We start from the raw sequence: 57,671 nt of genomic DNA, 5'->3' as shown, positions 1-57,671 counted from the left end.
CAATATCGGCAATTGCTTGTTTTTGAAGCGGAGGAGGATTCCCTCGCGCTCGTCCTGCGTCAGGTCGGAATGGAAAGGTTGTACGGTCAGCCCCAGGCGGGTCAATTCCCGGCCTAAGCTCTTCACTTTTTCCTTGGTGGACGAGAATACGATGACGCTCCGAAAATCGCCCTGCTGCAGAAGGTGTTTCAGCAAGGCCGTTTTCTGTCCGTCCGATACCTTATAGTGTTGTTGAAGGATGCCTTCGGCAGGTTTGGAAATGGCGATGTTTACTTGCTTGGGATTCTTTAACAGCGTTTTCGCGAAAGTCCTGATTTTAGGGGGCATGGTGGCCGAAAAAAGCATGGTCTGCCGTTCGGCAGGTAATTGGCCCACAATCCGGTTGATGTCGTCTTTAAATCCCATGTCCAGCATGCGGTCTGCTTCGTCTAGCACCAGGAATTTGATTTCATCCAGCCTGACCACACCGGAACTGATGTGCGCAATGAGCCGGCCCGGTGTCGCAATAACGATATCTACCCCTTCGCGAAGTGCCCTGCGCTGCTGTTCATAGCCGATCCCGTCGCCCCCGCCGTAAATGGCTATGGACGTGATACCGGTAAAGTACGCAAGGCCTTCCACCTGCTGATCGATCTGCATGGCCAGCTCCCGCGTGGGGGCTAATATGAGTGCGCTGATCGGCGGGCGCTGGTCAATGCGGCATATAGCATCCATCACCGGAAGCAAATAGGACGCGGTTTTACCCGTCCCCGTTTGCGCACAGGCGATCAGATCGTGTCGCTCTTGGATAATCGGAATGGTTTCAGCTTGTATGGGAGTAGGCGTCTTGAAGCCCATGCTATTCAGACCTTCGAAAAGGTTGTTATCGAAATTGAAATCGGTAAATGTCAACGTATGTAAATTAATTTGTACCAATGATAGTGCAAAAGTACACAATTTCACCAACTTATCCGAAGCGGGTATTTTGACCGTCTGACCAGAATTGTCAAATTTTAGTTAATAATGCATATTGCCATTCATTTATCGCGAATAATGCGTTCCTTTGCCGACCGAATGAACGTTCAATTGGAGCATACTGCAGAAAAAAAATGTGCTATTTTTGAGAGCACATTGCGACTCGTGATGAAACAAGGTTTTCACGGAAGCCCGATGAGCCAGATTGCTCAAGATGCAGGGGTAGCGACGGGAACGATTTACCACTATTTCGCGTCGAAGGATGAGTTGATTATCGAGTTATTTAAACATTGCAAGCACCGGATCGGGAGTGCAATGTTTAAAGCTGCCGAACAATGGCTGCCCTATCAGCAGCGCTTTGTATCCATCTGGATAAATCTGGTTAATTTTTACATCCAATATCCGGAAGTCCTGAGTTTTATGGAACAGTTTTTCTCGTCTCCCTACGCACAGGTGGTCCACGAAAAAAACTGCGGCGTGCAGATGCAAAACGAGATGTCGAATTTCCTTCAGCAAGGCATTGACGAAGGCCACATCAAACCGCTGGACATCAACATTCTCAGCGCCGCTTTCATCGGAACGGTCACCGCTACCGCCAAACGGCATACCATTGGCCACTACGCTTTCGATGAATCGTCTATGAACGAAATGGTTACGATCATTTGGGATGGTATAAAAAAAGAATCTTTTCAGACTGAAACAACATGTATAGAAAATCGCGAAATAAATTAGCCCTTTCGATTGCCTTTTCCCTTGCCCTTTCGTTAGCATTCGGGCAGGAGAACCAACCCTCACTGCCTGCAAAGGCTACGCTGCAAGATGTTATCGATTATGCATTGGAAAACCGGCCGTCGGTACACCAGGCGTTGATTGATGAGGAAATCGGCGAAGAGGAAATTGCGTCGGCGCTATCGGGTTGGTTTCCCCAGATCAATGCAACGGGCACGTACAACTATAACGTAAAGATACCGACCAACGTAATCGGCGGCAATGTGATCCAGCTGGGCCAAAAACACGTGAGTGCCGCGGTTTTGCAAGCTGATCAGCAGATCCTTAACCCGGGTTTGATACAGGCATCGAAAGCGGCACGGTTTATCCGTCAGCAGAATGCGCTTAACACGGAAAACAGCCGCATCAATACCGTAGTGGAGGTAAGCAAGGCGTATTACGACATCCTCACCAGCGAGGAACAACTCAATATTATCCGGGAAAACATTGAGCGCATCCAGCGGCAGCTGAATGACGCCAAAGCGCGGTACGAGACGGGCATCGTGGATAAGACCGACTTCAAACGTGCGCAGATCACCCTGAGTAATACGCTGGCCGAACAGAAGCGGGTAAGCGAATTGCTCACCTATAAATATGCATTTCTCAAAGAGTTGATCGGCCTGGATGCCGAACAGCCGATGAACCTGTCATTTGACGGTGCGGCTATGGAAAGCGAAATTCTGGTGGATACGACGCTGACGGTCGACTATAACGAACGGGTAGAATTCAGGCAGCTGCAAACAGTCAAGCAACTTCAGCATCTCAACACGCAATACAATAAATGGACCTTCCTGCCCAGTTTGTCGGCATTTTACAATTATGCATGGGATTTCAGAGGCAATCGGTTCCCGGAGATGTTTGATGGCAATTTCCCGCGTTCTGTCTTCGGACTGACCTTGAACATCCCCATTTTCCAGGGTGGCAAACGGATCCATGAAATCCGGAGATCCAGGCTTTTGGAAGCGCGCATCGATTGGGATGTGGTGAATCTGAAAAACCAGATCAATACCCAGTATGAAATGGCGCTTGCTACGTATCAGGCCAACTTAAACGATTGGCGGGTTGCCCGGGAGAACGTCGCGCTGTCTGAGGATGTTTACAATACCATCAAACTGCAATACGACGAGGGAATCAAAACCTACCTCGATCTGATGACTGCTGAAACCGATCTCCGTACCACGCAGATCAGTTACCTGAATGCGTTGTTTGCCGTCTTGGCCGGCAAACTGGATGTACAACGCGCATTGGGCACTGTAGATATTGACAATTAACCACAATGAAAGAACTTAAAACAACGAAGAATACCGTGAAAATGACCAGCATGAACAAACATAGCCTTGCAGCGATGCTCCTTGCCGGAGCCGGGTTGGTTGCCGCCTGCAATAACCAGCAACAAAGGCAAGCGCCTCCCCAACAAGCCCTTCCAGTGACAACGGCACCGGTCACCGAAGAAATGGTGGTAGGGACGAACAACTATCCGGGGAATGTGGTGGCACTGAACGAAACCGAGCTGCGGGCAGAGGTGAGTGGGTACATTACCGGCATATTCGTGACGGACGGTGCCTCGGTTTCCAAAGGCCAGAAGCTGTACGAAATAGACCGCACCCGGTATGCTGCCGATGTGGAACAGGCGAAATCCAATCTCGCCATTGCCGAAGCCAACCTTGCCCGCCTTCAGCGGGATGTGGAGCGCTACCGGAAGCTGGCTGAACAGGATGCCATCGCGAAGCAAACGCTGGATTATGCGGAAACCGATTTCAATAATGCGCAGGCACAGGTGGCTTCCGCACGGGCGGCTTTGACCACAGCGCAGACGAACCTCAACCGGTCGGTCATCATCGCACCGTTCAGCGGCACCATCGGTATCTCACAGGTCCGCATGGGTGCATTGGTTTCTGCAGGGTCAACGTTGCTTAACAGCATTTCATCTGTCGACCCCATCGCGGTGGACTTTCCGATAAATGAGCGTGAAATTCCGCATTTCAGTACGCTGCGCCGGTCGGACGCCGTGCTGCGTGATTCCCTGATTTCGATCACATTGCCCGGTGGGCAGGCTTACCCCTACCCGGGCAAAATCATCGCCATGGACCGCGCGGTAAACCGCAATACGGGTACCATCACCGTGCGCGCCAGCTTTACCAATCCGGATGAGCTGCTGCGCGCCGGAATGGCCACCACCGTACATGTTCGCAACCAGTCGGAATCGAAACAATTGGTGATCCCCTACCGTGCGATTATCGAGCAGCTTGGGCAAACGTCGGTATATGTATTAACCGACAGCAGCACCGTGGAGCAGCGGGGTGTACGGCTCGGATTGAAGGTAGCGGATCGGGTGGTCATCAACGAAGGGCTCTCGAGTGGCGAACAGGTGGTGACCGATGGTACCATCAACCTGCGGCCCGGGGCCAAGGTGCAAGTGACCCAACCTGCCGAAAAGAAATAAGGCAGAAAGACGACCATCAAGTATTTAGGATAGCAACAACATGATTTCAGAAGTATTCATAAGAAGACCCGTCACCTCCATCGTTATCTCCATCTTGATTACGTTGATAGGTATCATTTCGATCAGTACCCTGCCCATCAGCCAGTACCCCAATATCTCGCCTCCCACCGTACAGGTACAGGCGACATACACCGGGGCGGACGCGCAAACGGTGGAACAGACCGTAACCACGCTGATCGAAAGCCAGATCAACGGAACGCCCGGAATGACGTATATGCAATCCAACAGCACGTCCGATGGACGCTCGTCCATCACCGTAACGTTTGACGTCGGCACGGACATCGACATTGCGACGCTGGACGTGCAAAACCGGGTGGGCATCGCCGAACCGGCCTTGCCGGAAACCGTCCGGCGTTTAGGCGTAGTTACCCGGAAAGCCAATACGGACGTATTGATGATGATCTCCCTGATCTCGCCAAATGGTACCCGCGACCAGAAGTTTCTGGCAAACTATGTAAACTTGTATGTACGGGACGCGTTGATGCGCGTACAAGGCGTGGGCGACGTAATGGCATTCGGCCAGCCGTTCAGTATGCGGGTGTGGCTGGATGCCACCAAGCTTTCCAACCTCGGCCTCACCCCGGCAGACGTAAATGCGGCCATCCAGGAGCAGAACATCCGGATGCCCGGCGGTAGTGTCGGCGCTAGGCCGCAGGTTAACACCCAGGTTTTTGAGTATCCGGTTATCCTGGACGGAGACTTGAATGAGGAAGAACAGTTTGAACAGATCATCGTCAAGACCAATGCCGATGGATCCATGGTATACCTGAAGGACGTGGCACGGGTGGAGCTGGGTGAGTTTGCCTACTCCATCACCAACAAACTTAACGGAATCACGTCGTCGGCTATGATGGTGAACCAGATGCCCGGCGGAAATGCCGTGGAAACCGCGGAAGGCATCTACGCGGCACTTGAGCGGCTGAAGGCGGATTTTCCGAGCGATGTGGATTACGTGGTGAACTACGAAACGGTAACGGTGATCCAGGAGTCCATCAGCAACGTGCTCCATACGTTGGTTGAAGCCCTGATACTGGTTACGCTGGTGGTGTTCATTTTCCTCCAAAGCTGGCGGGCGACGTTGATCCCGGTATTGGCAATTCCGGTTTCGATTATCGGTACCTTTATCTTCTTTAACCTGTTCGGCTTCTCGATTAACAACCTGACCATGCTGGCGTTCGTGTTGGCTATCGGGATTGTGGTGGACGACGCGATCGTCGTGGTGGAGGCGGTACAGCATTACATTGATCACGATAAACTGTCGGCGCCGGAGGCGACGAGGCGGGCGATGAAGGAGATTACGGCTCCGGTTATCGCCATCGCGCTGATTTTGGCGGCGGTATTTGTGCCGGTGGGCTTTATTCCGGGTATGGTGGGGCAACTTTACCAACAGTTTGCCATTACCATCGCCGTTTCGGTACTGCTCTCGGCGTTTGTGGCCTTATCCCTCACGCCTGCTTTGTGTTCATTGCTGCTTAAGCCTTCGCAGTTTAATGAAAAATCAAAGGGCATCAACCGGTTATTTTACAAGTTCAACGTATGGTTTGACCGGGTTACGAAGCGGTATTCCAGCGCAGTGCGGGTGGTTATTAAACGTGCTCCGCTGGTCATCATCCTGCTGATCTGCATTTACGTGGGGACAGTGGGTTTGTTTACGAGCAAACCCACCGGGTTCATCCCAACAGAGGATGCCGGCGTATTTATGGTGGGGGTTACACTACCCGAGGGCGCATCGTCCGAACGTACGGCCAACCTGTTGGACGCCATATCGGATTCGTTGCGGAGAGAAAATCCCGAAATCAAGAACATCATGCGGATCGCTGGGATCAACCTGCTGAACCGTTCGTTCAAGCCCAATGGCGGTACGTTTTTCGTCCAGTTACATCCCTGGGGAGAACGCAGCCGCACAGCCCAGGAAATCGTAGCCAGCGTGCAGCAGAAGTATGCACGGCTGCAACAGGCGACGCTCCTACCCGTAATGCCTCCTGCTATACCCGGCCTCGGAATCAGCGGTGGCTTCAGTATACAGATCATCGACCAACGTAGTGGCGATGTGAAGGATTTCGAAGCCCAGGTAGGGAAATTCCTGATGGCAGCCAACCAGCGCCCGGAAATCGGAATGGCGTATACGTTGTTCAACTCACGCACTCCCAACTACCTGGTGAAGGTGAACCGGGAACAGGCGAAACGCATGGGCGTACCGGTTTCGAACGTATACAGCACCATTTCGTCGTTCCTGGGTAGCAGCTACGTAAATGACTTTACCCGCTACGGCCGGAGTTTCCGGGTGGTTACCCAGGCGGATACGACGTTCCGTATGGACATTGCCGATATCAATCAGCTCTATGTGAAGAACCAACAGGGAAATCCGGTGCCACTGAGCACCTTGGTGTCGCACGAGATTATCGAAAGTCCGTCCATCATCAACCACTTCAATATATTCCGTTCCATCGATGTGATGGGAAGTGCGGCGCCGGGCTACAGCAGTGGGGATGCGTTGCGGGCTTTGGAAGAAACGGCCGAGCAGACATTGGGTGCGGGCTTTACGTATGAGTTTTCAGGACTGAGTCTCCAGGAAAAAGAAGCGGGAAATATGACCGTGATGATCTTTGCCCTCTGTATCATCTTTGTATTCTTACTCCTGGCGGCATTGTACGAAAGCTGGTCGGTACCGTTTTCGATTCTGCTTTCGGTACCCCTAGGCATATTCGGGGCCATCCTGGTGCTTATGCTCCTGCCGCGCCTCGACAACAACATCTACGCCCAGATCGGCCTGGTGGCGATTATCGGTTTGGCGGCGAAGAATGCGATCCTGATCGTCGAATTTGCCAAGGAGCGGGTGGATATCGGCATGGGCCTTTTGAAAGCGACCCTTGAAGCGGTAAAACTGCGGCTGCGTCCCATTATCATGACGTCGTTCGCCTTTATCCTGGGCATTGTTCCGCTGATGTATTCGGCCGGTGCAGGAGCCATTGCCCGCCAAACCATTGGCTGGACCGTGTTCGGCGGGATGTTGATTGCTACCCTGTTCGCCATTTTCATTGTGCCGGTCTTGTTTGTATTGATTACCAAGATGGCCTACGGCAAAAAGAAACTGGCAGCACTTCAGGCGTCCTATAAGCCGGAAGAACACCAAGATATGCTGCATACGGATGATGAGGAAGAGTGATTGGGGCGAGTAAAAGTTAGGAAATGAAAAGCGGGAAATTGAAAGTTGAAAGTGAGAAATTGAAAGTGGAAAGTTGAAACAGCGAGCGGATGCACATTTTCAATTCATCATTTTCAATTTCCCATTTTTTCATTTTCCTTTTTCAATTAAACCCTTATATTTGCGTCCCGATCCGAGAGGATCAAAGTGCCGCCCGGATGGCGAAATTGGTAAACGTTGCGGTCTCAGAAGCCGTTGGGAGCAGTCCCTTGAGAGTTCGAGTCTCTCTCCGGGCACAAACACAAAAATGCGATTCTATTCAGAGTCGCATTTTTTTTGACCTGAATTAACAGTGACCTGAATAACTGTACTCCTATAAATTTCAGAAATTGTAACTGTACGTAGTCCTTGGATTTACCCACTTTTGCGATCAACTTCATAAGGATAGAAAGTGTATGCAAGGGGTAAAAGAAAACGTTTCGCAGGGTTGGGTGAACGGCCTTATCGGTGTCATATTGTTCAGCGGTTCACTACCGGCCACCAAGGTTGCCATTCTGGCGTTCAGTCCGGTATTCCTAACGGTGGCCAGGGCTTCCATTGCAGGTTTGCTGGCATTGGCGGCTTTATTGGTCTTTAAGGAAGAACGCCCGACCGTAAAGCAGCTTCTGCCGTTGTCAATCGTGGCGGTAGGTGTGGTAGTGGGGTTCCCGCTATTGAGTGCGTTGGCGCTGCAACATGTGACTTCTGCCCATTCCATTGTCTTCGTAGGCATTCTGCCCATTGCTACGGCGGTATTCGGCATCATCCGGGGCGGAGAACGGCCACGGCCGATCTTTTGGTTGTTCTCGATTATGGGCAGTCTTCTGGTGGTCGGTTATGCCATAGCCCAGGGACTGACCGCGTCGCCCGTCGGTGATATCTTGATGCTGTCGGCGATCCTTCTGTGCGGGTTGGGTTATGCGGAAGGCGCCAAACTCACGAAAACGCTGGGAGGCTGGCAGGTAATCTCCTGGGCGCTGGTTATTTCGTTACCGGTGATGTTGCCTTTTGCATTTATCTACATGCCCGCTTCGGTCGACGGCATTGGTGCCGGGGCGTGGATGGGCCTGGGATACGTATCGCTATTCAGTATGTTTATCGGTTTTATTTTCTGGTACCGCGGGCTGGCACAGGGCGGCATCGCAAGCGTTGGGCAGCTGCAACTCCTGCAGCCCTTTTTTGGGTTGGCATTAGCCGCTTCGTTGCTTCATGAAAAAGTAAGCATGGGTATATTAGCCGTCACGGTGGGCGTTATTCTGTGCGTGTTGTGTACAAAGAAATTTGCGGGGTGATCCAATTACCTAGACCGCATTATTCTCGTAATCAAGCTTATAGTTACCGATATGCCGCTCGCTTTCGGTAATTTTCCGCTTTTGGATAACGTAATTTATCACGCCCACGACCAGCACCACCGCGGAAATAACCAGGAAAATGTATTCAATGATATGCCCGCCGGGCAACTTGACCAATTGATCCAATGATACACCGGCTACAGCGAAATACATGGATGTCCGCAGGAAGGACAAAAAGGTGGACTGATTAGCCATGATGGTGCGCTGAATGGCCAGCCGTTCGCGTAAAATCAGATCTTTGTTCATCTCACAAAGATACGCAGTGTTTGGTTATGACACGAGAAAATTGCTTCTTTGCAGGAAACGCACTTGCTGCAGCCGAGAAAACAAATGGACAGGGAAAGGCGTTGATTAAAAAGAGGTTGAAAAAATGAGCACATTTAATGACTTGATTAATGGCGACAAACCCGTATTGGTAGATTTTTTCGCTACCTGGTGCGGTCCCTGTAAAACGCAGGCGCCTATTCTGGAAGATGTCAAGCAGCGTATTGGCGATGCGGCGTCCATTATAAAAATCGACGTCGATAAAAATCCACAGGCGGCGGCCAAATATCAGATACGTGGCGTGCCCACCTTGATGATTTTCAAAAACGGTCAGATAAAGTGGCGCCAATCGGGGGTTTTTCCGGCAAATGAGCTGGAGCGGCTCCTAAAAGAAAACGCCTGATCGGATCGATGGATCAGCGTTTGATCAGTCGGGCCGCAAACATGGTGTCGGCACGATGGCGGTAACCGTGCAGAAGTGCCACCCGCTCTGCATCAACCAAACCCGTGGCCTGAAGGTGAGCGACCACCTGCTCATTTTCTTCCGCGAACACAGAGCAAGTAATATAAATCAACGGCTTCCCCGGTTTCAGGTGCGTGATGACCTGCGTGGCGATTTTCCGTTGAATGGCAGCAAAATGCGAGATCGTCCCTTTCTCAAACGATGAAATCATCTCGGGCGTCCGCCCCCACGTACCCGACCCGGTACAGGGCGCATCGAGGATGATGCCGTCAAACTGCTCGTCACCCAGGATGGCGGTCGTATCCTTGGTTAGATCCAGAATCTTCTGCCGGTACTTCCGGATGCCGGCTTCGTCAAAACGTTCGTCCAGGTTGCGTAGTATACTGGGCCGGATATCTGATACCAACAGATTCACACCCGGCTGCCTGTCCAATAATAAGAGCGACTTCCCTCCTGCCCCGGCTGAGGCATCCCACCAGCTTTCGCCCGCCGAAGCCTCGAAACAAGCACCCGTCTGTTGTGAAGAATAGTCCTGTACGGCATACTTCCCGGCGATTCCGCCGAGGCGGTCCAGCGAAACGCCATTCGGCAGCGCCAACGTAAAGGTGTCCAACTGCTCGTAGGAAATGCCCGCATCTTGGAGTGCCTCTTGCACTTCATCCGCATAACGACGGCGCAGGCGGATGAATAGGTCGGGCTGGGTCCAAAGGCTTTTCACGAATTGATGCCGATCGATCGGATCCGACAGGTGCGCCTGGAAGGGAAACACATCCTCGGAACGGAAATCGGTCTGACGCTCAAGCAGGGCAATCTTTTCATCCATTGGCAAGCCAATTTCCGGGTACAGTTCCGGAAGCACGACTTGGACGAGCGTGCTGTCCTCGTTGCATAAAAACGCTGCCAGAGCCAACCGCGTAGATAGGTCTGCCTGCTTGGCCGCGTTGCCCAGGCGGAAATACCGATACACCAGGCGCGAGACGGTTCGTCGATCGTTTCCGCCCATTTGGCGGTTGCGTTTATAAAATCCGGTGAGAAAGCGGGCCAACGGCACCGTAGGCTGTTGCTGATATTCGTGCAACAGCCGTTCTACCGTCCGTATTTGCTGGCTTATCCGCCGTTCGAAGTTCATGGCTACGCCCGCTATTTCCTATAATGGCAAGAAATCACCATTCCGGTATTGCAGGATGTATACGGCATTGTTCACGTATCCCCAGCTCGCATTGTGTTCAAACTTGAACCGATTATGCAGCCCCTTGTATTCTTCCCGCGTAACGTGATCCTTATAATCGGCACCGTATTTGGCTAGTAGCCCGCCAAAGTAATACGCTGCATCGTATCCTTTGTACGCAAATTCCGTGGCGGGCACACTAAATTCTTGCTGATATCGCTCATCGAAATCGCGCACCTCCGCGCGTCCTTTATCCACGTAATAGGAACTCGTGATACAGGTGCGGAACAATGCCAATCCATCGGACTCATCAAAATCCAGTTTTGCCCAATTCGGATGCCCAAACAGCTGAATCTGATAGGAAAGCTCATCCTGCAATTTCCGTAAATGTGCCAGAATGGGGGAAATCTGGTATTTGTTGGTGGTGGCCAGCACCACGAGGTTTTTTCCCGACAGGTGCACGTTGCTCTCCAATGACTCGTCGTCTGTCACTTCCACTACCGCGATATCCCGCTTGAGCCGGCCGATTTCCGCCTTCAGCGGCGCCAGAAACTGCCTGCTTGCGGCGTCCTGCGTTTGGTAAAAGATCACGGCGTCACCGGATTGATACTGCTGGGCAATGCGTTCGGCCAATGCCCTTACGTGGGTAGTAATCGGTGCGGTAATGGTGACCAGATTGGGAAGGTTGAATTCCGAAGGCATACTGGCCGCCAAGGGTGAGATCTGAAGCGCCTCATCCAGCGATGCATTGAACCCAAACACCTGGATTTCTTTTGGATATACCGGACCGACCACCAATGCCGCATTCTGTACCTCCTCCATTTTCGCGATGCGGGTGTTTTCGGCGGGATCGTCGCGCGTGTCAAGCACATTCACTTTGAAGTTCGTTCCCTTACGCGCGAGTGCATCCAGCCCCAATTTAAAACCCTGATAAAAATCCAGCGCCAACGCCGAGCGCCGGATATCTTCGGTACTGGGTGCATGCGGATTGGCCTTATCCAATTCAAAAGGCAACAACAACGCGATGTTGTTCACGTCGACCTTTTCGGCTTCCGCAACCTTTTCTTCTGCTTTTTCCTTCTCCGCGGGTTTCTGGGTCTTGGGGGGCGCCTTGGTTCCCGTACCGCGCAATACCCGCACCTTAGGGGTACAAGCACCTACCAGAAACGCAAGTGCCAGCCCGATTAACCATTTATTCCCATTCAATCGTAGCTGGCGGTTTCGAACTAATATCATATACAACCCTGTTTATACCCTTTACGTGATTGATTATTTCGTTTGATATCTTTGCCAGTAACTCGTAAGGCAGGTGCACCCAATCTGCGGTCATCCCGTCAAGCGAACCCACTGCACGCAACGCTACCACGTGTTCATAGGTACGTTCGTCGCCCATCACGCCTACCGATTGTACAGGCAGGAAAATGGTGCCCGCCTGCCACACTTTATCGTACCAGCCCGATTCGCGCAGATTGCGGATGTAAATATCATCAGCTTCCTGCAAAATCCGTACCTTTTCTGCGGTGATCTCACCCAGAATCCGGATGGCGAGCCCCGGTCCGGGAAAGGGATGCCGCCCCAGGATATTGGGCGCTACGCCCAAGGCTTTTCCCACCCTGCGCACTTCGTCTTTGAAAAGGGTATTAAGCGGCTCGACCACTTTCAATTTCATGAAATCGGGCAGCCCGCCAACGTTGTGGTGGGATTTGATGGTGGCCGATGGGCCCTTTACGGAAATGGATTCAATGACATCCGGATAAATCGTTCCCTGACCGAGCCATTTAACCGACACTCCTTCGGGCAGTTCAGACTGAACGGCGTGTGCCGCTTCATCAAACTCGTCGATAAATGCGGCACCGATGATTTTGCGTTTCCGCTCGGGATCGCTCACACCGGCCAATTTTTGGTAAAATCGATCTTTTGCATTTACCCCCTTGATATTGAGCCCCATGTGCTGATACGATTCCAGCACCTGTTCGTATTCGTTTTTGCGCAACAATCCATGGTCCACGAAGATGCAGTGGAGGTTTTTGCCGATGGCCTGATGGAGTAAGACTGCCGCTACCGTAGAATCCACTCCTCCGGATAACGCCATAATGACGTGATCATCGGCCAGTTTCTCTTTGAGTGCCGCTACCGTTGTTTCCACGAAGGCATCGGCGGTCCACGAAGGCGTACAGCCGCAGATATCGACGACGAAATTTTTCAGCAAGGTAGTGCCATCCGTACTGTGGGTTACTTCCGGGTGGAACTGGATGCCGTACGTCCGGGTGCCTTTTACGTGGTATGCCGCTACCTTCACCTTGTCGGTACTGGCAATGATCTCAAAATCAGCGGGAATGTCGGAAATGGTATCGCCGTGCGACATCCATACCTGAGAATCCACAGGAACGTCTGCCAGCAACGGGTTGCCATGGTCAACAAAATGAAGGTTTGCCCGGCCGTATTCGCGGATTTTCGAAGCGACGACTTCTCCTCCCGAATGCTGGGCAATGTATTGTGCTCCATAGCATACCCCCAATACCGGAAACTGGGTTTGGAGCGCCCGGAAGTCGACCTGGGGCGCATCCGGTTGGCGAACCGAATAAGGGCTTCCCGAAAGAATAACGCCCTTTACCGTTTCGTCAAACTCAGGCAGGTGATTATAAGGATGAATTTCGCAGTAAACATTCAGTTCCCTCACCCTACGTGCTATCAATTGGGTATATTGGGAGCCGAAATCAAGAATCATGATTTTTTCTGGCATGCGCCAAAGGTACGGAAATTCATTCAATAAGTGCCCGTACCTTTAAATGAAATGTACCTTTTACGTAGTCGCCGGCTTCATCATTGAGACCCTTCTGAAACGTGGAATTAAAACCGTACCGACCCTTGATCTGGAACAGGGCGTAGGTGCCGTCGGTCCCTACCCGCTTGATTTCCGTAATTTCGGTGAATTCCGTCGCTGAACTTCCGGCTTTGCTCACCAGACGGCCATGCGAGAAGTCGAGTTTGTCGTCATCCAGCGGTAATATCATCCCATATTGGAACGGTCCGGTCGGATTCCTATATTCAGCCACCGGGAATTTACCGATGTTACCCGGCTTTTCCAACTCGCTCGCATGCTTCGGATAGGACAGCACGAACGTGTTACGCGTGGATTCCGACGAAGCAAACACATAGAAAATCGTGTTATCGGATGCCATATCAGATGGCTGAAGATCGAGGTGTGTGCAATCGATTTGGCGTTGCCAGTGGGGGGTTTCAAAGGCGATGTGCAGGGAATTGGGAATCGTGTTGCCATCCGGCTTGTCCTCTTCCTGGGGGTTGGATTCGTTCTTGGCACAGGAAGTTGCGATCAGCGCACACAGAATAAAGGCGCACTTCAGGGAATAATGACGGTAGTTTTTCATGATTGTTACGATGTGTATATATGCGGTAAATCTACGACGGGGGACGTCTGGAGAAAATACTCAATTGTGGGTATTTTTAACGCAAAAAACCCTTGCCGGAAAGGGCAAGGGTTTTACACCAGAAAGGAGGTGAAAGGTTATAATTTGCTGTTCACATCCAGTGCGTTCAGTTCGGCAAATGCTTGTGTAAGCCGCTTGACAAAAGTGTCTTCGCCCTTGCGCAACCAAACACGCGGATCGTAATATTTCTTATTGGGTGAATCGGGTCCTTCGGGATTCCCGATCTGGCTTTGCAGATAGCCTTCTTTGGCTTGATAGTATTCACGGACACCATCCCAGAACGCCCACTGCATATCGGTATCGATGTTCATTTTGATGGCTCCATAGGAAATGGCTTCCGTAATTTCTTCCGGAGCAGAGCCGGATCCGCCGTGGAACACGAAATTGACCGGTTTTTCTGCCGATAGACCAAATTTCTGCCGGATATATTCCTGCGAATTGTGGAGGATAATGGGTTGCAGTTTTACATTACCGGGTTTGTACACACCGTGCACATTGCCGAAAGCAGCCGCTACGGTAAACTTATCGCTTACGCTTTTGAGCTCTTCATAGGCATAGGCAACTTCCTCGGGCTGCGTGTATAGCTTGGCGCTGTCCACGTCCGAATTGTCCACGCCGTCTTCTTCCCCGCCGGTTACGCCCAGTTCGATCTCCACCGTCATGCCTAGCGGTTTCATCCGGGTCAAGTATTTTTTTGAGATCTCGATATTTTCTTCGATGGGTTCTTCAGACAGATCGAGCATGTGGGAAGAAAACAACGGCTTTCCGTGGGTCTTAAAAAATTGCTCGCCATGGTCAAGCAAGCCGTCGATCCAGGGAAGTAACTTTTTCGCTGCATGGTCTGTATGAAGGATAACGGCTACGCCATAGTGCTCTGCCAGCAGATGAACGTGCTGAGCGGCCGATACCGCTCCGAGGATACACGCTTTTAAGCCGTCGTTATTTAATGATTTACCTGCATAAAACTGCGCACCGCCGTTAGACAGCTGGATAATTACCGGCGAATTCACGGCTTTCGCGGTCTCCATTACCGCGTTAATGGAATTCGTACCAATTACGTTGACCGCAGGCAGGGCAAATTTATGGGTCTTGGCTGCTTCGAACAATTCCTGAACTGCATCTCCGGTAACAACTCCTTTAAAATCTTTCAAACTCATGGTATTCTCTTGTTATCGTTGTTTAACGGCTTCGAAATTAGACATAATTTTTCGAAACTGCGTAATTCTTTGGCCATTCTTGTACCTCCCGAGGCACCGGCTGACCAACGCGAAAGGCTTCTTTTTTTATTTGGCCTGTCTTTTGCATATCCCGAAGTTAAAATAAATTAATTATCGCAAAATCAAACGTATGACGAGAATTAAACTAAGCGGCGCGGGTGTACTGGCAATCGCCGGCATGCTGGCTGTCCCGCAACTCAGGGCGCAAGAACATTCTGCTCAGGAGCCCCCCTTTTTGGCGCCCGCCAATTACCGCACTTGGTCTATTGGCATCAATGGCGGCGTATTAAACCAGTGGAACATCGTCGGACTTAACCGTGATGGATTCGATAAAGTCCGGCATAACGTCGGGTACAGTGCTTACATCAAGCGGCAAATTTCTCCGTCCTTCGGATTAAAGGCCCAATACCTGGGAGGCAAAGTGGGCGGCATCGATGAGTCGGCCGTGTCGGCCACACCCGGCAACATCCGCGAATTTGAAACGAAAACCCCATGGTCCGCCGCTTTGTCGGCCGAGTTTACGCTGGCCAATATCAACTGGCAATTTGCTAACAGTGTCATCAAACCCTATATCGCTATCGGTGCCGGTGCACTCAACTTCAAGACCACAACGATCGATGCGGAGGGAAATGCGGCAACTGCCGAAAAGCAAACCAAGCTGTACATCCCGGCAGATTTCGGTTTTAAATTTGCCGTAGCCAACGGCGTCAATATTGACCTGGGTTATCAGCTGAATTGGGCAAACCAAGACTTCGACGGCAAACCGGGTGGGCAATACAAGAACGATTTGTTTTCCTATACCCATGCCGGCGTGGAATTTGCCTTGGGTAGCCCATCTAAGCCCTATTTGGGAAACAGCAATCCGGTTGCTTCGTTGAAAAAGGCTTATATCGAACAATACGACGAATTGGTGGCGCAAAAAGCCGAATTGGAAGCGCGGAAAGCAGAAAATGAAAAGCTCCGCTCACAAATGGAACGTTTATACGGAGATCTCGCCGACGAGGATCACGATGGCGTAGCGAATCTCTACGACAAGTGCCCGGGCACCCCATCCAACACCAAGGTAGACGGTGCAGGCTGCCCGTTGCCGGAACAGAAAGCACCGGTCATCCAACAAATTACCGTGACCGAAGAAGACCGCAAAGTTGTGGATGAAGCGATTCAAAATCTTGAATTCGACCTTGGCAAAGCTACCATCCGCTCCACGTCGCATGCCAGCCTCAATAAGGTCGCTGCGTTGCTGATCGAGAAAAATTTCAGTCTGAAGTTAGCGGGTCACACCGATAACACCGGCTCAATGCAGACCAACATGCGCTTATCGAAAGAGCGTGCAGAAGCGGTCAAAGCATATCTGGTGAGCAAGGGTGCCAATCCCTCGCGCATTGAAGCGACGGGTTACGGTCCAACGCAGCCGATCGCAAACAACGATACGGCGGAAGGCCGCCAGCAAAACCGCCGGGTAGAATTTACCTTGTATTAACGGATCGATCCGGTTCAGGAAGCTGCCTCAACTTCGGTTAAGGCAGCTTTTTTTTATGCTGACCAATAAGGGAACGCGGCTAATATCGAACCGCAATGCCTCCATAAAAGTTCCTTGGCGAGGCCGCGTTGAAAAACCGGCCACCAAAGGCGTTGATATCATTTCCCAGACTGTAACGTTGGTTCAGCAGGTTATCCCCACCAGCAAACACCTGGAAAGTCATTCGGTTGCCCAGCGGTTTATCCCAGGTGAGTTTCGCCTGCAAGAGGTGGTACGCATCTGCGAATACGGTATTTGCATCGTTCAACGGAATCGCCGAGGTATACGTGTGCATCGCGTACGCGGCTAGCCCTTTGGGAAATCTCATCAGCAAACTGCTGACCAGGTTGGTTGCGGGTACGCCTGTAAGTTTGTTACCGGTAAAATCATCGTCTCCAATGCGGTAGTCACCAAAACGGAATTTGCTCAGTGTCAGGTTGGACCCCAGCTGTAATCCGCGCAACCACCCCGTCTTATCGGGTGCGACCACCCAAGCCGAAGCCGATAGTTCCGCTCCCCGCTGGGTGACTCCACCCGCGTTGTCAAAAAATTCAGCGTCTGTTTCCAGTATCTGCCGGATAATGGCATCTTGCATGCGATAGTAAAATACCGAACCATCGACAATTACCCGGCGATTGAGGGTCTGCCACCGGAAGCCGGTCTCGTAATTCCATCCGGTTTCGGCATTAAGCGCGGTATTTATAAGCTGATCGGACGCACGGACCTCCTCGAGGGTAGGTGGCGAATATCCTCGTGAAACCGATGCGCGTCCTACCCACTGCGGGCCGAACAGGTAGGATAATGCGACCCGTGGCATCCATTCTCCATCGAATGTCCGTCGGCTATACCGGGGTTCACGTTCCGGAAAAAGGGTCCTGAACCGATAGCCGTAGTAATTGAGGCTTAACGAGGTTTCCAGCAATAGGCGCTGATATGCATCGGCGCTGAGGCGCGCAAAATAAAAGTGCTGGTTACTCCGCAGGGCGTCGATCGCCATAGCCTCTCCACGTACGCCCCCGTGGTTTTCATAGTTGGCAAAATCATTTTTTCCATACTGCCATTCCATTCCTACATTGGCATGCCAGGAAAATGCACCGGAACTCCCTCCCGTATAATCCAGGTAAGTCCGGAACCCTACATTAGCTTCGTTACGGATTTCATAATTGGTAATAAAGGGATTGCTGAAATCGGTATGTGAACCAAACACCGTAGCTACATGCCTCAGCCGGTGCCCGATCCGGGTATCATGAACCAAGCCGCCGATGAACGTCTTGTTGACGATGCCCGCCCGTTGTTCCAGCGCTCCCGGTGTGGCCGGCGTGGCCGGCCGGGCAAGCTTCGGATCTTCGGTGTACTGCGCCTCGGTGAGCCCGCCGGGGGTGAGATAACGCAGATCTGAATACAAGGCGATTAAGCGCAATTCACTTTCCGGCCGGTAGTTCCATCGCTGTACCGTCTGGAAGGCGGCCCGCTTCATCGCGGAATTCTGTCGATAACCATCTGCCCGTTGGTATGCCTGACTGACACCAAACCGATAACCGGGCGACGGATTCAGTGCAGCAGCGAACTGCTGATGGAACAATCCAAAAGATCCTCCATTGATACGCAAGGATGCTTGATGATCCTGTCCATCGTTCATGCCCTGCGGCCGAATCAGCACCACTCCGCCGGAGTTTGCCCCGAAAAGGCTGCCATCCGGCCCCTTCAGCACTTCAATGCCGGCAATGCTACCCGCATCCAGCAAGTTTATGTACGTATTTCCACCGGCATCGGTAAGCGGTATCTCATCCAGGTATACCTTGACGTTGCGGACGCCGAAAGGCGAGCGCAGCAAGCTACCCCGGAGAGAAAGCCGGTAGCTACCGGGAGAACGTTCTTCCATCCGTACACCGGGGACGGTATTGATGGCCGGTAATAACGTCGTGCCGCTCTGATGCCCTAAGGCCGTTTGGCCGACTACCCCTGCCGAAGTCGTGAGCCTCAGCAGCGGCTGCTCGCGAAAATAAGCCTTTACCGTCACCTCCGCCAGATGTGTTGTGGTGTCCTGGAGCGCTATAGCGACCGACGGCAATGCGGGGATAAGTAATGTACAGAAAAGAATAACACGTATCATGGATAAGAACTTGGGACGAAATTAGTGATAATTGTCGCACGAATTAAACTTTACCGACCGAAAAATGTCTTAGAAATGAAGGAGGACATCGTTCATGAGAAATCTCATTGTGTTCATTTTAACGCTATGCTCAGTAGGCGTATTTGCTCAAGAGACCGATACATTGCATATCGGAAAATTATCCATCGGCAAGAAGAAAAAGGAAGTTTATAGCGGCGGCAGGGATTCATCGTTGGTCATACGTATCGACACGTTGATCATGGCTGACCGGAGCCAATTGGTGTTTTATGGGAAGAAAGACGTGAAACTGGATGTTGGTCATGCAGAGATCGACAAGCGGGCGTATGTGTTCGGCACGGATGGAAAAAACAACGGCACCGACTTCGACATTCACATGCGATTTGAAAAACTGGGCGCGTTGTATGTGCTCGCAGGCGGACAGGATGCGCGCAATAACGGTTCGCGTACCTTTCCCAATGGTGACGGCGGTGACGTAAATTTTACCTACGACGCCAGTGGCATTGTGCCTCAAAGCGAGGATAAAAAATCAGACCACTACCTGCAGATTGATACGAGAGCCGGCGGATACCGGGTAAATCCACAAAGTGAGCTTTCCAACATCTACAGTTTGATCAATATGGGGGCGCCCGGCAGACCGCTGAGCAACCTCTCGCAGGGCCAGGTATATTCCGGAACACCCGGTCGGGATGGAAAGCGTACGGTCAAGGCCGCAGAGTAAGCGATTCTACGGCCGCCTTCAGTTCGGGATACCGGAATTGGAAGCCCGCATTTTGAATTTTTTCTGCCGACATGCGTGTGCTGGAGACCAGCATCTCACTCATCTGTCCCATCACCGCTTTTAATACGAATCGTGGGATATTTGGCAGCCATAGGGGCTTCTTTAATTTCTCCGCAAGGGTACGGATGAATCCGGAAAAAGTAACCGGTTCCGGCGCAGCCATGTTGTAAACACCGTGTATACCGTTGTGTTCCAAGGCAAAAATATACATCGCGACCGCATCGGATAGGTGTATCCACGGCATCCATTGCCTGCCCGAACCGGGGACCGTTCCCACCCCCTTCCGAATCAGACCGGCAAATCTGGGAAAAATGCCTCCCTGGGTGGACAGGATAACCCCACTCCTCAACGAAACCGCTCGCAACCCCAGTGTTTTTCCTTTCGACACCGTATGCTCCCAATCCCGGCAGGTTTGCCCCAGGAAGTCCGTGGCCGCAGGCTTATCTTCCGTCATCCACTCGTCGCCCCTATCGCCGTAATATCCTGAAGCGGAAGCGGAAACCACCGTCATGACCTCATGTCGTTGATGTTGGCGGAGCAGATTATAAAGCAATAAAATGGATTGGATGCGACTGTCGCGTAGCAGCTGTTTCCGCCGATTGCTCCACGGAAGGGCCGCTATGTTTTCGCCAGCCAAATGAATAATGGCATTGACGCCGTCCAGGCAGGACTGATCCACCTTCTTTTCAGCAACATCCCATTGAAAGAATCGAACCTGCGGCAATTCGGAGGTCCGCTCGCTCCTGCTTAGGGCGTTGACGGCATAGCCTCTGCTAACCAACGCGGGGATCAGCGCCTTACCCACCAAGCCGGCCGCACCGGTTACCAATATTCGCCCTTTTCGTACCGTGTTGTCCATATGACGGGTGATTTAAGGTAAACCCAACGCATAGCGCAGCGACACATGAAAGGGTGCCAATTTTATCGACGGATAAAAAGCAGCTAACCCATCGTTTACGGTCACCAGATCTTTACGCATATAGGCCATAAACGCAGCCGTTACGTCTTGCTCGAATCGATAGACGTAACGCCCCATGAAAACCGAAATCGGCTTGCCCAGGCCGGGAAGCGCCATAATATTTTTCCTTAATTTAGCGATGTCCAGATAACGTTCGAACGCTTCTTTATAGGTCATCACTTCCGGTCCGCCCACATCAAATACCTTCCCGTATGTATCCGCATTCAGGATGATCTTACTGAGATATGCACAGACATCCAATAGGTGGATGGGTTGGCACCGGCTTGTTACAAATTCTTTCGGTAGGATAATCCACCGCTGCCGGGCCAGGTTCGAAAAGATATTCATCAGTGCCGAACCTTTCCCCACGATATTGCTGATCCGAATGATCGTATAGGCCATCCCACTTTGGTTCAATAACGCTTTAACCCGGTCTACGTTGTCGTCCGACAATTTGGTTACGTAAATCAGGTGCTCACAGGCCGTTGACTTCAATACCCCGACGTATTTCTGCAGGGCAATGAGATCCATCTCCAGACGGATGTCAATTTCGTCGACGGGCGATTGATTGAAATAGAAAGCTGCGCGGGTTTCTTTGCTCAGGCCGGGCGGCAACGCCCCACGGTACAAATCGCCCTCAATGATATTGATTCCATATTTTTTAGGCACATGCTTGTAAAAAAGATTACGGTTCCTCAACAGACACGTTATTTGATAATCCGCTTCGGCAAGACATACGGCTATGTTTCTTGCTATATAACTATTAAGGCCGGTTATCAGGACTTCCATACGCAAATAATACCACTTAAGAGGGCGGCTTGGTTATTAATATACCTAATACAATCGAAAACCAAAAATGTTTCCGGCGAATGTTTTTTTGCAAACTTATAAAAAATGAGTAGTTCCCAAACATAGGTCGCGAATAAATTCCCCTATTTGTGGTTTTATTGTCAATATCGTGCCATTTGGCGGCAAACAGTCCTTATATACGACAAATAAAGTATATATTTGTAGAATTTAATCCCTTAGTAAGTATGGACGAGAGGACGATCTTGGTTTGGTTCAGGAACGATTTGCGCATTCATGACAATGAAATTCTGCTTCGCGCCGTTGAGCGCAGCCAACGGATCGTGCCTGTATACTGCTTTGACCCCCGGCACTTTATCCGCACCAAGTACGGCACTCAAAAGACGGGCGTACTACGCGCGGCCTTTTTATTGGAAAATGTCGCGGCACTACGGCAAAGTCTTCAGCAATTGGGCGGCGATCTGATTGTTGAGTACGGCCATCCCGAAGAGGTGCTCCCGCAGATCGCGGAAATGTACCAGGTGGATGAGGTTTATCATCACAGGGAAGTGGCCTATGAGGAAACCCGTGTTTCCGGATTCGTCGAAGAGGCGTTATGGAAGATGCAGATCAACCTGAGGCATTTCATCGGCCATACATTATACCACAAAGAAGATCTTCCGTTCCCCATCCGGGACATTCCGGATGCGTTCGCGGTTTTCAAGAAAAAAACGGAGCGGGAAAGCTCCATACGCCCGCAGTTGGGAACGCCGGAAGCAATTCGGGTTCCGGACGGCATGGCTCCTGGAAGGAGTCCGGAATTAGCGGAGTTAGGCTTTACCGAGGAGGAAATCGCCCAGGTTTCGAACTTAGCATTCCGCGGCGGGGAAGCGGTGGCATTAAAGCAGATGCACGCATTTTTGTATGGCCAGTCGACCGGAGACTACACCCAACTTTCGCCCTATATCGCGGTGGGTGCATTATCTCCCAACACCCTGTACCACGCCACCAAGGAAGCGGAAAATACCACATTGGATAGAAAACGTGCGGAACAGATCATATTGAAATTGTTGTGGCGGGATTACTATCGATTCATGTTCAAAAAACACGGTAACCGATTTTTCGGATTACGGGGTTTAACGGATACCCCACCGGAGATTGCTGCAGATGATGAAAAACGCTTTAACCTATGGAAATCTGCAAACACGGGGAACCCGATAGTAGACCGGAGTATCCACCAGCTCAACGATACCGGCTACATCCCCTATTACCAACGTGTCATCGTTGCTTCGTACCTGATCCACGAATTGAAGGTCAACTGGCTGAAAGGTGCGGCGTGGTTTGAAGAAAAGCTGATTGACTATGGCCCGGCCAATAATTATGGCAGCTGGGCGCATTTGGCCGGTGTAGGCAGTAGCCTCAAAGACAATAAGCCCGTGGATATCAAAAAGCTGACTGCACAATTCTACCCGAAGGAAGCGCTCGAATTCGGATAGTGCGAAGTTTGGCTGCAAAATTGTGGGATATTGCTATGGTAAACGATTTAATAATTATAACTTTGGCGCATTATTGCATAAACAACTAAATGGACAAGCTTTCTTATCTGAGTAACGCAGATTCGGCCTATATCGACTCGTTATACGAAGCATATAAAGAAGACCCCAATTCAATTGATTTCGGCTGGCAAAAATTCTTCGAGGGTTTTGATTTCGGCCAGAACGGTACCGCAGCAGCGTCGGGTGCGCAGGCCACTCCCGACCATGTACTGAAGGAAATCAATGTCTTGAATATGATCAATGGATACCGCGATCGCGGGCACCTGTTCACCGAGACCAATCCCGTACGCCAGCGCCGGAAGTACTATCCGGGCAAAGAATTGGAAACATTCGGCCTCAGCGAGGCCGATATGGATACCGTATTCAATGCCGGCGTTGAAGTGGGATTGGGCCCCGCCAAATTGCGCGATATCCGCCAACTCATTGAAGACACCTACTGCCGCTCCATCGGTGCGGAGTTTAAATACATCCGTAGTCCCGAAAAAATCAAGTGGTTGCAGGATCGCATGGAAGGCGAGCGCAACACGCCGAATTTTCCGTTGGATACGAAAAAGCGGATACTCAGGAAGTTGAACGAAGCCGTGGTGTTTGAAAACTTTCTGGGAACCAAGTTCCTGGGTCAGAAGCGTTTTTCGCTGGAAGGCGCAGAGAGCCTGATCCCCGCGTTGGATTCGGTCATCGAAAAGGGTACCGAATTGGGCATCCAGGAGTTTGTGATCGGCATGGCCCACCGGGGCCGCCTGAATGTGCTGACCAATATTCTGGGAAAATCCTACGAAAGCGTCTTTTCGGAATTTGAAGGAAAAACCTATGCAGAAGAAGCCGAGCAGGATTTCGGTGGAGACGTCAAATACCACTTGGGCTATTCAACCGACATCACCGCCAACAATGGTGCCAGCGTACATCTGAGCCTGGTACCCAACCCTTCTCACCTGGAAACGGTTGACCCCGTCGTGGAAGGGATCGTCCGCTCGAAGATCGACATGAAGTACGACGGCGATGCAACGAAAATCGCTCCGATATTGATTCACGGCGATGCAGCCGTAGCCGGGCAAGGCATCGTGTACGAGGTTATCCAGATGTCCAAGCTGGAAGGTTTCCGTACCGGGGGTACCATCCACATCGTTGTAAACAACCAGGTCGGATTTACCACCAACTTCAAGGACGGACGGTCGTCTACTTACTGTACAGATATTGCGAAAGTCACCTTATCGCCTGTATTTCACGTGAACGGCGATGACGTCGAAGCGTTGGTGTATGCGATTAACTTAGCGGTTGAATACCGTCAAAAATACCATACCGATGTGTTCATCGACTTGTTGTGTTACCGGAGGTACGGGCACAATGAAGCCGATGAACCGAAATTCACGCAGCCGTTGTTGTATAAGGCCATCGAAAAACACCCCAATCCTCGTGAAATCTACAACCAGAAACTCCTTGATCAAGGCAGTGTAGACGCCAACCTGGCGAAGGAAATGGAAAAGGACTTCCGCAAGCTCCTGCAGGAGCGGCTTGATGAGTCCAAAGAAGATGAAAACCTCACTCAGGACAATCCGATGTATTCGGGGGCCTGGAAAGGCTTGCGTAAAGCAAAGTACGAAGACATTTTTGTGCCTGCAAAAACGGGAGTTTCCGAAAAAACGTTTTTGGCGCTTGCCCAGGAAATCACTACGTTACCAAACGACAAGAAATTCTTCCGAAAAATTTCCCGCCTGTTTGACGAACGCGCTAAAATGGTGGAGTCCAAAACGTTCGATTGGGCCATGGGCGAGCTCATGGCGTATGCCACCCTTTTGAATGAAGGCGCAAGGGTCCGGATCAGCGGACAGGACGTGGAACGCGGTACGTTCTCCCATCGCCATGCGGTACTTACGCTGGAAGATTCCGAAGAGGAATACATTCCCCTTCAGCAAATCAACGGCGGCGAACGATTCAACATTTACAATTCCCACCTTTCCGAATATGGCGTGCTGGGATTTGAATACGGCTATGCGCTGGCAAATCCGCAGTCGCTGACGATATGGGAGGCACAATTCGGCGACTTTTACAACGGCGCGCAGATCATTGTAGACCAATACATCTCCAGTGCGGAAACCAAATGGCGGCGCTCAAACGCCTTGGTTATGTTGTTGCCGCATGGACTGGAAGGTCAGGGTCCTGAGCATTCCTCGGCGCGCATTGAGCGCTTTTTGGAATTATGCGCTGAAAACAATATGCAGATTGTCAACTGCACCACCCCGGCAAACTTCTTTCACGTATTGCGACGCCAGCTCAAGCGGGATTTCCGTAAGCCGTTGATCGTCTTTACGCCGAAAAGTCTGCTGCGGCATCCGAAAGTTGTCAGTTCGTTGTCGGAATTCTCTACCCGGTCGCAGTTCCAGGAAGTGATAGACGACAGCTATGTAAAGTCGGCCGACGTGAAGCGGGTGCTGTTCTGCTCCGGTAAGATTTACTACGACCTGCTCGAAAAACAGCAAGCCGATGAACGCAAGGACGTGGCCATCGTGCGGGTTGAGCAACTGTACCCCACCCCTATGGATCGTCTCCGCGCCATACGTAACAAATACAAAAATGCGAAGGAGTTCCTCTGGGTGCAGGAAGAACCGGAAAACATGGGCGCCTGGCCGTATATCTGCCGGAAATTCAGAAACCGAAACATTGTGCTCGACGTAATATCCCGGAAAGAAAGCAGCAGTACAGCTACCGGATACGCAAAGCAACACATTTCACAGCAGCTTGCGGTAGTGGGCAGGGCTTTCGAAGATAAAGCCGGCCCTGAGGTCAAGGAGAATGTAAAATCCAATGTAAAACTTGCCGCTAAAGCGGATTGACAGCATAGCTAAATACAGTCTTATATGAGCGTAGAAATAAAAGTACCGACCGTAGGCGAGTCTATCACAGAAGTAACATTATCCCAGTGGCTGAAACAGGATGGTGACTATGTGGAAATGGACGAAAACATTGCCGAGCTCGAATCGGATAAAGCCACATTCGAACTACCCGCGGAAAAAGCTGGCATCCTGCGGATAGTTGCCCAAGAAGGCGACACCCTCGAGATCGGCGCGTTGGTGGCCACCATCGAGGAGGGCAATGCCCCGGCGGGAAGCGGAGACAGCGCGAAAACAGCGCCGGAAAAAGCTTCGGAGACTCCGAAACCGGAAGCCAAACCGGAAGTAACGGAAGCAGCCGATAAAGGTGAAACCTATGCGGCAGGAACGGCCTCTCCAGCCGCCGCTAAAATCCTCCGGGAAAAAGATATTGACCCCGCCGGTATAAAAGGCACGGGCAAAGACGGGCGCATCACCAAGGAGGACGCCGAAAAGGCTGAGGCCCAAGCATCCAACGCAAAGCCTGCCGAAACTGCGAAGCCTGCCGAAACCGCTAAGTCCGCTGCGAGCGTTTCCGAGGCGTCGGGTGGCACACGCAACGAACGCAGGCAAAAACTTTCGGCACTGCGGAAAACCATCGCTAAGCGTTTGGTCGCCGTAAAGAATGAAACGGCCATGCTTACCACGTTTAACGAGGTGAACATGAAGCCCATCATGGATTTACGTGCCAAGTACAAGGAAATATTCAAAGAAAAACACGGTGTGGGACTGGGCTTTATGTCCTTTTTCACCAAAGCGGTATGCACGGCCCTGAAAGAATGGCCGGCCGTCAATGCGCGCATCGACGGTGAGGAAATTGTTTACAGCGATTTCGTAGACATTTCAATCGCCGTATCGGCGCCCAAAGGATTGGTGGTACCGGTCATCCGGAATACCGACTCCCTGTCGCTTCACGAGATTGAAAAAGCGGTTGTCGAATTGGCTACGAAGGCCCGGGACAACAAATTGACCATCGAGGAAATGACCGGTGGGACATTTACCATCACGAATGGCGGGGTTTTTGGTTCGATGATGTCTACACCGATCATCAATGCTCCCCAGTCGGCCATCCTTGGTATGCACAACATCATTGAGCGGCCTGTTGCTGAAAACGGACAGGTGGTCATCCGGCCAATGATGTACATTGCCCTGTCCTATGACCATCGCATCATTGACGGACGTGAATCGGTGAGCTTTTTGGTCCGGGTGAAGCAACTGCTGGAAGATCCTGCACGGTTGCTGCTGGAAGTTTAAGCTGTCCTATATTAGGGATAGGCGATAAAAGATGCCGAAGCGTTTGCTTCGGCATCTTTTTTTTGCTCCATCGCGTTATTTCCCTGTTTTTCCTTAAATACCGGGAAAAGGCGATAAACTTGCTTTTATATACAAGTTTATCTAAGTTTGGCCCAACTAAAGTTGGCCCCTATGGTAATTGATTCTGAATTTCTCACCAAATTTCTGCGATTTGGCCTCGTTGGCCTATCGGGTGTCGTGGTAGACTTCGGGATCACCTGGTTATGCAAGGAAAAATTCCGTTTTCATAAGTATGTAGCCAATTCCCTGGGGTTTTGTACGGCGACCATAAGCAACTACCTGTTGAATAAGTATTGGACATTCCACACCACCGGGCAGCAGGGCATGCTTTTTGAATTTTCGAAATTTCTTGGATTCGCACTGGTAGGGCTGCTTATCAATAACCTGGTCCTGTTTTTTCTGCACGGCAAAATGAAGCTCAATTTCTACCTATCGAAGCTTATTGCGATTGCCATTGTCTCGATTTGGAACTTTTTGGGAAACTATTTATATACCTTTTCAGCTTAATGTAGCCTACGCGCTTTTATGTCAGATAGATCCACACGCACGCTTTTTTACTTCCTGTTGATTTGGTTAGCCGTAAACCTCATCCAGTCTATTTTCTCCGAGCTGCATTATGATGAAACCTATTATTGGGTATTCAGTCAGTTTTTGGATTGGGGATATTATGACCATCCCCCAATGGTTGCGCTATTTATTAAAATGGGATCTTTCTTAATGCCCGGTGCTCTTGGCGTTCGGTTTTTCAGCGTGGTGTCTAATATTGCTGCCATTTATATTCTATGGAAGATAGCGAAAACCTACGTCAACAATCTTCCCCTATTTATCCTGCTATACAGTAGTATGCTGATCTTGCATGTATATAGCTTTATCACGACCCCGGATACACCGCTTTTTTTCTTTACCGTACTTTTTTTCTTTGTGTTGCGCAAGTATCTCGATGCCGATCGGCTCGATTATGCCTTGATTCTAGGTTTGATCGCGGCGAGTATGCTCTACAGCAAATACCACGCGATCCTTGTATTCGCGTTTACCATTGTGGCTCATTGGAAATTGCTTAAGCGACCGAGCTTCTGGCTTATAGCGGGCTTGGCGACGGTCCTTTTCTTACCGCATATTCTTTGGCAGGTCAGCAACGGCTACCCATCGATCGAATACCACTTGTTTGACCGTACGGCAAGGGAATACCGATTTTCATTTACTACGGATTTCCTGCTCAGCCAGTTGCTGATTGTCGGGCCACTGACCGGCATTTTTTTATATTATTACGTATACCGCCAAAAAACGCCGGATGTTTTCCTACGCATACTGAAAGTCAACTGCTTCGGGTTCCTGCTGTTTTTCTTCCTGAGTTCGTTCAAAAGCCGTATCGAGGCTCATTGGACATTGCTCGCCTTTATTCCGTTTTTCATATTGGCGTATCTATACCTTGCCCGGCTACCACAGATTCCGGTGTGGTTCAAGCGACTACTTTATGCCAACATCGGACTGATTGTACTAATCCGGATCATCCTGATTTTTCCGGTGCCTGGCCTATCCCGTATTAAGGGGCTGAAGCAGTTTTGGGGCAAAGAAACTTTTGCGAAGCAACTCCACGACGTGATCGGCGATGAACGACTTATCATGGACAACGGATTTCAAGAAATCTCGAACTATAATTTCGTTAATCAGACGGTAAAAGGATTTGCTTATAACACGCGTTATTACCGGAAAACCCAGTACGATTATTGGCCCATTGAGGATAGCCTGCGTAATCAGCAAGCGTATTTTGCTTCGTTCAAACGCCATAACGAAACAAGCCAGCAGGACTCGATTGAGACGAACCGTGGACGGTTGTACCTCACCTACATCGATTCGGTGCGGACGTATCAAAAGGTCGCTATATCCGTAAAGAACATGGAAAAACGGGTCGGCGCCGGAACCCTGCAGCGGGTAGACCTGGAGGTTTACAATCCCTATGCCGATACGATCTCGTTCTCGAATGCAGGAAAGTGGAAGTGTTTCATCGAATACGGCTTTACGCAGCAGATTTACGACCAGGGGAACTTCACGGAAATTCCCGGTGACTACCGCCATGTCCGCATCCCCCCGGGTGAAACGGCAACCCTTTCAACCACGCTTCGTATGCCGGAGGTCCCGGATGACTACCGGCTGATTTTTTCCATCCGGACGACACCCTTTGCCGGATCGAGAAACAGTAAGAAAATACCCATAACCATTGTAAATAACTAACCGCTATGCGTACCCTCAAACGCCTTTCGCTCACCTTCTTCACGCTATTGACCTGTGCGCACTCGTATGCACAGGATTTCGGCTGGAATGTCAATTTTCATGGGTTTGCAGACAACCGCGAATACGCCAAATCGGGCCGGTATTCACAATCCATTCTGGGAGTTCGCATCGCGCCGGAAATCAACCTTTCGCTGGACAGCATGCATTTCCTACATGCCGGCGCGAACTTCCTGCACGAGTTTGGCTCGAAGGGAACCGCCGCGGAACAGGTTATCCCGACGATCTATTATAATTACAAACACGACGGGCACGATTTCTATATCGGGATGTTTCCCCGTAAGGATCTACTTAACGAATACCCGCGGGCATTGCTGAATGACACCTTAAGTTATTACCGGCCGAACATCGAAGGGATGCTATGGCGGTATGGCGGCAGGCATTTTCATCAACAGATATGGATCGATTGGACAAGCCGACAGACCGAAACGGAACGAGAGCAGTTCATGGTAGGCATTTCGGGCCGTGTGAACCTGAACGCCCTCTATCTTGCACACCATATTACGTTATGGCACGATGCAGGCCGGAAAAACAATACGGATGTCAATGAGATGCCGGTACGCGACAATGGCGCCACGGCACTGAAGCTTGGCTTGGACTTATCCCCTTTCGTCTTCCTTGATTCACTGGACATCAGTGCAGGCGGGATCATTGGCTACGACCGGTTGCGAAGCATTTACGACTGGCGGTTCCCCAAGGGATTCCTAGGAGATCTTTACGCCGAATACCGCAAAATATTTATCGCAAACACCCTATATGCCGGTGAAGGGTTGGATGTGGGTTATGGAGACCGCTTTTATACCGCCAATTTTTATAATCGGCTGGAACTCGGATGGAAACCGCTGCAATACAAAGGACTGGAAGGTAAGTTTACGCTGAGCTTCCATTTCACGCCTGGAGCCTTGGACAATCAGCAACAGTTTACGTTACAGTATAACCTCGGGCGGATCTATACTAAACGACGGTGACCTTCACCCCCAGTTTTTCCAACGCGGTTACCGTATGGGGAGACACGCCGCTATCGGTAATGATGTAATCCACCTCATCGATTCCACATATACGGCCGAATCCCCGCCTGCCAAATTTTGTGGAATCCGCCAGAACGATCACCTTTTGCGAAACCTCCATCATTTTGCGGTTCAGATGTGCTTCTTGTGCGTTGGTGGTGGTCAACCCGAATTCCAAATCAATGCCGTCTACCCCCAGGAAAAGCTTACTGCAAAAGAAATCGCCTAATATCTGCTCGGCATACAGTCCGGCTACCGATGTGGAACTTTTACGCAGAATTCCTCCCAGTTGCAGAATTTCCACATCCGGATGCTTGATCAGCTGAACCGCCACGTTCAATGCCGACGTGACCACGGTTAAATTACCCACGGGTTGAATTTCGCGGGCCATCGCCTGAACGGTTGTACCTGAAGCAATAATGATGGAATCATTGGCTGTAATCATCGATGCGGCTTCCTTGGCGATGGCAGTTTTCTCCGAGGTCTGTATTTTCTCCTTTTCGAAGACCGTCCGATCGATGGTATAGGGATTGATCAGCGTCGCTCCCCCATGCGTCCGAAACAACAGCTGCCGGTCTTCCAATAACTTTAAATCCTTTCTCACGGTAACCGACGAGACTTTCAGCTGCTTGCAAAGTTCCAGTACATTGACAGATCCATTCTCTTTCAATTGATCCAGTATGGCTTGGTGGCGTTCCACGCTATTCATAGCTTTTATATTTATTAAGCGAAAGTAGTCATTTTTGGAAAATTTTAATCCGCGTACAGCCGAATAATAGTTTTTGATATTTTCTTTTTATTATGTTTAATTTCATTTACTTTTGCATTACAATACAAGCTTCGATTAATCAGTCATAAGAGACACGCTTTATGCAGCCCCAACAATTCCATCGAATTTCATTCTTGAAACAGGTTTCCAGCAATCCACAGTATGACTTAGCCATCATTGGTGGCGGGGCTACCGGATTAGGAATTGCTGTCGATGGTGCCGCAAGAGGGCTTAAAACGATCTTGTTAGAACAGCATGATTTCGCGAAGGGCACATCAAGTCGCAGCACGAAACTGGTCCACGGCGGGGTTCGTTACCTAGCCATGGGCGATGTTAAACTGGTCCACGAAGCCTTGCGGGAACGCGGCATCTTATTTGCCAACGCCCCACATTTAGCCCATTCTCAACCTTTTGTGATCCCCTGTTATTCCGTTTTCAGTAAATGGAAATACCTAATTGGCCTTAAGCTATACGATTGGTTAGCCGGCAGTCGGCGTATCGGCAATTCAACCTTCGTATCAAAAGAGGAAGTCCGAAAAAACTTTCCTTTGCTGAAACCGGACCGACTAAAAGGCGGTGTACGCTATTTTGACGGGCAATTTGACGATTCCCGATTAGCCATAAACCTGGCGCAGACGGCTGCCGCTTTCGGCGCCGCAGTCATCAACTACTGCCGCGTTACCAATTTATTGAAATCGGAGAACGGGCGCATAAACGGTATCCGTTTTATAGATGCGGAAACCGGTACAAGCCATGAACTGAAGGCCAAAATGGTCGTCAATGCGACCGGCGTCTTTGTCGACGACATTTTGGCGATGGATACCGGCAACCACAAACCGATCGTCAAACCCAGCCAAGGCACCCATATTGTCATCGATCGCTCGTTCATAGGAGGAAATGAAGCGTTAATGATACCAAAGACCAGCGATGGGCGTGTACTTTTCGGTGTACCCTGGCACAACCACCTGGTTATTGGCACCACCGACATACCGGTGGACCATCATGCACTTGAACCCAAACCTACAGACAAGGAAATTGACTTTATTTTAGAAACGGCAGCAAACTACCTCACCAAAGCACCCAAAAAAGAGGACGTATTAAGTGTTTTTGCCGGACTTCGGCCGCTCGCGGCTCCGGCCAATGAAAGCGGCGCTACCAAAGAAATATCAAGAAGCCATAAACTGATCGTCAGTTCGTCAGGCTTGATTACCATCACTGGCGGAAAATGGACCACCTACCGTAAAATGGCCGAGGATACGGTTAACAAAGCACTTGAAATTGGCGGGATTCAGCCCATACCCTGCCAGACGGCCTCTCTCAAAATCCATGGACATACCCATGAGCAGCCCAGCGGCCACTGGGAGGTTTATGGCAGCGATGCACCAAAAATCCAGCAGCTGGCACGTACAAACCCGGCTTGGCAGGAAAAACTCCACTCAAACTTTGAACACCTCGTCGCAGAGGTGATTTGGGCGACCCGGCACGAAATGGCGCGTACGGTTGAAGATGTACTGGCCCGCCGATTGAGAATCCTATTCCTTGATGTGACAGCTGCCATTGAAATGGCACCGAAAGTTGCAGAAGTAATGGCTGGGGAACTGGGCAATGACGGAGATTGGATTGCGTCGCAGCTGACTCAGTTCCGCGAGACCGCACTGGCCTATCAACTAAAAAAATAACCGCATCTTCGCAATATCACTTCTTATTTTATTGCGCTTACCACCCTTTCGATTCGAATTCAACTAAAATAACGATAAATAAAATTTCATTAATTTTCTTTTACTTTTGTTTGTTTTTTTTTTATTTCATTACTTTTGCTTACGTAATGGAAACATGGGAGGAAAACGAACAGGTTTTCATGCGAACTAACCAATTGATTTACATTAAACATTTGTTAATTATGAAAGAAACGCAATTTTCGCAGTAAACGCCGCAATCTACGGTGTACGCACAATGCTTCGATTTATTTCGGATACAGCTCGATTGAGCAGTATTTTTAGCCACACAAAAAAGCTTCATGTTATTGTAACCTGCTATTAACAGAAACCAAACAATAGATTCTCAATCTTGCGGCCTTAAGGCCTTTTGGAAATTTAACTAATAATTATGCCATGAAACACTACCCTTCACTTATGTGTATGTTATGTGTGTTGTCTCTTTTGTTTGCCTGCAAAAACGAAGAGCAAGCTCAACGTAAAGTACACAACCCAAATGAACCCATCACACTGAGCTCCTTCTCGCCACATGAGGGAGGAGCAAAAGACAAAGTCTTATTGGATGGCGACAATTTCGGCACCGACGCCAGTAAAATTGAAGTATATTTCAACAACACCCCGGCAGCCGTCGTTTCCTCCAGCGGAAACCGGATTTATGCCATCGTACCGCGCCTCCCCGGCGACAATCCGGTAATTAAGGTCGTAATCGGAGATCAATCTGCCACTTACGAAGATACGTTCACCTACAACGCCCAGGCGCAGGTAACCACCGTCACGGGGAATGGACAAACAGCCTTTGAGGAAGGAACGCTCACCACGGCTCAGGTATACGGCAAGTATCTTGAACTGGATGCGGAGGGCAATTTGTTTATGTCCTGGCGGGATGGTGGCTCATTCGGGGTGGCACGGATCAATGAGCAGCAAAATATAGTGACTGCTCTATACCAAATCGCATCCAGTCCCAACCCGTATTCCAACGGCATAACTGTCGACCGTACAACGGGCGTGGTAACCGTTGCTCATGAATCCGTTCCCGAAGTATTTTTCTCCTTCGATCCAAGGGAGGCTTGGAACCCCCGTCAGCGTAATGCGTTATTCTCCGAAGCAGAATATAATTCCATCGTATGGGCCGACCGGTATAATAATTTTGTCACTTTCTGTCCGTATGATGGGTATCTCTATACCCGGTTCCGTGACGGCAAGGTTGCCAAAATACACCCCGAAACGTATGAAGCAACTATTGTACATCAAGGGCCGTACGGATCGCAATACGGACAGGCGATTAATCCGGCAAAGCCCTGGGAGCTCTACATGACCCTCCATTCCAATGCCACCCCGGTAGAATTCCGGCAGGGAATTATGGTATTGGATCTTCGTGACCCGAACGGAACTGGCGGATTCAAACGAATCAATGCGCCGGGTGGTAGCGGCTTCCGTGACGGTCCGGTTGAAGAAGCCATATTCAATTTACCGAAAGATATCAAGTTTGACAACGACGGAAACATGTTCATTGCGGACTATGGTAATCATTGTATCCGCATGCTATCTGCCGATGGCGTCGTCACTACGGTAGCCGGGCAACCGGGTGTTTCCGGTTACCGGGACGGGGGGCCGGTCGAATCCCTATTCAACAGTCCTTGGGGGGTGGCTGTCAATGAACAAGGAGATATTTACATCGCCGATTGGGGTAATGCCCGTATCCGCAAATTAGTAATCGAATAATCAAACCACTTAACCAATGAAAATTATTCACATTTTGTGCACACTATCGCTGTACTTATTGTTTACAACGGCATTTGCACAGCAAGGGGAAGCGTTAACGATTGCCGGTACGGTCGTCAATGAAGCCGGCGAACCGCTATCCAGTGTATCGATATATATCAAGGACAAAGCGACCACGGGAACATCAACCAACGCCGATGGAAAGTTTAGTATAAATGTGGTCTACGGCGACCGACTCGTGTTTACGTACGTCGGTTATGAACCCGTAGAACATGTCGCCGTCGAATCGACCACTAATCTGTCCATCGCGCTCACCAACAAAAGTGAGGCCCTGGATGAAGTCGTTGTGGTCGGCCTCGGAACTTCACAACGGAAAATCAGTTCGGTCGGCGCCATCACAACGGTCGATGTCAAAGAGCTTCAGAGCCCTGCCCCATCCATTACCAATCTGCTTGGCGGACGGGCCGCGGGCGTAATTTCCATGCAAACCAGCGGAGAGCCCGGGCGGAACCTTGCCGAATTCTGGGTACGGGGTATCGGCACATTCGGGGCTAACAGCAGCGCCCTCGTGCTGATCGATGGGTTGGAAGGAGACCTGAACACGCTGGATCCGGCAGATATCGAGAGCTTTTCCATCCTCAAAGACGCCTCGGCCACTGCGGTTTATGGTGTGAGGGGTGCCAATGGCGTGGTGTTGGTTACCACCAAGCGGGGTCTCGTAGATCGGATCCAGATTACCGCACGGGCCAACACAACCCTTTCGCGGCTCAATCGCCTGCCGCAATACCTGCGCGCGTATGACTATGCACAATTGGCCAATGAAGCCAGCATCGTCCGGGGAGAATCGCCGCTTTACAACGAAACCGAGCTGGGGATCATCCGGGATGGACTGGATCCGGACATGTATCCGGATGTGAACTGGCAGGACGAGATTCTCAGAAACAACTTTTGGCGCCAAAGTTACTATGTAAGTGGTCGTGGAGGTAGCGAGGTGGCCCGCTATTTCCTGAGCCTGGGTGGCAACTCGGAAACTGCCGCCTACAAAGTCGACAGAAACAGCGTGTATAGTTCGAATGTTGGGTACAACACTTATAATTACCGGATCAACCTAAATCTCAACCTAACGAAAACCACGGAGGTTTTCCTGGGATCGGATGGTTTCCTATCCCGGCTGGATCAGCCGGGCGTGGCAAATACCGATTATATCTGGGGCACCCAATCGCGACTCACGCCGGTGACAATCCCCATTCAGTATTCCAATGGCCTGTTACCCGGCCGGGGTACCGGAGACCGGTCATCGCCCTATGTTATGATCAACCGTACAGGCAAAGCCTCCGACCAGTTGTTTAAGGGCAAAGCAACTCTCGCGCTGAATCAAAATCTCTCCAGCGTATTGGATGGGCTCAAATTCCGCATTCAGGGCGCTTATGATATCAATAGTTACTTTAAGGAGCGAAGGTGGGTGCAGCCTGCCCTCTATGAAGCTACCGGTCGGAACTACGACGGGTCGCTCATCATGATGGAACGGGTGCAGGAGCGATCGGCTTCTTACGACCAAATGACGCGCGAATACCGCAAATATTTCCTTGAGTCGGCCATCAATTACGATCAACAGTTTGGTGAAGACCACCGGGCATCCGCGTTGATCTATTATTACATCAGCGATGCAAAAGATACGAAAGATGCGACGAATAACCTATCCGCCATCCCGCTGCGCTATCAAGGGGTATCCAGCCGGTTTACCTATGGCTTCCGGGACACCTACCTGTTGGATATCAACTTTGGGTATACCGGGTCCGAAAACTTCCAGCCGGGCAGGCAATATGGTTTTTTCCCCTCCATCGCCTTAGGTTGGGTGCCTACGGGCTACCAATTCGTGCAGGAGAAGATGCCCTGGCTCGACTACTTCAAGATCAGGGCGTCGTATGGTACCGTGGGGAATGATCGCATTACGGATATCCGTTTCCCTTACCTGACGAAAGCGGATCAAGGTTCGGGCAATGTATGGGGTATTCCCGACATCGAAACGATCAACGAAACCCGGATTGGGGCGGATAACCTCGCCTGGGAGCGAGCAGTTAAGTCCAATCTGGGGATCGAAGGTAGACTGTTGGACGACAAAATCGAGTTTGTCGTTGATTTTTTCGAAGATCAGCGCAACGGAATTTTTCAGCAGCGGGTACAGGTACCTGAATATGTAGGGGTCATATCCAACCCCTTTGCCAATGTGGGCCGGATGAAAAGCTCTGGAGCCGATGGAAACATCAGCTACACAGCACAGGTTTCCCCCAACTTCGGCTTCACCGTGCGCGGCAATTTCACCTATTCCAAAAATGTGGTACAGAACTGGGAGCAGGCCTATTTGGAGTATCCCTATCTCGAATTTAATGGTTACCCACACAAATCCCTCCGCGGTTTCCAAGCGATTGGGCTTTTTAAAGACGAAGACGACATCAAATACAGTCCCAGACAGACGTTTGGAACGGTCATGCCCGGTGATATCAAGTATAAGGATGTAAACGGCGACGGCGTAATCAATGACTTGGATAAGGTGCCGTTGACGCACAGCAATTATCCGCTGACGATGTACGGTTTCGGGGGCGAGTTCCGCTACAAGAACCTGACGTTGGGTATTCTATTCAAAGGGACGGGAAAAACTTCATTTTTCTATGTGGGACAGTCCATGGAAGAGCGAATTGACGATGATTGGTATAGCTGGGAAGGCCGGAAGCGAACGATCACAAACGGGATGGGCTATATGCCCTTCTTCCAAGGCACGGAAGGCAATGTACTTACCTTGGCCGCTGACCCCAGAAACCGATGGATACCGCGGGAATACGCCTTACAGCAGGGCATAGACCTTTCATTGGCTGAAAACCCCAACGCCCGCTTTCCGCGCCTCCAATATGGCAATAATAGCAACAACAGCCAGTTGTCCACCTTCTGGCAAGGTGATGCTCGCTACCTCCGGCTGCAGGAAATTACCGTGAATTATCACATAAATCCGGCGTTCCTGAAAAAGTTCGGCGTTTCTTCGATGGACCTGCAGTTTGTGGGCAACAACCTCTACATATGGGATCAAGTAAAAATCTTTGATCCGGAACAAGCCGCATGGAACGGTCGTAAGTACCCGATTCCGACTACGTATTCGGCACAGGTATACATCAATTTTTAAGGCTACAGACATCAATGACATGAGAAAGTCAATCATCATACAACGAATTGCGAAAGCAGCCATCATCATCCAGCTGGTTGCTGTGGCGACGTCCTGTAAGGACTACCTGAATATCGACGATTATTTCGACGATGAATTTAACATCGATTCGGCATTTGCCAATACCCGGTATATGGAAGCCTACATGTGGGGCGCGGCGGCGATGTTTCCGGATGAATCAAACACCATCCGATTCGGTTATACACCGGGTCCCATGGCTACCGACGAGGGATTCAACGGACTTACCGGGGGCGGATCTGCCAATGTGTACTACGGAATGGATTTTGTCACTGGGAATATCACGCCCGATTTTTACGGATCCGGGGGCGGTCCCGCCGGTAACCTCAATCAATGGGGTCGGTACTACAAAATCATCCGGAAATGTAACCTGATCCTGCAAAATCTCGAGCGTCCCAGAGACATGACCAATGTGGACCGGATTCGGATCGAAGGATACACACGCTTCATCCGCGCCTATGCCTACTATAACATCCTGGTTGATTACGGCCCTGCAATTTTGCTTGGCGACGAAGTGGTGAATACCAACGAATCCCTGGAATATTACGACCGTCCACGGGCGACATACGACGAAACGATGGACTATACGTGCGACGAGTTTGAAAAGGCTGCCCAGTTGCTTCCGAGAGAAACCAATATTCTGGAATTCGGACGTCCCACCAGAGGTGCGGCGCTCGCGCTGATCGCCCGGCTGCGGTTAATACACGCCAGTCCGCTGTTTAACGGCGGTGCGGTCGCCAGTTCCTATTATGGCAACTGGACGCGGTCCACGGATGGTGTGCACTATGTATCCCAGCAGTACGACGAACGCCGTTGGGCAGTAGCAGCGGCAGCCGCCAAGCGGGTGATGGATATGGGGTCGTACCGGCTCTATGCGGTGGCTGCAGATGACCGGACACCTTCGCTCCCCGCAGGCGTCACCTCGGATCCCAATTTCTATAACACCTATCCCAACGGAGCCTCCGGTATCGATGCGTTCAGGTCCTACTCGGATATCTTTACCGGCGAGGCAGTGGCCGCCATCAATCCGGAATTGATTTGGGGTAGAAACACCGGATACATCGCAGAATTTATCAGCAGAGGCTCGATGCCGCCGTCGTTGGGTGGCTGGGGGCGTTTCTCCGTGACCCAGAAAGTGGTGGATGCCTACCTGATGGAGGATGGGCGCACCAAAGAAGAAGCTCGTGGCGACACTTATTTTGAAACAGAAGCGGATCTTCCTTCTGGTGGAACTTTCAATGACCTCTTTACCGAACAGGCAAAGTTTTTCTCGGGGTATCCGCTCAATGCCGGGGTATTTAAAATGTATGCCAACCGCGAGATGCGGTTCTATGCATCCATCGGGTTTAACGAAGCCGTGTGGCAGGCCTTGTCCAGTACAACGATCAATACCCATACCGCAAAGTACTACTACCAGGATGTAGATGGCCGGGGCGGTGTTAGCGCTGCCTCTCCCAATTATCCGATTACCGGATATGTGATCAAGAAATTCAACCACCCGTATGATGCCTTCAATGGCACAGGTGCGCGGCATATCCCCAAGGCATATCCCATCATCCGGTATGCAGAAATCCTGCTATCGTACGCGGAAGCCGTGAACAATCTGACAGGCACCCACACCGTGCAACTCGGTAACGAGCAGTTCACCGTTAGCCGGGATGCCGAAGCGATCAAAAGTGCCTTCAACCTGGTGCGCTATCGTGCGGGGCTGCCCGGATTATCCGACAGCCAGCTTGCTAACGCAACGGTCGTTCAGCAACAAATCGAACGCGAACGCATGGTTGAGTTCCTATGGGAGAACCGTCGCTTTTATGACGTACGCAGATGGGGTATTTATGAAGAAACCGAACGGGAGCCCTTGCGGGGCATGAACCCAGATGGCGCAACACGGGAGACATATTACAGACGCACCACCCCAGGCACTTCATCGTTCCTTACGCGGATAGTCGACAAGAAATTCGTTTGGGTGCCGATACCACGCGCCGAGTTGAGGAGATTGCCTTCTCTTGATCAGAATCCGGGCTATAACTAGGGTAAAACGATAAAAGAAAAAAATGAAAGGAAGTTATATCGCTATGCTTGCACTGACTACAGTGTTTGCATCCTGCAACGACGATGCAGTTTTCGAAAAAGAGATGTATAAAAATGAAGTCGCGTTGATCAGTAGCGACTACCACAATACGTTTCAGGAAGTCGTTCACCTGACGGGTGAAGAAGAAATTATCGGATATATCGCAGCTTCTACCGGAGGTACGCATGCTCCGGATAAAAACTTGGTTATCCGGTTGGAGGAAGACCCCGAACCGCTGGCTGCTTATAATTGGTCACTTTACGATGCGGACGAAACGTTGTATGCAAAGCTATTACCAGCAGATAAGTATGAAATTGCAGATTACAATATCCAGATCAACGCGGGCGAACGCACGGGGCGAACCTCGATCAAATTGCGCCCGGAGGGCCTATCACCGGATTCGAGCTATTTTATCGGACTACGAGCTACCGACGTCTCCGGAGTCGAATTGAACCCGAAGAAAAGCACTATGCTTTATCAGGTACTCATCCAGAATGATTACGCCTCGCAAGCGGATAATTCCGTTTATACCATGACCGGATTGATCAACGACATGGTAAGCGCGGCAAACAAGCAACTTTTTCCGTTAACCCACAACAGTGTCCGGATGATCGCGGGCAACGAAACCTTCGAATCGACCGAGGAGTCCATCGCAAAAAAGTCCATCATACTGGAGGTGGATGAGGACAAAAAGGTGAAGATCAAACCGTATAAGGACATACAAGTGGTCCAATTGGACAACGACCCCCAGTATCCGAATATATTCAGGGTCGAAGAAGCTTTTGGGAGAAGAACCAACGTGTTCCTCCTGAAATACGAGTATACAATCGACGGTGTTACCAATGTCATGCAAGAACGGGTGGAGTTGCAAATCAAGTAAGGGGATTAAATCATGAAGACAAATCATCACACGAACGTTAAAAAGGCTTCGCCTACGCTGTGGAGAACCGTATGCCTGGGCTTTTTTGTGGCTTTTTCTTCCTGTAAGAAAGAAAATGAGCAAGGCACCCATTTTGCCTTGAAGGATAACCCGACGGCCATGACCGTCACATCGGAAGGATCATCCCAAACCTTCACAGTTCAGTCGGCGGGCATATGGAAGGTTGAGCCCTTATCCGACGAAAGGTGGTTAAAAATAGCCCCCAACGAAGGGCAGGGAGAAGGAACATTTACGGTTACGGTCGGCAGGAATACGACACCGGAGCCACGCCAATCGATCCTGACGTTTGTCGTGGACGGCAAGATTCAGAACAACGTGTTGAAAATCGAGCAAGAGGCGCGTGATGAGTCGGGCGGAGGTGATGATGCCTATGTACACCTGGATGGACTTCCCGGTTTAGAAGCTCCGGAAGGTGGGCTTCACGGCCGATATGTGGTCCGTTCTACTGGCGAGTGGAAAATCGAAATACCTGAAGGGACAGATTGGCTGAGCATCGAACCGATGGAGGGGCGTTTTGATACGGGTGTGACGGTGAATGTCGATATCAATACTACGCCTGAATCGCGTACGGCGGGTTTAGTCTTCTATCTAGACGGCGAACAAATCCCCGGCGTATTTGAAGTCATTCAGGAAGGCATGGAGGTAGTACTCTATGAAGATTTTAACTGGCTGACGTATGGAAGTGCCATTTTTTATACGACCTCCGGGGAAACCCGAATCGATAATTGGAGCACCGCGGAATTAGCGAGGGGCTGGGGCTGGCGCAATCCGTCTGCCGATGGCATTCCGTCTACATACGCCCGTCAGGGCTTTGTCAAACTCGGAAAAACAAACTATGGATCGGACATACTCAGCCCAAAACTGTCTGAAGTGCAAGGCACCCAGAATCTGCGGGTATCCTTCAAGGCTGTGCCTTACGAAACCGCCGGAGGAGCAAGAGATGGTTCCGTCCTCAAAGTAGGCGTTACCGGTCCCGGTACCGTCGATGTAAGTGAGTTTTCCATTGACAATTGGCCAAATTACACCTTGGATCCCAACTGCACGGAGATTTGGAAAGCTCCCGAAACGACGCGGTCTTTTACGATTACTGGCGCCACTGCTGAAACTCAGATTTGGTTTTTGGGTGGTGACTACGACCTGCGTCCGGAGTCCGGGGCGCCAATTAACAAAAACCGTATATTTTTGGATGATATTCTGGTAACCGTATTGAAGTGATGCAGTGACGCATGTTCCTTGCCCGAGCCGCGATTAGCCCGGGCAAGGAGCCGTCGCGATGCTTACAAGCCATCGTTGTGGCACATTAGGACAAAGCCCTAGGTCCAAGATACTTTCATTTGATTTCATTTAACAACAAACCACCATTATCGGAGTTTCTTTCTAATTCAATTTGTTTTGAATCAAACATTTTTTAGCTTTGACAAAGACAAATCCCACATCGGCAAATTTAAATTATGAGTCAATATATTTTAGCGTTAGACCAGGGAACCACCAGTTCCCGTGCCATTATTTTCGATAAGGAGGGCAGCATAGTGGCCGTTGCCCAGAAAGAATTCAAACAATACTACCCGCAATCGGGTTGGGTGGAGCATGATGCACAGGAAATATGGTCCAGCCAGCTTTCCGTTGCCACGGAAGCTGTGGCAAAGGCGGGCTTGAAGGCTTCGTCCATTGCCGCCATCGGAATCACCAACCAGCGGGAAACGGCCGTGGTGTGGGACCGCGCCAGCGGCCGCCCCATTTGTCCGGCCGTCGTATGGCAAGACCGGCGTACCGCGTCATACTGTGACGAGCTCAAAGACAAGGGACACAGCGATACCATCCGTCAGAAAACCGGACTGCTCATCGATGCTTATTTTTCAGCCAGCAAAATCAACTGGATACTCAATAACGTAGCAGGAGCCCGCGAAAAAGCGGAAAAGGGAGAACTAGCTTTCGGAACGGTAGACAGCTGGTTGGTCTGGAACCTCACCGGCGGCCAAAAGCACCTCACTGACGTGTCCAACGCCTCCCGAACCATGCTCTATAACATCCATACTCTGGCATGGGACGACGAACTCCTGACAGTGTTTGACGTACCCAAAAGTATGCTGCCGGAAGTACGGAGTTCATCTGAAATCTATGGCGAAACCGCAGCCAATATTCTGGCCGCCAAAATTCCCATTGCGGGCATTGCCGGCGACCAGCAAGCTGCACTCTTCGGTCAACTTTGCACAAAAATCGGAATGGTAAAAAACACCTATGGCACCGGATGCTTTATGCTGATGAACATTGGGAATAAACCCGTATTGTCTGACAACAATTTGGTTACTACCATCGCATGGAAACTAGGTGATCAGGTAAGCTATGCCCTTGAGGGCAGCATCTTTATCGGCGGCGCTATCGTGCAATGGCTGCGGGATGGACTGGGCATCATCCGGAATTCGGCAGATGTCGAAGAGCTGGCCTCGAAAGTCAAAGATACGGACGGTGTTTACCTGGTACCGGCATTTGCCGGCCTCGGTGCACCACATTGGGATCCTTACGCCAGGGGCACCATCGTAGGGCTCACCCGGGGCAGCAACGCCTCGCACATCGCGCGTGCGGCATTGGAGGGCATCGCCTTCCAAACCGTAGACATCCTGCGTGCGATGGAGGCCGACGCCAATGCGGAGATCAAGGAACTCCGTGTAGACGGTGGAGCAACCGCAAATAACTTACTGCTTCAATTCCAGGCCGACATCCTGCAGGCAAGCGTGGTCCGGCCCCAAATTACGGAAACCACCGCCATAGGAGCCGCTTATTTAGCAGGCCTTGCTGTCGGACTGTGGAAAAGTACTGACGACATCCAAAGCCAATGGCAGATTGATAAAACGTTTGCGCCGGATGGGGACTTTGATGCGGCTACCTCTTTGGAACGTTGGCACGCCGCGGTGGAAACCGCAAAACACTTTAAGTGAAGAAGGAACCAAACAACAACCCATTATGACTCCATTTATAGCAGAAATTATCGGAACCGGATTTCTCATCTTGCTCGGCGGCGGCGTCGTGGCCAACGTGGTTCTAACCGGGACCAAGGGGAACAACAGTGGCTGGATTGTGATCACCACGGCTTGGGCGCTGGGCGTATTTGTAGGGGTGGTGATCGCCGGTCCCTACAGCGGTGCCCACCTGAATCCGGCGGTTACCCTGGCCATGTGGATTGCGGGTAATCTAGGGCCGGGTGAAGTAGCTTCCTACATCCTGGCGCAGTTCATCGGTGCGATGAGCGGTGCCTTCCTGGTGTGGTTGATTTACAAAGACCACTTCAAAGCCACGGCAGATTCCGGCGCAAAACAGGCCGTCTTCTGCACCGCACCGGCGATCCGGAATCTCCCCGTGAATCTGATCAGCGAGGTAGTGGGTACATTTGTGCTGCTGTTCGCCGTTTTCTATTTCACCGACGCCACGCTCAACAATACGTCGGACGCGGCCATTCCGATTGGTTTAGGATCTTTGGGGGCCATTCCGGTAGCCTTTGTCGTCTGGGTAATCGGCTTAGCCCTGGGAGGTACCACGGGCTACGCGATCAATCCGGCCCGCGACCTGGGGCCACGCATCGTGCATGCATTGCTGCCGATTAACAACAAGGCGCCTTTTGATCTGGGGTACGCCTGGGTTCCCGTAATCGGTCCCTTATTGGGAGCCTCCCTTGCCGCATTGGCATTTCTATGGTTGGGCAGATAGCTTAGGATTACCATGGAAAACCGGAGAGAATTTCTGAAAAAACTCACGATCCTCGCCGGAGCGACCGGCTTGGCAAACAACCTTCCGCCGGCTATTCAACGGGCGTTGGCCATCCAGCCGACCCCTGGAAGCACGTTTCTGGATGCGGAACATGTTGTCATTCTGATGCAGGAAAACCGATCCTTTGACCACAGTTTAGGGACATTAAGCGGCGTTCGGGGCTTTAACGATCCCCGTTACGTATCCTTGCCCAATGGTAACCCGGTATGGTTTCAATCGGACCGCGAAGGACACACGTATGCGCCTTTCCGTCTGAATCTTAAAGAAACGAAAGCTACGTGGATGGGGGCCGTGCCGCACTCCAGAGCCAGCCAGGTAGACGCCTACAACAGCGGATGGCACGATAACTGGATCGAAGCAAAGAAACGCGGGCGTGCCGACGATAACATCCCGCTCACCATGGGGTATTACAACCGGCAGGACATTCCTTTTAACTATGCCTTGGCAGATGCCTTTACGGTATGCGACCAAAACTTCTGCTCGGGCATGACCAGCACCTGGCCGAACCGCATGTTCTTCTGGACAGGTACCGTACGGGAGGCCCCTACGCACACCAGTAAAGCTTGGATGCGCAACGACCTTCCCCTGGGAGAGGGACGCTGGAAGACATTTCCGGAACGCCTCGAAGAGGCCGGTGTCAGCTGGAAGGTATACCAGAATGACGTAACCTGTGGCGGTGGCTTTGTGGGTGAGGAACGGTCGTGGCTAGCCAATTTCGGCTGCAATCCGCTGGAGCTGTTTGAGCGCTATCACGCGCGCTTTACATCGCGATACCTGCCCGGCCTTCAACGCCAACTGCGCGAACTTCCGGAAGAAATACATGAGCTACGGCAAAAATTGCAGAACGAGGAGCCGGGAAGCGCAGCCTACAGCAAGGCCAAAAACGCGCTGGAAAAAAAAGAGGAGGTTCTCGAAAAAGCGCAGCGTGAGGCCAATCAGTGGGCGGCTGAAAATTTTGATAAACTGAGTGAAACGGAGAAGAGCTTATTCCGCCGGGCATTCACGACCAACCGCGAAGATCCCGATTTCCACCGTCTGGAGATGCTATCCTACACGGACCAGGCCGGTAAGGTTCACGAACTAACCGTACCCAAGGGGGATATATTGCATGCCTTCCGGAAAGATGTGGAAGCTGGCACGCTACCGACGGTATCCTGGATGGTGCCTGCAGAAAAATATTCGGACCATCCTACAGCTCCCTGGTACGGCTCCTGGTACCTATCGGAGATTATGGATACGCTGACCAAAAATCCGGATGTATGGCGGAAAACCATCTTAATTATGACGTACGATGAGAACGACGGTTACTTTGACCATATCCCTCCTTTCGTACCGCCGGATCCGGGCAAAAAGAACAGCGGCAAATGTTCCGAAGGCATCGATCCACGTATCGAATACACGTCGCTTGAACAGGAGTTGGCCGAAGGAAAAAAGCCAAAGGATGCGCGGGGAGCCGCCATCGGTCTGGGATACCGCGTACCCCTGATCATTGCCTCGCCTTGGACAAGGGGCGGAAATGTCTGTTCGCAAGTATACGACCATACGTCGACTTTACAATTCCTGGAAACGTTTCTGAACCAAAAGTTCGACACAAATATCCGGGAGGATAACATCAGCGCTTGGAGACGCACAATCTGCGGAGACCTGACCGCAGCCTTCGTACCGGCCGGTGAAGCAGACCTTGACAGAAACCTGCCGTTCATCCAACGGGACCCGTATTTGGAGGCCATTCACCAAGCGCAATTTAGAGACCGTCCACGGGATTTTCGCGAGCTAGGATCGGACGATATGGCAAAGGCCCTTGTACGCCCATGGAATTTGCCGGATATGCCCAGGCAGGAACCGGGCATAAAGCCCGCCCCGCCCCTGCCGTATGAGCTGTACGCCGACCTGTCAGGAAACCATAGGCTAACGCTGAAACTGACAGCAGGAAACACCTTTTTTGGCAAAAAGAGTGCGGGCGCACCTTTCACGGTGTATGAGGCAGGCCGTATCCGCTCTTACGCAGTAGCTGCCGGTGACGAGCTCTCGGATGAATTTGAAATCGGCAACAGCGGTTACGATATCCGGGTCAATGGCCCAAATGGGTTTTTCCGGCACTTCAGCGGTCGCGACGCCACGGAATTTTCCGTTCAATTGCGCTACGAAACGGCCGATGGACAACCTACGGGCAACGTATGCCTTTCATTGAAAAATAACAGTCAAGCCCCGTTGCGCGCACATATCAAAGATCAGGCATATGGGATGCCAAACCGCATCCTGCCTTTGGCTGCCGGGGCCACCGAAATGACAATCCTCAAACTCTCCCCTAGTCATAGTTGGTACGACTTGACGGTTACGGTGGAGACGATACCGGATGCCTTTTGGCGCTATGCAGGTAAGGTAGAAACGGGGAAAATCGGGTTTACGGATCCGCAAATCGGGAATCTATCCTGATCGACTCAAGCGCCATTGAGTTCCCTAACGGATATGTGGCCGGAAAAGTGCTCCCTCAAATGCGTGCCGTCGCCATGTACGGTCCAGATTTCCCGCGGATTTACCCGCACCACGTAGGTCAGGATGTCGTTCCAATCCACATGATCCGAAATATAGAGATCCATATCATTGGATCGCTGTAAATGTTTCCAACCGGAAGCAAATACCCGGATCACGTTGGTCGCTCGGTAATAGCTGCTGAAAGTCATCGGCGGAACAAGGTATATGTGATGCGCCGCAGTGGTTTTCATCTCCCGCCGATTATAAGGCTCGTACTTCAGCTGCGAAATTCCCAACGATGCATACAGGCGGTGCAGGGGTAGAATTCCATGATGTACCAATACCCTCCTGTCGGGACAATACCGGTTGATCAAAGAGGTCAACCGCTGCGCTTTGCCCAGCGCATAAGCGCCCAATAGGATGTGATGGGGCTTATCGTTTATTTTACCGATTTCGGTTACCGGGTCGGGGTGTATAATTTGCGGATCTGCAAATGTGCTTTCGGTAATGAGCACGTCCGCTTGCACCACTTCCAGTGGTTCACAGGTGTCGTCGTCCTGCAACTTATAGTCGCCCGTAAATAGATACCGTACTCCTTTATACTCCATCACGACCTGTGCCGAACCCAACATGTGCCCTGCTGGAATAAAGAACAACCGGACGTCACCGACGGTAAAAGGCTGATGATAGGAAAACTCACGAAAGCTATGACGCGGCTGACGGCTGTACCGGTATTGCATGAACGCCGCCGTGGGCGGGGTGCAGCAGATTTGCTCGTGCCCGGGACTGGCATGATCGGCATGGGCATGGGATACGACCGCCCGCTGCACAGGCAGCAACGGATCAACAAAAAAATCGCCATATCTGCAATAGTAACCTTCCTGCCGCTTGACCAGGAAATCCGGCAATATATTCTCCATTAGATTTGGCCTGAGCGGAACTGTTTATCGAGCGCCAACACCTGGGGAATGAGGGCTTGTATACCGTCGTTAATGATCACAAAATCGGCCTGTTGCCTCTTTCTCTCTTCCGGCCACTGCCGCTCCATCCTCGCGGCTACCTGTTCGGCCGTTATGCCGTCGCGTTTCATCACCCGCTCGATTCGCAGCTGGACCGGGGCCGATACCAATATCGTATAGTGATTCAACGTGAACGACCCACTTTCAAACAACAATGCGGCCTCCTTGATGGTATAGGGTGCTTCCTGTCTCGCGGCCCACTCCTCCCCTGCGCGAATGACCACCGGATGTACCAATGCATTCAGTATTCGTAACCGCTCATCATCGCTGAACACCTGAGCGGCCATATAGGGCCGATTTAACGTTCCATCGGAGTGATAAGCTTCTTTGCCAAACTCGGTCCGGATCGCATCCGCCAACGCTGAATCGACGGTCATCAGCCGCTTCGCCTCCGCATCGGCGTCAAAAACCGGTATTCCCAGCACATTGAAAATCCGGCATACGACAGACTTACCGCTGCCGATTCCCCCCGTCACTCCGATCTTTAACTGCGTTTTCATTTTCTCACAAAAAAGTCGACATTCTGCGGTTCGATTTTTACCAGTTTGCAAAAATCAGGCATCTGCGTAATGATAACCGGCAAACTGCGCACATCATTTTCTATCCAATCGTCCATATTTACCACGGCTTCAAACGTGTTTGCCGTGACTTTCGTGAAATCTCGCAACGAGACGATTACCGTAAGCTTGACTTTCCCGGGCAATAACTTCACCGAACTGAACTGCTTGGCATTCTCGGCTTTCAACGGTACCTCGAGAATCTTTTCAGTGACCTCCCCAACAGGGATGTCCACTTCTACCGATGTGGGATATACATTGATATTGGCGCGCTGGTTTTGCTTCAGGTCGACGACCGTATGAACATTGCTGTTGACGTTCGTATACCGTATGGTATCCGTTTCCCAGCGTTCGATCTGCACGACGTCTTCAAGCGGGCCGGTAATGGTAACGTATTCGGGTGAAATACGCAATTTGTCAATCACGTCGTATTGCTTGCTGAATTGCAGATTATACAGGGCCTTCACCGGCACTTTACGCTCGGTTTGTTTGGAAAAATCAAAATACAGGGTATCGGGAGTTACCGACATGACCCGCTGATTTTCGGGAAACTGCCGGTTGATAAAGCCTATCTGGTTGCTAAGCACGATCCAGTTGCGGCTTTGCAATCCGCTGAGATCAACCTGAATGGTAGGCCGTACCGACCGCAGCGTTGAAAACAGCAGCTGCCATCCAGTGGCTTCCAATTGTACGTTCACCGTATCCGACTGCAGCGGATGAAATGCGCGGTTATCCGGTATGTTGACATATTGAACTCCGGATTTCACCGTAAAAACGTAATTATTGGACACCGCAAAAAGCGCCCAGGCCAGAAATGAAAAGACAATGCATTTTATAAAAATGCTAAGTTTGCGCCGCTGGGTCTTATTTAAATTCGGTACCGGCATCTACGCAAACTTAGCAAAAGTGAGGGGTATAAGCAAACGCGCCGATCAGGCTTTCGGTGCGGCGTTTAACGCTTTGGAAGCGTCCAGCGCAATGGCCGATTTATCGAAGCGGATTTTCACTCCACCTCCAACATCCACCAGGAAAGTCGTTTCAGAGATCTCCACAATGCGACCATGTATTCCCGCAGTCGTCACCACCCGATCATTTACTTTCAGTTCCTCAATATATTTTTTATGATCTTTCGCCTTTTTCATCTGCGGTCTGATCATGAAGAAATAAAAGACCACGATAATCAGGATCATCGGCAAAAAGCCCATGATTCCGCCCGCCGCGCCAGACCCGCCAGCTTGTAAAAAAATTGTTGATGTAATCATTGTTAGTCGTTATTTGTTTTTCTTGTTTTTACTATTGCTGTCGATCGGCTATCAGCCACCGACCGTTACCGCTGTTTACGTAACTTCCTTTACCAGCTTCTCACACTTACTCACTGGTTCCCTTGCTCACCGGTTCCCATGCTCACTGGTTTACTTCTTCACCTCTCCCCTTAGATGCAAAAGCGTATTCGGACTAGCTGCATTGGATGTGACCGTGATAACCTTATGCTGTTTTCCCGATTGCCCGGCACTGTTGAACACAACCTTCACTTTACCCGCCTCGCCCGGCGCTATCGGATTTTTCGAGTATTCTGGTGTAGTACATCCACAGGATGCTTGCACTTGCGAAATAATCAACGGTTCATCACCGGTATTCGTAAAGGTAAATTCATGTTCAACTTTTTCTCCCTCTTTGATTTCTCCAAAGTCATATGAATCACTTTTTACTTCCATTACCGCACCCGATGAATCTGCACCCGGTATGATGGTTTGCCCGACGGGCTGTTTCCCCTGTTGTTCCAACGGGATTTCGGCTGCTTTTTGTTCCTGGTTGCTTTGATTATTGCAGGACACAATGACCATGAGTCCGGCAAAAACTAAAAATATCCACTTCATAACACGCTTATTGATATTTACAACTATATGTCTATTGTACAAGTCCTCTCCCATGTTTACGGATCCGGCCTACCGTTTGCAACTCACCGAGAATTTTATCCAGAATTCCATTGATAAAGGTGTTGCTCTTGGCTGTGCTGAATACTTTCGAGATTTCGATATATTCGTTGATGGTTACCTTTACGGGTATGGTTGGAAAATTGATCAGTTCACAGATCGCCATCCGCATTAACAAGTTATCCAATAATGCAATTCGATCTGATTCCCAGTTTTTGGTTTTTGCACTGATCAATTGCTGGTATTCTTCCGCATACCGAATGGAATTGACCAACAGATCGGTAATAAACTGGCGGTCTTCCGTCCAATTGGGGGTCAGCTCGGCCAGTTGGTTCTGATTGGGGTTTTCACCCGTGAAATTTTTGAAGGTTTTGGCTATCATGGCTTGCAGTACCTCTTTATCTACGGGCCAATTGATAAACCTCTCCTCAAAGACCTGCTCAATGGCGGGATTTTTAAGGATGATTTTCTTGAAGATGACCTTAATGATTTCCTTCTCGCCGGCGATAGAGCGATCTTCTTGAGTTAAGTAGGCCCGATACTCTTCTTTGTCTTTCAGTTGCAGAAAAACCGTTCGCACAATTTCCGGATCGAAACTCCAAGACACCTTATACTTTTTCACTTCTGCCAGATACTGGTCGTTGTGCCGCAGCAAGTCGATAAAGGTATTGTTAAGCAGCCGGGTATTGGGTGAGAGATCGGCAGCTGATGGCAGGTATTTGTTAGCGCGCTCTTCCGCGTCGATACGTACGTAGTCAGAAACTTCATCCAAAAGATTCAGTGTCCATATATACATCTCATATACCTGGTCAACGCTTTTAAGCAGTGCTTTTTCAAATTTACCGACCTGCTTATCTTCGGATAATTGATACGCATAAAGCGTCTGTAATACTTTGACCCGTAGGTGTCTTCTATTCAACATAGCTATTTAAAAGAACGATTGGATGTGATGCCAATATATTCTGTGTTCTATTACTTAATTTTCCGCATATCGGCTATCCGCGATTCCGCGATCTGATTAGCCGCATGGAAAGACGCCACATTCTCGGTCATTGATTTACGCAGTACTGAGCGCGTGGCTTCATATATGTTCTCGGTCAGCGCAGCAGTGCGCGAGACACTGTAACCGGCGATTTCCGAATAGCAGCTGATCAATCCTCCTGCGTTAATCAGGTAATCAGGCGCATACAAAATCTTTTTGTCCACCAACAACTGTCCATCTTCCTGTTCATCCCGCAACTGGTTATTTGCAGACCCTGCAATGATGCGACAACGCATTTTGGAGATGGTATCTTTGTTGACTGTACCCCCCAACGCACACGGTGCATATACATCAACATCTAATTCATAGATATTGTTGTTGGAAACTGCTACCGCTTTATATTTATTGGCTATCTCGATCATCCGCTCCTCCACGATATCGCTGACATATACTTTGGCGTTTTCCTCACGCAGTAACGCGATCAGCTGTTCACCCACGTTGCCGGCCCCCTGTACAGCGACTGTCCGACCTGCGAGGCTGTCGTTACCATAAAGCTCTTTTAAGGAAGCTTTGATACCATAATAAACACCCTTAGCCGTAAAGGGAGCAGAATCACCGCTTCCGCCCAAAGACTTCGGCAGCCCCGCGACGTGGCGGGTCTCCATGTGAAGGTACTCCATATCTTTGGGGGTCGTACCAATGTCAAGCGAGGCGATAAACGTACCGCTCAACTCTTCGACGAACTGCCCGAACCTGCGCAGAAGAACCTCAGTTTTCTGTGTCCGGTGATCGCCAATTATGGCTGCATTTCCTCCCCCTAAGTTCACGCCGGCCACCGCCGCCTTGTAGGTCATCCCCCGTGAGAGCCTCAACACATCTTCCAGGGCCTCATCCGTGCTTTGGTAGGGCAGCATCCGCACGCCCCCGATAGCGGGCCCCAATGTGGTATCGTGTATGGCAATGATCGCCTGTAACCCAACGGCACCATCATTACAGAAAACGAGTTTCTGATGGCCGAATTTCGCCATCAGTTTAAAGGAGGAATTGTCTATGACAGGTACGGACATACGAAACGATACTCAATCTAAGTGTTCTGCAATATGGGGCAAACTTAGCAAAAATATTAATGCATATAGCCAACGGGCACAAACATTTCGTATTTTTGCGAACAGGATCGCATGTCACATCTCGCACATCTCAATAAATACTTCTACAAATACCGCTGGCGGATGATACCCGGTGTTGTGTTTGTTGTCCTGTCCAATTACTTCGGCGTACTGCCGGCCCAAGTGATCCGGATCGCCTTTGACCTGGTAAAGGAAAACATCAGCATGTACCGGCTGTTCCATGGCTTTGAGCGACAGCAATTGGTGTACGAGATCTTCGGTTACAGCTTGTTGTTATTTGGCGCCCTGGTGTTGCTCTTGTCGCTGATACGGGGCTTATTCCTTTTTCTGATGCGCCAAACGATCATCCTTACCTCGCGGCATATCGAGTACGACCTCAAAAACGAGATTTACGACCATTACCAACAGCTGGATATGGCATTTTACCGGCGGAATAATACGGGAGATCTCATGAACCGCGTGACCGAAGACGTAAACCGCGTGCGGTCCTATCTTGGGCCGGCCGTTATGTATTCTATCAACACGGTGGTACTCTCCGTGATGGTGATCGCTGCGATGATCAGCGTAAATCCCACGCTGGCCATGTATGCATTGATGCCAATCCCTATATTATCGGCTATCCTGTTGTTTGTCAACAAAATCATTAACCGCCGCAGCGAGCGGATACAGGAGCAGCTTTCTACGCTATCCTCCTTCGTTCAGGAGACATTTTCAGGGATCCGGGTTATCAAGACCTACAATCGCGAAGCCGACAAGATGGACCGCTTTGCAAATGAAAGCAACCGGTACCGGCACGCATCGTTGGAGTTGGTCAAAACGGAGGCAATTTTCTTTCCGCTTATTCTGCTATTGATCGGGTTGAGTACCGTTATCACCGTATATGTGGGCGGACTGGAAGTGGCCAAGGGTACGATTACCTCTGGTAACATAGCCGAATTCATCATCTACGTCAACCAGCTTACCTTCCCGGCAATGGCGTTGGCATGGGTGACCTCGCTCATTCAACGGGCCGCGGCTTCGCAGAAGCGTATCAATGAATTTCTGCGCACGCAACCCCAAATCCAGACCGCTGCGAAGGGGAGTGTTCATGCAAAAGGCTATATTCGGTTTGAAAACGTGAGCTTCACCTATCCCGATACGGGAATCCAGGCTGTCAAAAACGTTTCGTTTGAGGTAAAACCCGGCGAAGTACTAGCAATTATCGGGAAAACCGGATCGGGAAAATCAACTTTGGCCAATCTGCTGATGCGCATGTACGACGTACATTCCGGCGTCATCCGCGTCGACGGACAGGACATCCGGAAACTTCCTCTCCGATCTTTCCGCAGCCAAATCGGATTCGTGCCGCAGGATGTGTTCCTTTTTTCCGACACAATTGCCAACAACATTGCATTCGGTCTGGACGAAACCCGCCAAAGCGATGTCGAAGAGGCCGCTAAACGGGCAGCGGTTTATGAGAATATTATGGGATTTGAGGATGGGTTTGAAACCACCGTTGGCGAACGGGGTATTACGCTTTCGGGCGGACAAAAGCAACGCGTGTCCATCGCGCGGGCACTCATCAAGAAACCGCAGATACTCATCTTTGACGACTGCCTTTCGGCTGTCGACACAAAGACCGAAGAAGAGATCCTTCGCAACCTAAGCGTTGCCATGCAGGGGAAAAGCACCATCTTTATCGCACACCGCGTCTCCACCATCAAGAATGCCGACCACATCATTGTGTTGGACGACGGCGCGATCGTTGAACAGGGAAGTCACGATGCGCTTCTTGCTTTGCGTGGCAGTTATTTTGAGCTCCACGAAAAACAGCTGCTTGAAGAGGCGGTGTAAGAAGAAGTGTTTGAGCAAAAGTATTGGAGCAAAAGAAAAGCCACTGGCAATAATACCAATGGCTTTCTATATGCGTGTGAGCTTAAGGTGATTACTCAGCAGCGGTTTCTTCGCCGCTTTCGACCTGCTCGTCAGCTTTCGCTTTTTTAGGCGCTTCTGCCTTTTCTTTCTTTTCAGCTTTCGGCTCTTCTGCTACCGCAGCAGCTTTTGTTTCTGCCGATGCTGATTTCTTCTCGGCAACCTTTGCTTTGGGTTGTTCAGCAACGGGCGCAGCCTCAACTGGGATTACGGATACAAAAGACTTATTATTTGCCTTTTTACGGAATACAACTTTCCCGTCGATTAATGCAAACAGGGTGTGGTCTTTACCAATTCCCACGTTCACGTCGGGATGGTGTTTGGTACCCCGCTGGCGAACAATGATATTTCCGGCAACGGCATGCTGGCCGCCGAATATTTTTACTCCCAAACGTTTGCTATGCGACTCACGGCCGTTCTTTGAACTACCCGCACCTTTTTTATGTGCCATGTTCTATATATCTATTATGCAGGCAAAAAGCCCAATTAAACAATCAAATTTATAACGTGATTCCGGTAATCTCGATTTTTGTGAATTGCTGACGGTGTCCGTTTTTCTTCTTGTAGCCTTTACGACGTTTCTTCTTGAACACGATCACTTTATCGCCCTTCAAATGTGACAAAATCGTAGCCGAAACCTTGGCTCCCTTTACCGTGGGCGCGCCTACGGTGAACTTACCACCGTCTTCTGCTAACAGTACATTGTCAAATTCAATACTAGCGCCTTCATCCCCTTGCAAGCGGTGTACAAAGAGCTGCTGGTCTTTTGCAACTTTAAATTGCTGTCCGGCTATATTTACTATTGCGTACATCAGTTAATGAATTAATTAAATAATCTTTAAATTTTCGAAGCGCAAAGGTAACGCTTTATTTTGATTATCCAAAGTTTATGTATAAATTTGCAGCCCGTTTAAAGCGGAGTATTTAATAAAATTTTAATTTTTAAACGAAAGTATGCAACAGTACGAAACCGTTATTATTCTTACCCCGTTGCTTTCTGAGGAAGTTTCGAAAGAGGCGATTGCCAAATTCCGCAGCATCCTTACCGAAGGCGGAGCCGAAATTGTCCACGAGGACAATTGGGGTTTGAAAAAACTTGCGTATCCGATTGACAAAAAGACAACCGGATTTTATCACCTCATCGAATTCAAGGCTCCCGGTGAACTGATCAGTAAACTGGAAGTGGAATACAAGCGTGATGAGCGAGTAATGCGTTTCCTGACGATCAAATTGGATAAACACGCCCTTGCTTACAACGAAAAGAAGCGCAGTGGTGCGTTCAACAAAAAGGCTGAAACACCCAAATCAGAGGAGGTAGCAAACTAATGGCAAACGATCAAATCCAATACGTAACTGCCCCCAAGGTAGAGGACAACCGTAAGAAATATTGCCGTTTCAAGAAAAATGGCATCAAATACATCGATTACAAAGACGCGAACTTCCTATTGAAGTTCGTCAATGACCAAGGCAAGGTATTGCCGCGTCGTCTTACCGGCACCTCGTTGAAATTCCAACGCAAGGTTGCCCAAGCGGTGAAACGTGCCCGTCACATCGGCTTATTGCCTTACGTAGCTGATTCACTTAAATAAGGAGGGGAAACGACATGGAAGTAATTTTAAAACAAGATATCAAGAAGCTGGGTGAAAAGGATGACGTGGTCACCGTAAAACCCGGTTACGGCCGTAACTATCTTATTCCGCAGGGTTTTGCGGTACTTGCTACCGAATCGGCGAAGAAAATACTGGCTGAAAACATCCGTCAGGCGCAATTCAAGCAAGAGAAGATCAAGAAGGATGCAACGGAACTGGCTGCTAAGCTGGAAGGTCTAAAACTTACCATCGGTGCAAAAGCCGGAGAAACCGGCAAGATCTTTGGTTCTGTGAACAGCATTCAGATCGCAGAAGCGCTGAGAAAGCAAGGTTTCGAAGTGGACCGTCGCCGCATCACGTTTGAAACGGAGCCCAAAGTATTGGGTGAATACGTCGCCAACCTGAACTTACACAAAGAAGTGAAGGTACAGGTTCCTTTCGACGTAGTGGCTGAGTAAGCAGAATATCTATCGTATAAAAACGGCTGCCTTTTGAGAAAAAGGCGGCCGTTTTTTTTTACAACACGATTGATTTTTTTGCCGGCATGTTCAACCCCATCCAGGAATGGTAAACGCGGTTCGGACCGGTGGGAAGCCTCCCGGCAGCGCCGCTGACGTTTTGTCCGCAGGTTCAGGTCTTCGTCTTTATAGATTCGATAGACGTTTGTGATTCTCCCGCCCGCCTTCCCGCCGCAGCAGCTACGTAGACCGCCAGAGCCCATAACAGACCTGAGTTCGGGCGATATCACAGAATCGCTGCCATATTGGGAAATCCGTCCGGTGGTGTGCTCAGTAATACCAGGCCGAGGCGCTCAGCAGCGAAATCTCACAGGTCTGGCGAAGGGAAATTCGGTAATTCGATGCCAGGCCGCTGACCATCTCCTGCGCCGCAAAACTTTTAACACGTCTTGCAGCATGCTTGTCCAGACTCGGATCGACAATCTTCTGCCGCACGTTTCCCTCAAGTTGCCGTAGCCGTCGCAACTCAGGCACACCTAAACCTGAATACTTTTCTTCCAGTTGTAGAACGTCGCCTCGCCGATGCCCATCGTCCGGCATTCCCTCCTCCACCTTCATGCCGTCTCGCTCTGCTTAATCGCAAACGCAAGCTGGGCCTCGGTAAATTTCAATTTTTTCATGGATCTTACTCCAGTTTAAAACTAGTAATTTAATCACGGAATCGCTAATTCTGAACTATCCAGTTCCGGGGTGTAAGCGGTAATTAAAAGTGCAGCGTTTTTGGCAATCAGGAATACATAGTTTTCGGCAACAAAGAGTGCATAACAATGGCAACAATAAGTGCAGAACGTTTGCAAATGTATATCAGTCGTTTTGAT

48 protein-coding genes and 1 tRNA gene (1 of these 49 running past the window's edge) are annotated in these 57,671 nt (G+C 50.4%); 28 read left to right on the top strand and 21 right to left on the bottom strand.

What is annotated here, in order from left to right; all coding sequences use genetic code 11:
- Positions 1-891, bottom strand: the 5' portion of a protein-coding gene (locus tag ACFQRK_RS22515; protein WP_379010542.1) for a DEAD/DEAH box helicase. Its footprint begins 498 nt before the window's first position; 891 of the gene's 1,389 nt are visible here — the first part of the coding sequence; it begins with the start codon at positions 889-891; its stop codon lies beyond the left edge, outside the window.
- 111 nt (positions 892-1,002) lie between these two features.
- On the opposite strand from ACFQRK_RS22515, the gene ACFQRK_RS22510 reads away from it, so the two are divergent.
- The 6 genes from ACFQRK_RS22510 to ACFQRK_RS22485 all read left to right on the top strand — a co-directional run bounded on the left by ACFQRK_RS22510 (position 1,003) and on the right by ACFQRK_RS22485 (position 8,701).
- On the top strand, positions 1,003-1,686 hold the full coding sequence (locus ACFQRK_RS22510) for a TetR/AcrR family transcriptional regulator (RefSeq protein WP_379010541.1): 684 nt from the start codon (positions 1,003-1,005) through the stop codon (positions 1,684-1,686).
- On the top strand, positions 1,659-2,993 hold the full coding sequence (locus ACFQRK_RS22505; protein WP_379010540.1) for a TolC family protein: 1,335 nt from the start codon (positions 1,659-1,661) through the stop codon (positions 2,991-2,993). Before ACFQRK_RS22510 ends, ACFQRK_RS22505 begins: the two co-directional genes overlap by 28 nt.
- A gap of 5 nt (positions 2,994-2,998) precedes the next feature.
- A complete protein-coding gene (locus ACFQRK_RS22500; protein ID WP_379010538.1) occupies positions 2,999-4,165 on the top strand; it encodes an efflux RND transporter periplasmic adaptor subunit in 1,167 nt (388 codons plus the stop codon).
- Between the two features lie 40 nt (positions 4,166-4,205).
- The gene (locus tag ACFQRK_RS22495) at positions 4,206-7,391 is read left to right on the top strand and encodes an efflux RND transporter permease subunit (protein ID WP_379010537.1); all 3,186 of its coding nucleotides are present in this window, start codon (positions 4,206-4,208) and stop codon (positions 7,389-7,391) included.
- A 191-nt stretch (positions 7,392-7,582) separates the two neighbouring features.
- Positions 7,583-7,666, top strand: a tRNA-Leu gene (locus tag ACFQRK_RS22490).
- A 159-nt stretch (positions 7,667-7,825) separates the two neighbouring features.
- Entirely contained in the window at positions 7,826-8,701 is an 876-nt protein-coding gene (locus ACFQRK_RS22485) for a DMT family transporter (RefSeq protein ID WP_379010535.1), read from the top strand.
- Positions 8,702-8,710: 9 nt separating this feature from the next.
- Here the strand turns inward: ACFQRK_RS22485 and ACFQRK_RS22480 are convergent, their stop codons facing one another.
- A complete protein-coding gene (locus ACFQRK_RS22480; protein WP_379010534.1) occupies positions 8,711-9,007 on the bottom strand; it encodes a DUF202 domain-containing protein in 297 nt (98 codons plus the stop codon).
- A 124-nt stretch (positions 9,008-9,131) separates the two neighbouring features.
- Here ACFQRK_RS22480 and trxA point away from each other — a divergent pair, with 124 nt between their 5' ends.
- Positions 9,132-9,428 (top strand): thioredoxin, encoded by a 297-nt coding sequence (trxA, locus tag ACFQRK_RS22475; RefSeq protein ID WP_379010533.1) that lies wholly within the window; start codon positions 9,132-9,134, stop codon positions 9,426-9,428.
- A gap of 13 nt (positions 9,429-9,441) precedes the next feature.
- Here trxA and ACFQRK_RS22470 read toward each other — a convergent pair whose 3' ends face one another.
- The 5 genes from ACFQRK_RS22470 to fbaA form a co-directional block, all read right to left on the bottom strand.
- Positions 9,442-10,617: an RsmB/NOP family class I SAM-dependent RNA methyltransferase gene (locus ACFQRK_RS22470; protein WP_379010531.1), complete on the bottom strand. Its 1,176-nt coding sequence runs from the start codon at positions 10,615-10,617 to the stop codon at positions 9,442-9,444.
- Between the two features lie 18 nt (positions 10,618-10,635).
- On the bottom strand, positions 10,636-11,892 hold the full coding sequence (locus tag ACFQRK_RS22465; RefSeq protein ID WP_379010529.1) for a hypothetical protein: 1,257 nt from the start codon (positions 11,890-11,892) through the stop codon (positions 10,636-10,638).
- Positions 11,849-13,399 carry a glutamine-hydrolyzing GMP synthase gene (guaA, locus tag ACFQRK_RS22460; RefSeq protein WP_379010528.1) on the bottom strand — a complete coding sequence of 517 codons (1,551 nt, stop codon included), beginning with the start codon at positions 13,397-13,399 and terminating at the stop codon, positions 11,849-11,851. Before guaA ends, ACFQRK_RS22465 begins: the two co-directional genes overlap by 44 nt.
- Positions 13,400-13,418: 19 nt before the next feature.
- Positions 13,419-14,045 carry a hypothetical protein gene (locus ACFQRK_RS22455; RefSeq protein WP_379010527.1) on the bottom strand — a complete coding sequence of 209 codons (627 nt, stop codon included), beginning with the start codon at positions 14,043-14,045 and terminating at the stop codon, positions 13,419-13,421.
- A gap of 137 nt (positions 14,046-14,182) precedes the next feature.
- On the bottom strand, positions 14,183-15,262 hold the full coding sequence (fbaA, locus tag ACFQRK_RS22450; RefSeq protein WP_379010526.1) for a class II fructose-bisphosphate aldolase: 1,080 nt from the start codon (positions 15,260-15,262) through the stop codon (positions 14,183-14,185).
- A gap of 190 nt (positions 15,263-15,452) precedes the next feature.
- On the opposite strand from fbaA, the gene ACFQRK_RS22445 reads away from it, so the two are divergent.
- Entirely contained in the window at positions 15,453-16,802 is a 1,350-nt protein-coding gene (locus ACFQRK_RS22445) for an OmpA family protein (RefSeq protein WP_379010524.1), read from the top strand.
- 79 nt (positions 16,803-16,881) lie between these two features.
- On the opposite strand, the gene ACFQRK_RS22440 is transcribed toward ACFQRK_RS22445, so the two are convergent.
- On the bottom strand, positions 16,882-18,954 hold the full coding sequence (locus ACFQRK_RS22440) for a TonB-dependent receptor (RefSeq protein ID WP_379010522.1): 2,073 nt from the start codon (positions 18,952-18,954) through the stop codon (positions 16,882-16,884).
- Between the two features lie 94 nt (positions 18,955-19,048).
- On the opposite strand from ACFQRK_RS22440, the gene ACFQRK_RS22435 reads away from it, so the two are divergent.
- Positions 19,049-19,693, top strand: a complete 645-nt coding sequence (locus ACFQRK_RS22435; protein WP_379010521.1) for a hypothetical protein — start codon at positions 19,049-19,051, stop codon at positions 19,691-19,693.
- Here ACFQRK_RS22435 and ACFQRK_RS22430 read toward each other — a convergent pair.
- A complete protein-coding gene (locus ACFQRK_RS22430; protein WP_379010519.1) occupies positions 19,677-20,612 on the bottom strand; it encodes a TIGR01777 family oxidoreductase in 936 nt (311 codons plus the stop codon). The two genes, ACFQRK_RS22435 and ACFQRK_RS22430, sit on opposite strands and share 17 nt — an antisense overlap.
- A gap of 12 nt (positions 20,613-20,624) precedes the next feature.
- Positions 20,625-21,410, bottom strand: coding sequence for a hypothetical protein (locus ACFQRK_RS22425; RefSeq protein ID WP_379010517.1), 786 nt, complete (start codon positions 21,408-21,410; stop codon positions 20,625-20,627).
- 335 nt (positions 21,411-21,745) lie between these two features.
- Between ACFQRK_RS22425 and ACFQRK_RS22420 the strand changes: the two genes are divergently transcribed.
- From ACFQRK_RS22420 to ACFQRK_RS22395, 6 genes are all read left to right on the top strand, one after another.
- Positions 21,746-22,993: a DASH family cryptochrome gene (locus ACFQRK_RS22420; RefSeq protein WP_379010516.1), complete on the top strand. Its 1,248-nt coding sequence runs from the start codon at positions 21,746-21,748 to the stop codon at positions 22,991-22,993.
- 89 nt (positions 22,994-23,082) lie between these two features.
- A complete protein-coding gene (locus ACFQRK_RS22415; RefSeq protein ID WP_379010515.1) occupies positions 23,083-25,884 on the top strand; it encodes a 2-oxoglutarate dehydrogenase E1 component in 2,802 nt (933 codons plus the stop codon).
- A 24-nt stretch (positions 25,885-25,908) separates the two neighbouring features.
- Positions 25,909-27,174 carry a 2-oxoglutarate dehydrogenase complex dihydrolipoyllysine-residue succinyltransferase gene (gene odhB, locus ACFQRK_RS22410; RefSeq protein WP_379010514.1) on the top strand — a complete coding sequence of 422 codons (1,266 nt, stop codon included), beginning with the start codon at positions 25,909-25,911 and terminating at the stop codon, positions 27,172-27,174.
- Between the two features lie 171 nt (positions 27,175-27,345).
- A complete protein-coding gene (locus ACFQRK_RS22405; protein ID WP_379010512.1) occupies positions 27,346-27,741 on the top strand; it encodes a GtrA family protein in 396 nt (131 codons plus the stop codon).
- Between the two features lie 18 nt (positions 27,742-27,759).
- On the top strand, positions 27,760-29,466 hold the full coding sequence (locus tag ACFQRK_RS22400; protein ID WP_379010511.1) for an ArnT family glycosyltransferase: 1,707 nt from the start codon (positions 27,760-27,762) through the stop codon (positions 29,464-29,466).
- Between the two features lie 5 nt (positions 29,467-29,471).
- Entirely contained in the window at positions 29,472-30,491 is a 1,020-nt protein-coding gene (locus ACFQRK_RS22395; RefSeq protein WP_379010509.1) for a hypothetical protein, read from the top strand.
- Here ACFQRK_RS22395 and ACFQRK_RS22390 read toward each other — a convergent pair.
- Positions 30,478-31,239, bottom strand: coding sequence for a DeoR/GlpR family DNA-binding transcription regulator (locus ACFQRK_RS22390; RefSeq protein WP_379010507.1), 762 nt, complete (start codon positions 31,237-31,239; stop codon positions 30,478-30,480). The two genes, ACFQRK_RS22395 and ACFQRK_RS22390, sit on opposite strands and share 14 nt — an antisense overlap.
- Before the next feature lie 161 nt (positions 31,240-31,400).
- Between ACFQRK_RS22390 and ACFQRK_RS22385 the strand changes: the two genes are divergently transcribed.
- The 9 genes from ACFQRK_RS22385 to ACFQRK_RS22345 all read left to right on the top strand — a co-directional run bounded on the left by ACFQRK_RS22385 (position 31,401) and on the right by ACFQRK_RS22345 (position 47,177).
- On the top strand, positions 31,401-32,978 hold the full coding sequence (locus tag ACFQRK_RS22385; RefSeq protein ID WP_379010506.1) for an FAD-dependent oxidoreductase: 1,578 nt from the start codon (positions 31,401-31,403) through the stop codon (positions 32,976-32,978).
- A gap of 432 nt (positions 32,979-33,410) precedes the next feature.
- Positions 33,411-34,736, top strand: a complete 1,326-nt coding sequence (locus tag ACFQRK_RS22380) for an IPT/TIG domain-containing protein (RefSeq protein ID WP_379010505.1) — start codon at positions 33,411-33,413, stop codon at positions 34,734-34,736.
- 16 nt (positions 34,737-34,752) lie between these two features.
- Positions 34,753-37,911 (top strand): SusC/RagA family TonB-linked outer membrane protein, encoded by a 3,159-nt coding sequence (locus tag ACFQRK_RS22375; RefSeq protein ID WP_379010503.1) that lies wholly within the window; start codon positions 34,753-34,755, stop codon positions 37,909-37,911.
- A 19-nt stretch (positions 37,912-37,930) separates the two neighbouring features.
- Positions 37,931-40,000, top strand: coding sequence for a RagB/SusD family nutrient uptake outer membrane protein (locus tag ACFQRK_RS22370; protein WP_379010501.1), 2,070 nt, complete (start codon positions 37,931-37,933; stop codon positions 39,998-40,000).
- 22 nt (positions 40,001-40,022) lie between these two features.
- A complete protein-coding gene (locus ACFQRK_RS22365; RefSeq protein WP_379010499.1) occupies positions 40,023-40,919 on the top strand; it encodes a BT_3044 domain-containing protein in 897 nt (298 codons plus the stop codon).
- A gap of 12 nt (positions 40,920-40,931) precedes the next feature.
- A complete protein-coding gene (locus ACFQRK_RS22360) occupies positions 40,932-42,194 on the top strand; it encodes a BACON domain-containing protein (RefSeq protein WP_379010498.1) in 1,263 nt (420 codons plus the stop codon).
- A gap of 236 nt (positions 42,195-42,430) precedes the next feature.
- Complete coding sequence (gene glpK, locus ACFQRK_RS22355) at positions 42,431-43,915, top strand: glycerol kinase GlpK (RefSeq protein ID WP_379010497.1); 1,485 nt, start codon at positions 42,431-42,433, stop codon at positions 43,913-43,915.
- Between the two features lie 25 nt (positions 43,916-43,940).
- Positions 43,941-44,681, top strand: coding sequence for an MIP/aquaporin family protein (locus ACFQRK_RS22350; RefSeq protein WP_379010496.1), 741 nt, complete (start codon positions 43,941-43,943; stop codon positions 44,679-44,681).
- A 12-nt stretch (positions 44,682-44,693) separates the two neighbouring features.
- Positions 44,694-47,177, top strand: coding sequence for a phosphocholine-specific phospholipase C (locus ACFQRK_RS22345; protein WP_379010494.1), 2,484 nt, complete (start codon positions 44,694-44,696; stop codon positions 47,175-47,177).
- A gap of 5 nt (positions 47,178-47,182) precedes the next feature.
- Here ACFQRK_RS22345 and ACFQRK_RS22340 read toward each other — a convergent pair whose 3' ends face one another.
- The 7 genes from ACFQRK_RS22340 to ACFQRK_RS22310 all read right to left on the bottom strand — a co-directional run bounded on the left by ACFQRK_RS22340 (position 47,183) and on the right by ACFQRK_RS22310 (position 52,736).
- Positions 47,183-48,136: an MBL fold metallo-hydrolase gene (locus ACFQRK_RS22340; protein ID WP_379010492.1), complete on the bottom strand. Its 954-nt coding sequence runs from the start codon at positions 48,134-48,136 to the stop codon at positions 47,183-47,185.
- Positions 48,136-48,735: a dephospho-CoA kinase gene (coaE, locus tag ACFQRK_RS22335; protein WP_379010490.1), complete on the bottom strand. Its 600-nt coding sequence runs from the start codon at positions 48,733-48,735 to the stop codon at positions 48,136-48,138. The genes ACFQRK_RS22340 and coaE overlap by 1 nt, the downstream gene beginning before the upstream one ends.
- Positions 48,732-49,559: a hypothetical protein gene (locus ACFQRK_RS22330; protein WP_379010489.1), complete on the bottom strand. Its 828-nt coding sequence runs from the start codon at positions 49,557-49,559 to the stop codon at positions 48,732-48,734. Before ACFQRK_RS22330 ends, coaE begins: the two co-directional genes overlap by 4 nt.
- A gap of 165 nt (positions 49,560-49,724) precedes the next feature.
- Entirely contained in the window at positions 49,725-50,051 is a 327-nt protein-coding gene (gene yajC / locus ACFQRK_RS22325) for a preprotein translocase subunit YajC (protein ID WP_229717452.1), read from the bottom strand.
- Positions 50,052-50,204: 153 nt separating this feature from the next.
- Positions 50,205-50,669, bottom strand: a complete 465-nt coding sequence (locus ACFQRK_RS22320) for a DUF1573 domain-containing protein (protein WP_379010488.1) — start codon at positions 50,667-50,669, stop codon at positions 50,205-50,207.
- Between the two features lie 31 nt (positions 50,670-50,700).
- Positions 50,701-51,648: a transcription antitermination factor NusB gene (gene nusB, locus ACFQRK_RS22315; RefSeq protein ID WP_379010487.1), complete on the bottom strand. Its 948-nt coding sequence runs from the start codon at positions 51,646-51,648 to the stop codon at positions 50,701-50,703.
- A 50-nt stretch (positions 51,649-51,698) separates the two neighbouring features.
- Positions 51,699-52,736, bottom strand: coding sequence for a Glu/Leu/Phe/Val dehydrogenase (locus ACFQRK_RS22310; protein WP_379010486.1), 1,038 nt, complete (start codon positions 52,734-52,736; stop codon positions 51,699-51,701).
- Positions 52,737-52,886: 150 nt separating this feature from the next.
- Between ACFQRK_RS22310 and ACFQRK_RS22305 the strand changes: the two genes are divergently transcribed.
- Positions 52,887-54,668, top strand: a complete 1,782-nt coding sequence (locus tag ACFQRK_RS22305; RefSeq protein WP_379010483.1) for an ABC transporter ATP-binding protein — start codon at positions 52,887-52,889, stop codon at positions 54,666-54,668.
- A 91-nt stretch (positions 54,669-54,759) separates the two neighbouring features.
- On the opposite strand, the gene rpmA is transcribed toward ACFQRK_RS22305, so the two are convergent.
- Both rpmA and rplU read right to left on the bottom strand, forming a co-directional pair.
- Positions 54,760-55,197 (bottom strand): 50S ribosomal protein L27, encoded by a 438-nt coding sequence (gene rpmA, locus ACFQRK_RS22300; RefSeq protein WP_379010482.1) that lies wholly within the window; start codon positions 55,195-55,197, stop codon positions 54,760-54,762.
- A gap of 49 nt (positions 55,198-55,246) precedes the next feature.
- A complete protein-coding gene (rplU, locus tag ACFQRK_RS22295; protein ID WP_379010481.1) occupies positions 55,247-55,558 on the bottom strand; it encodes a 50S ribosomal protein L21 in 312 nt (103 codons plus the stop codon).
- 142 nt (positions 55,559-55,700) lie between these two features.
- Here rplU and rpsF point away from each other — a divergent pair, with 142 nt between their 5' ends.
- Genes rpsF through rplI form a run of 3 tightly spaced genes read left to right on the top strand, consistent with a single transcriptional unit; the run spans position 55,701 to position 56,793 of the window.
- Positions 55,701-56,072 (top strand): 30S ribosomal protein S6, encoded by a 372-nt coding sequence (rpsF, locus tag ACFQRK_RS22290; protein WP_379010478.1) that lies wholly within the window; start codon positions 55,701-55,703, stop codon positions 56,070-56,072.
- Complete coding sequence (gene rpsR / locus ACFQRK_RS22285; protein WP_090623589.1) at positions 56,072-56,335, top strand: 30S ribosomal protein S18; 264 nt, start codon at positions 56,072-56,074, stop codon at positions 56,333-56,335. Before rpsF ends, rpsR begins: the two co-directional genes overlap by 1 nt.
- Before the next feature lie 14 nt (positions 56,336-56,349).
- Complete coding sequence (gene rplI / locus ACFQRK_RS22280) at positions 56,350-56,793, top strand: 50S ribosomal protein L9 (RefSeq protein WP_379010477.1); 444 nt, start codon at positions 56,350-56,352, stop codon at positions 56,791-56,793.
- Positions 56,794-57,123: 330 nt separating this feature from the next.
- Here the strand turns inward: rplI and ACFQRK_RS22275 are convergent, their stop codons facing one another.
- Complete coding sequence (locus ACFQRK_RS22275; RefSeq protein WP_379010475.1) at positions 57,124-57,411, bottom strand: hypothetical protein; 288 nt, start codon at positions 57,409-57,411, stop codon at positions 57,124-57,126.
- Positions 57,412-57,671 lie beyond the last annotated feature (260 nt).

The organism is Parapedobacter sp. GCM10030251 (assembly GCF_042666505.1).
GTDB lineage: Bacteria > Bacteroidota > Bacteroidia > Sphingobacteriales > Sphingobacteriaceae > Parapedobacter.
Note: the sequence above shows the minus strand (reverse complement) of the source record. Positions and strands in the feature narration are given on the sequence as shown.

Coding starts and splice junctions, on each gene's coding strand:
- ACFQRK_RS22345 (WP_379010494.1), top strand. CDS start 44,694: ATGGAAAACCGGAGAGAATTTCTGAAAAAACTCACGATCCTCGCCGGA.
- odhB (WP_379010514.1), top strand. CDS start 25,909: ATGAGCGTAGAAATAAAAGTACCGACCGTAGGCGAGTCTATCACAGAA.
- ACFQRK_RS22465 (WP_379010529.1), bottom strand. CDS start 11,892: ATGATATTAGTTCGAAACCGCCAGCTACGATTGAATGGGAATAAATGG.
- ACFQRK_RS22495 (WP_379010537.1), top strand. CDS start 4,206: ATGATTTCAGAAGTATTCATAAGAAGACCCGTCACCTCCATCGTTATC.
- ACFQRK_RS22385 (WP_379010506.1), top strand. CDS start 31,401: ATGCAGCCCCAACAATTCCATCGAATTTCATTCTTGAAACAGGTTTCC.
- ACFQRK_RS22370 (WP_379010501.1), top strand. CDS start 37,931: ATGAGAAAGTCAATCATCATACAACGAATTGCGAAAGCAGCCATCATC.
- ACFQRK_RS22505 (WP_379010540.1), top strand. CDS start 1,659: ATGTATAGAAAATCGCGAAATAAATTAGCCCTTTCGATTGCCTTTTCC.
- ACFQRK_RS22420 (WP_379010516.1), top strand. CDS start 21,746: ATGGACGAGAGGACGATCTTGGTTTGGTTCAGGAACGATTTGCGCATT.
- rpsR (WP_090623589.1), top strand. CDS start 56,072: ATGGCAAACGATCAAATCCAATACGTAACTGCCCCCAAGGTAGAGGAC.
- fbaA (WP_379010526.1), bottom strand. CDS start 15,262: ATGAGTTTGAAAGATTTTAAAGGAGTTGTTACCGGAGATGCAGTTCAG.
- ACFQRK_RS22275 (WP_379010475.1), bottom strand. CDS start 57,411: ATGAAGGTGGAGGAGGGAATGCCGGACGATGGGCATCGGCGAGGCGAC.
- ACFQRK_RS22480 (WP_379010534.1), bottom strand. CDS start 9,007: ATGAACAAAGATCTGATTTTACGCGAACGGCTGGCCATTCAGCGCACC.
- ACFQRK_RS22415 (WP_379010515.1), top strand. CDS start 23,083: ATGGACAAGCTTTCTTATCTGAGTAACGCAGATTCGGCCTATATCGAC.
- ACFQRK_RS22400 (WP_379010511.1), top strand. CDS start 27,760: ATGTCAGATAGATCCACACGCACGCTTTTTTACTTCCTGTTGATTTGG.
- ACFQRK_RS22435 (WP_379010521.1), top strand. CDS start 19,049: ATGAGAAATCTCATTGTGTTCATTTTAACGCTATGCTCAGTAGGCGTA.
- ACFQRK_RS22485 (WP_379010535.1), top strand. CDS start 7,826: ATGCAAGGGGTAAAAGAAAACGTTTCGCAGGGTTGGGTGAACGGCCTT.
- rplU (WP_379010481.1), bottom strand. CDS start 55,558: ATGTACGCAATAGTAAATATAGCCGGACAGCAATTTAAAGTTGCAAAA.
- nusB (WP_379010487.1), bottom strand. CDS start 51,648: ATGTTGAATAGAAGACACCTACGGGTCAAAGTATTACAGACGCTTTAT.
- rpsF (WP_379010478.1), top strand. CDS start 55,701: ATGCAACAGTACGAAACCGTTATTATTCTTACCCCGTTGCTTTCTGAG.
- rplI (WP_379010477.1), top strand. CDS start 56,350: ATGGAAGTAATTTTAAAACAAGATATCAAGAAGCTGGGTGAAAAGGAT.
- guaA (WP_379010528.1), bottom strand. CDS start 13,399: ATGCCAGAAAAAATCATGATTCTTGATTTCGGCTCCCAATATACCCAA.
- ACFQRK_RS22440 (WP_379010522.1), bottom strand. CDS start 18,954: ATGATACGTGTTATTCTTTTCTGTACATTACTTATCCCCGCATTGCCG.
- ACFQRK_RS22390 (WP_379010507.1), bottom strand. CDS start 31,239: ATGAATAGCGTGGAACGCCACCAAGCCATACTGGATCAATTGAAAGAG.
- ACFQRK_RS22305 (WP_379010483.1), top strand. CDS start 52,887: ATGTCACATCTCGCACATCTCAATAAATACTTCTACAAATACCGCTGG.
- ACFQRK_RS22310 (WP_379010486.1), bottom strand. CDS start 52,736: ATGGCGAAATTCGGCCATCAGAAACTCGTTTTCTGTAATGATGGTGCC.
- ACFQRK_RS22360 (WP_379010498.1), top strand. CDS start 40,932: ATGAAGACAAATCATCACACGAACGTTAAAAAGGCTTCGCCTACGCTG.
- ACFQRK_RS22500 (WP_379010538.1), top strand. CDS start 2,999: ATGAAAGAACTTAAAACAACGAAGAATACCGTGAAAATGACCAGCATG.
- ACFQRK_RS22430 (WP_379010519.1), bottom strand. CDS start 20,612: ATGGACAACACGGTACGAAAAGGGCGAATATTGGTAACCGGTGCGGCC.
- ACFQRK_RS22405 (WP_379010512.1), top strand. CDS start 27,346: ATGGTAATTGATTCTGAATTTCTCACCAAATTTCTGCGATTTGGCCTC.
- rpmA (WP_379010482.1), bottom strand. CDS start 55,197: ATGGCACATAAAAAAGGTGCGGGTAGTTCAAAGAACGGCCGTGAGTCG.
- ACFQRK_RS22375 (WP_379010503.1), top strand. CDS start 34,753: ATGAAAATTATTCACATTTTGTGCACACTATCGCTGTACTTATTGTTT.
- ACFQRK_RS22510 (WP_379010541.1), top strand. CDS start 1,003: ATGCATATTGCCATTCATTTATCGCGAATAATGCGTTCCTTTGCCGAC.
- ACFQRK_RS22365 (WP_379010499.1), top strand. CDS start 40,023: ATGAAAGGAAGTTATATCGCTATGCTTGCACTGACTACAGTGTTTGCA.
- glpK (WP_379010497.1), top strand. CDS start 42,431: ATGAGTCAATATATTTTAGCGTTAGACCAGGGAACCACCAGTTCCCGT.
- ACFQRK_RS22455 (WP_379010527.1), bottom strand. CDS start 14,045: ATGAAAAACTACCGTCATTATTCCCTGAAGTGCGCCTTTATTCTGTGT.
- coaE (WP_379010490.1), bottom strand. CDS start 48,735: ATGAAAACGCAGTTAAAGATCGGAGTGACGGGGGGAATCGGCAGCGGT.
- ACFQRK_RS22340 (WP_379010492.1), bottom strand. CDS start 48,136: ATGGAGAATATATTGCCGGATTTCCTGGTCAAGCGGCAGGAAGGTTAC.
- ACFQRK_RS22380 (WP_379010505.1), top strand. CDS start 33,411: ATGAAACACTACCCTTCACTTATGTGTATGTTATGTGTGTTGTCTCTT.
- ACFQRK_RS22445 (WP_379010524.1), top strand. CDS start 15,453: ATGACGAGAATTAAACTAAGCGGCGCGGGTGTACTGGCAATCGCCGGC.
- ACFQRK_RS22350 (WP_379010496.1), top strand. CDS start 43,941: ATGACTCCATTTATAGCAGAAATTATCGGAACCGGATTTCTCATCTTG.
- ACFQRK_RS22470 (WP_379010531.1), bottom strand. CDS start 10,617: ATGAACTTCGAACGGCGGATAAGCCAGCAAATACGGACGGTAGAACGG.
- ACFQRK_RS22395 (WP_379010509.1), top strand. CDS start 29,472: ATGCGTACCCTCAAACGCCTTTCGCTCACCTTCTTCACGCTATTGACC.
- trxA (WP_379010533.1), top strand. CDS start 9,132: ATGAGCACATTTAATGACTTGATTAATGGCGACAAACCCGTATTGGTA.
- ACFQRK_RS22320 (WP_379010488.1), bottom strand. CDS start 50,669: ATGAAGTGGATATTTTTAGTTTTTGCCGGACTCATGGTCATTGTGTCC.